This window comes from Curtobacterium oceanosedimentum (assembly GCF_020297365.1).
Lineage (GTDB): Bacteria > Actinomycetota > Actinomycetes > Actinomycetales > Microbacteriaceae > Curtobacterium.
This window is the reverse complement of the sequence record NZ_JAIXIG010000016.1, coordinates 1-56,226: the sequence shown is the minus strand read 5'-3', so window position 1 is coordinate 56,226 and position 56,226 is coordinate 1. Positions and strand designations below refer to the sequence as shown.

General features: G+C 72.7%; 53 protein-coding genes (1 of these 53 only partly in view). 27 read left to right on the top strand and 26 right to left on the bottom strand.

Annotation, left to right across the window (positions count from 1 at the left end):
* From LEL83_RS09025 to LEL83_RS09010, 4 genes are all read right to left on the bottom strand, one after another.
* Positions 1 to 2,898: the 5' portion of an AAA family ATPase gene (locus LEL83_RS09025; protein WP_225558562.1), read on the bottom strand. 81 nt of this gene lie to the left of the window's left edge; 2,898 of the gene's 2,979 nt are visible here — the first part of the coding sequence; the start codon lies at positions 2,896 to 2,898; the stop codon falls past the left edge of the window.
* Entirely contained in the window at positions 2,898 to 4,061 is a 1,164-nt protein-coding gene (locus LEL83_RS09020) for a metallophosphoesterase family protein (RefSeq protein WP_225558561.1), read from the bottom strand. Before LEL83_RS09020 ends, LEL83_RS09025 begins: the two co-directional genes overlap by 1 nt.
* 61 nt (positions 4,062 to 4,122) lie before the next feature.
* Positions 4,123 to 5,289 (bottom strand): S24/S26 family peptidase, encoded by a 1,167-nt coding sequence (locus LEL83_RS09015; RefSeq protein WP_225558560.1) that lies wholly within the window; start codon positions 5,287 to 5,289, stop codon positions 4,123 to 4,125.
* 66 nt (positions 5,290 to 5,355) lie between these two features.
* Complete coding sequence (locus LEL83_RS09010) at positions 5,356 to 5,955, bottom strand: hypothetical protein (RefSeq protein ID WP_198657705.1); 600 nt, start codon at positions 5,953 to 5,955, stop codon at positions 5,356 to 5,358.
* A 208-nt stretch (positions 5,956 to 6,163) separates the two neighbouring features.
* Between LEL83_RS09010 and LEL83_RS09005 the strand changes: the two genes are divergently transcribed.
* Together LEL83_RS09005 and LEL83_RS09000 are read left to right on the top strand one after the other, a co-directional pair.
* Entirely contained in the window at positions 6,164 to 6,715 is a 552-nt protein-coding gene (locus tag LEL83_RS09005; protein WP_225558559.1) for a MarR family winged helix-turn-helix transcriptional regulator, read from the top strand.
* Positions 6,716 to 6,751: 36 nt separating this feature from the next.
* A complete protein-coding gene (locus LEL83_RS09000; protein ID WP_225558558.1) occupies positions 6,752 to 7,261 on the top strand; it encodes a mycothiol transferase in 510 nt (169 codons plus the stop codon).
* Positions 7,262 to 7,399: 138 nt separating this feature from the next.
* Here LEL83_RS09000 and LEL83_RS08995 read toward each other — a convergent pair whose 3' ends face one another.
* Positions 7,400 to 9,439, bottom strand: coding sequence for a DEAD/DEAH box helicase (locus tag LEL83_RS08995; RefSeq protein WP_225558557.1), 2,040 nt, complete (start codon positions 9,437 to 9,439; stop codon positions 7,400 to 7,402).
* 262 nt (positions 9,440 to 9,701) lie between these two features.
* Positions 9,702 to 10,556 carry a polyphosphate kinase 2 family protein gene (locus LEL83_RS08990; protein WP_225558556.1) on the bottom strand — a complete coding sequence of 285 codons (855 nt, stop codon included), beginning with the start codon at positions 10,554 to 10,556 and terminating at the stop codon, positions 9,702 to 9,704.
* Between the two features lie 146 nt (positions 10,557 to 10,702).
* On the opposite strand from LEL83_RS08990, the gene LEL83_RS08985 reads away from it, so the two are divergent.
* Positions 10,703 to 11,734, top strand: a complete 1,032-nt coding sequence (locus LEL83_RS08985) for an alpha/beta hydrolase (protein WP_225558555.1) — start codon at positions 10,703 to 10,705, stop codon at positions 11,732 to 11,734.
* Positions 11,735 to 11,844: 110 nt separating this feature from the next.
* A complete protein-coding gene (locus LEL83_RS08980) occupies positions 11,845 to 12,123 on the top strand; it encodes a hypothetical protein (protein WP_198657699.1) in 279 nt (92 codons plus the stop codon).
* Here the strand turns inward: LEL83_RS08980 and LEL83_RS16220 are convergent.
* From LEL83_RS16220 to yczR, 3 genes are all read right to left on the bottom strand, one after another.
* Entirely contained in the window at positions 12,120 to 15,614 is a 3,495-nt protein-coding gene (locus LEL83_RS16220; RefSeq protein WP_225558554.1) for an efflux RND transporter permease subunit, read from the bottom strand. The two genes, LEL83_RS08980 and LEL83_RS16220, sit on opposite strands and share 4 nt — an antisense overlap.
* Positions 15,615 to 15,750: 136 nt before the next feature.
* Complete coding sequence (locus LEL83_RS08970; protein ID WP_225558553.1) at positions 15,751 to 16,416, bottom strand: DUF6518 family protein; 666 nt, start codon at positions 16,414 to 16,416, stop codon at positions 15,751 to 15,753.
* Positions 16,417 to 16,506: 90 nt separating this feature from the next.
* Positions 16,507 to 17,958 (bottom strand): MocR-like transcription factor YczR, encoded by a 1,452-nt coding sequence (gene yczR, locus LEL83_RS08965; protein WP_225558552.1) that lies wholly within the window; start codon positions 17,956 to 17,958, stop codon positions 16,507 to 16,509.
* 61 nt (positions 17,959 to 18,019) lie between these two features.
* Between yczR and yczE the strand changes: the two genes are divergently transcribed.
* The 3 genes from yczE to LEL83_RS08950 all read left to right on the top strand — a co-directional run bounded on the left by yczE (position 18,020) and on the right by LEL83_RS08950 (position 20,259).
* On the top strand, positions 18,020 to 18,703 hold the full coding sequence (gene yczE / locus LEL83_RS08960) for a membrane protein YczE (RefSeq protein WP_225558551.1): 684 nt from the start codon (positions 18,020 to 18,022) through the stop codon (positions 18,701 to 18,703).
* 132 nt (positions 18,704 to 18,835) lie between these two features.
* Positions 18,836 to 19,681, top strand: coding sequence for a DUF4097 family beta strand repeat-containing protein (locus LEL83_RS08955; protein WP_225558550.1), 846 nt, complete (start codon positions 18,836 to 18,838; stop codon positions 19,679 to 19,681).
* The gene (locus LEL83_RS08950; RefSeq protein WP_198657694.1) at positions 19,678 to 20,259 is read left to right on the top strand and encodes a PadR family transcriptional regulator; all 582 of its coding nucleotides are present in this window, start codon (positions 19,678 to 19,680) and stop codon (positions 20,257 to 20,259) included. Before LEL83_RS08955 ends, LEL83_RS08950 begins: the two co-directional genes overlap by 4 nt.
* Positions 20,260 to 20,325: 66 nt before the next feature.
* On the opposite strand, the gene LEL83_RS16215 is transcribed toward LEL83_RS08950, so the two are convergent.
* Entirely contained in the window at positions 20,326 to 20,787 is a 462-nt protein-coding gene (locus tag LEL83_RS16215; RefSeq protein WP_225558549.1) for a MerR family transcriptional regulator, read from the bottom strand.
* Between the two features lie 130 nt (positions 20,788 to 20,917).
* Between LEL83_RS16215 and LEL83_RS08940 the strand changes: the two genes are divergently transcribed.
* The 4 genes from LEL83_RS08940 to LEL83_RS08925 all read left to right on the top strand — a co-directional run bounded on the left by LEL83_RS08940 (position 20,918) and on the right by LEL83_RS08925 (position 24,841).
* Complete coding sequence (locus LEL83_RS08940; RefSeq protein WP_225558548.1) at positions 20,918 to 23,140, top strand: APC family permease; 2,223 nt, start codon at positions 20,918 to 20,920, stop codon at positions 23,138 to 23,140.
* An 11-nt stretch (positions 23,141 to 23,151) separates the two neighbouring features.
* Positions 23,152 to 23,907: a hypothetical protein gene (locus tag LEL83_RS08935; protein ID WP_198657692.1), complete on the top strand. Its 756-nt coding sequence runs from the start codon at positions 23,152 to 23,154 to the stop codon at positions 23,905 to 23,907.
* A gap of 97 nt (positions 23,908 to 24,004) precedes the next feature.
* The gene (locus tag LEL83_RS08930) at positions 24,005 to 24,280 is read left to right on the top strand and encodes a DUF3072 domain-containing protein (protein WP_225558547.1); all 276 of its coding nucleotides are present in this window, start codon (positions 24,005 to 24,007) and stop codon (positions 24,278 to 24,280) included.
* A 120-nt stretch (positions 24,281 to 24,400) separates the two neighbouring features.
* Positions 24,401 to 24,841: a DoxX family protein gene (locus LEL83_RS08925; protein WP_225558546.1), complete on the top strand. Its 441-nt coding sequence runs from the start codon at positions 24,401 to 24,403 to the stop codon at positions 24,839 to 24,841.
* 49 nt (positions 24,842 to 24,890) lie between these two features.
* Here LEL83_RS08925 and LEL83_RS08920 read toward each other — a convergent pair whose 3' ends face one another.
* Positions 24,891 to 26,030, bottom strand: a complete 1,140-nt coding sequence (locus LEL83_RS08920; protein WP_225558545.1) for an NAD(P)-binding domain-containing protein — start codon at positions 26,028 to 26,030, stop codon at positions 24,891 to 24,893.
* Between the two features lie 158 nt (positions 26,031 to 26,188).
* Here LEL83_RS08920 and LEL83_RS08915 point away from each other — a divergent pair, with 158 nt between their 5' ends.
* Positions 26,189 to 26,407: a DUF3073 domain-containing protein gene (locus tag LEL83_RS08915; protein WP_198657688.1), complete on the top strand. Its 219-nt coding sequence runs from the start codon at positions 26,189 to 26,191 to the stop codon at positions 26,405 to 26,407.
* 330 nt (positions 26,408 to 26,737) lie between these two features.
* Here the strand turns inward: LEL83_RS08915 and purM are convergent, their stop codons facing one another.
* A complete protein-coding gene (gene purM, locus LEL83_RS08910) occupies positions 26,738 to 27,853 on the bottom strand; it encodes a phosphoribosylformylglycinamidine cyclo-ligase (RefSeq protein ID WP_225558544.1) in 1,116 nt (371 codons plus the stop codon).
* 74 nt (positions 27,854 to 27,927) lie between these two features.
* Here purM and purF point away from each other — a divergent pair, with 74 nt between their 5' ends.
* Positions 27,928 to 29,385 carry an amidophosphoribosyltransferase gene (gene purF, locus LEL83_RS08905; protein WP_225558543.1) on the top strand — a complete coding sequence of 486 codons (1,458 nt, stop codon included), beginning with the start codon at positions 27,928 to 27,930 and terminating at the stop codon, positions 29,383 to 29,385.
* A gap of 84 nt (positions 29,386 to 29,469) precedes the next feature.
* On the opposite strand, the gene LEL83_RS08900 is transcribed toward purF, so the two are convergent.
* The gene (locus LEL83_RS08900; protein ID WP_225558542.1) at positions 29,470 to 29,883 is read right to left on the bottom strand and encodes a hypothetical protein; all 414 of its coding nucleotides are present in this window, start codon (positions 29,881 to 29,883) and stop codon (positions 29,470 to 29,472) included.
* A gap of 107 nt (positions 29,884 to 29,990) precedes the next feature.
* Here LEL83_RS08900 and LEL83_RS08895 point away from each other — a divergent pair, with 107 nt between their 5' ends.
* Positions 29,991 to 32,576, top strand: a complete 2,586-nt coding sequence (locus tag LEL83_RS08895; RefSeq protein ID WP_225558541.1) for a LuxR C-terminal-related transcriptional regulator — start codon at positions 29,991 to 29,993, stop codon at positions 32,574 to 32,576.
* A 194-nt stretch (positions 32,577 to 32,770) separates the two neighbouring features.
* Here LEL83_RS08895 and LEL83_RS08890 read toward each other — a convergent pair whose 3' ends face one another.
* The gene (locus tag LEL83_RS08890; RefSeq protein ID WP_198657683.1) at positions 32,771 to 33,145 is read right to left on the bottom strand and encodes a sterol carrier family protein; all 375 of its coding nucleotides are present in this window, start codon (positions 33,143 to 33,145) and stop codon (positions 32,771 to 32,773) included.
* Positions 33,146 to 33,203: 58 nt separating this feature from the next.
* On the opposite strand from LEL83_RS08890, the gene purD reads away from it, so the two are divergent.
* Entirely contained in the window at positions 33,204 to 34,487 is a 1,284-nt protein-coding gene (gene purD, locus LEL83_RS08885) for a phosphoribosylamine--glycine ligase (RefSeq protein WP_225558540.1), read from the top strand.
* Entirely contained in the window at positions 34,484 to 35,353 is an 870-nt protein-coding gene (locus tag LEL83_RS08880) for a phosphoribosylaminoimidazolesuccinocarboxamide synthase (RefSeq protein WP_225558538.1), read from the top strand. Before purD ends, LEL83_RS08880 begins: the two co-directional genes overlap by 4 nt.
* A gap of 42 nt (positions 35,354 to 35,395) precedes the next feature.
* On the opposite strand, the gene LEL83_RS08875 is transcribed toward LEL83_RS08880, so the two are convergent.
* Positions 35,396 to 36,598 (bottom strand): PP2C family protein-serine/threonine phosphatase, encoded by a 1,203-nt coding sequence (locus LEL83_RS08875; RefSeq protein ID WP_225558537.1) that lies wholly within the window; start codon positions 36,596 to 36,598, stop codon positions 35,396 to 35,398.
* Positions 36,599 to 36,686: 88 nt separating this feature from the next.
* Here LEL83_RS08875 and LEL83_RS08870 point away from each other — a divergent pair, with 88 nt between their 5' ends.
* Positions 36,687 to 37,004 (top strand): hypothetical protein, encoded by a 318-nt coding sequence (locus LEL83_RS08870; protein WP_198657679.1) that lies wholly within the window; start codon positions 36,687 to 36,689, stop codon positions 37,002 to 37,004.
* A gap of 29 nt (positions 37,005 to 37,033) precedes the next feature.
* Here LEL83_RS08870 and lepB read toward each other — a convergent pair whose 3' ends face one another.
* Together lepB and LEL83_RS08860 are read right to left on the bottom strand one after the other, a co-directional pair.
* The gene (gene lepB / locus LEL83_RS08865) at positions 37,034 to 37,681 is read right to left on the bottom strand and encodes a signal peptidase I (protein ID WP_263867364.1); all 648 of its coding nucleotides are present in this window, start codon (positions 37,679 to 37,681) and stop codon (positions 37,034 to 37,036) included.
* A complete protein-coding gene (locus tag LEL83_RS08860) occupies positions 37,678 to 38,160 on the bottom strand; it encodes a hypothetical protein (protein WP_225558536.1) in 483 nt (160 codons plus the stop codon). The genes lepB and LEL83_RS08860 overlap by 4 nt, the downstream gene beginning before the upstream one ends.
* A gap of 209 nt (positions 38,161 to 38,369) precedes the next feature.
* Between LEL83_RS08860 and LEL83_RS08855 the strand changes: the two genes are divergently transcribed.
* The 3 genes from LEL83_RS08855 to LEL83_RS08845 all read left to right on the top strand — a co-directional run bounded on the left by LEL83_RS08855 (position 38,370) and on the right by LEL83_RS08845 (position 40,770).
* Complete coding sequence (locus LEL83_RS08855; protein WP_225558535.1) at positions 38,370 to 39,155, top strand: SDR family oxidoreductase; 786 nt, start codon at positions 38,370 to 38,372, stop codon at positions 39,153 to 39,155.
* A gap of 68 nt (positions 39,156 to 39,223) precedes the next feature.
* Positions 39,224 to 40,093, top strand: coding sequence for a VOC family protein (locus LEL83_RS08850; RefSeq protein WP_225558534.1), 870 nt, complete (start codon positions 39,224 to 39,226; stop codon positions 40,091 to 40,093).
* Between the two features lie 110 nt (positions 40,094 to 40,203).
* Entirely contained in the window at positions 40,204 to 40,770 is a 567-nt protein-coding gene (locus LEL83_RS08845) for a GNAT family N-acetyltransferase (protein ID WP_225558533.1), read from the top strand.
* A gap of 75 nt (positions 40,771 to 40,845) precedes the next feature.
* On the opposite strand, the gene LEL83_RS08840 is transcribed toward LEL83_RS08845, so the two are convergent.
* Both LEL83_RS08840 and LEL83_RS08835 read right to left on the bottom strand, forming a co-directional pair.
* Positions 40,846 to 42,363 carry a catalase gene (locus LEL83_RS08840; protein WP_225558532.1) on the bottom strand — a complete coding sequence of 506 codons (1,518 nt, stop codon included), beginning with the start codon at positions 42,361 to 42,363 and terminating at the stop codon, positions 40,846 to 40,848.
* Between the two features lie 30 nt (positions 42,364 to 42,393).
* The gene (locus LEL83_RS08835; protein WP_225558531.1) at positions 42,394 to 42,852 is read right to left on the bottom strand and encodes a Fur family transcriptional regulator; all 459 of its coding nucleotides are present in this window, start codon (positions 42,850 to 42,852) and stop codon (positions 42,394 to 42,396) included.
* A gap of 173 nt (positions 42,853 to 43,025) precedes the next feature.
* Here LEL83_RS08835 and LEL83_RS08830 point away from each other — a divergent pair, with 173 nt between their 5' ends.
* Positions 43,026 to 44,342: an acyltransferase family protein gene (locus tag LEL83_RS08830; RefSeq protein WP_225558530.1), complete on the top strand. Its 1,317-nt coding sequence runs from the start codon at positions 43,026 to 43,028 to the stop codon at positions 44,340 to 44,342.
* A gap of 63 nt (positions 44,343 to 44,405) precedes the next feature.
* Here LEL83_RS08830 and LEL83_RS08825 read toward each other — a convergent pair whose 3' ends face one another.
* Positions 44,406 to 45,962, bottom strand: coding sequence for a DHA2 family efflux MFS transporter permease subunit (locus LEL83_RS08825; RefSeq protein WP_225558529.1), 1,557 nt, complete (start codon positions 45,960 to 45,962; stop codon positions 44,406 to 44,408).
* Complete coding sequence (locus LEL83_RS08820) at positions 45,959 to 46,567, bottom strand: PadR family transcriptional regulator (protein WP_225558528.1); 609 nt, start codon at positions 46,565 to 46,567, stop codon at positions 45,959 to 45,961. The genes LEL83_RS08825 and LEL83_RS08820 overlap by 4 nt, the downstream gene beginning before the upstream one ends.
* Before the next feature lie 189 nt (positions 46,568 to 46,756).
* Between LEL83_RS08820 and purS the strand changes: the two genes are divergently transcribed.
* The 4 genes from purS to LEL83_RS08800 are packed head-to-tail and all read left to right on the top strand — an operon-like array spanning position 46,757 to position 51,039.
* The gene (purS, locus tag LEL83_RS08815; RefSeq protein WP_198657669.1) at positions 46,757 to 47,005 is read left to right on the top strand and encodes a phosphoribosylformylglycinamidine synthase subunit PurS; all 249 of its coding nucleotides are present in this window, start codon (positions 46,757 to 46,759) and stop codon (positions 47,003 to 47,005) included.
* Positions 47,006 to 47,010: 5 nt separating this feature from the next.
* Complete coding sequence (gene purQ, locus LEL83_RS08810) at positions 47,011 to 47,706, top strand: phosphoribosylformylglycinamidine synthase subunit PurQ (RefSeq protein ID WP_198658589.1); 696 nt, start codon at positions 47,011 to 47,013, stop codon at positions 47,704 to 47,706.
* A gap of 17 nt (positions 47,707 to 47,723) precedes the next feature.
* A complete protein-coding gene (gene purL, locus LEL83_RS08805) occupies positions 47,724 to 50,105 on the top strand; it encodes a phosphoribosylformylglycinamidine synthase subunit PurL (RefSeq protein WP_225558527.1) in 2,382 nt (793 codons plus the stop codon).
* Positions 50,106 to 50,118: 13 nt separating this feature from the next.
* Positions 50,119 to 51,039, top strand: coding sequence for a 2-hydroxyacid dehydrogenase (locus LEL83_RS08800; protein WP_225558526.1), 921 nt, complete (start codon positions 50,119 to 50,121; stop codon positions 51,037 to 51,039).
* Between the two features lie 297 nt (positions 51,040 to 51,336).
* On the opposite strand, the gene LEL83_RS08795 is transcribed toward LEL83_RS08800, so the two are convergent.
* Positions 51,337 to 52,434, bottom strand: coding sequence for a lactonase family protein (locus LEL83_RS08795; RefSeq protein WP_225558525.1), 1,098 nt, complete (start codon positions 52,432 to 52,434; stop codon positions 51,337 to 51,339).
* Complete coding sequence (locus LEL83_RS08790) at positions 52,431 to 52,754, bottom strand: chorismate mutase (protein WP_198657665.1); 324 nt, start codon at positions 52,752 to 52,754, stop codon at positions 52,431 to 52,433. Before LEL83_RS08790 ends, LEL83_RS08795 begins: the two co-directional genes overlap by 4 nt.
* A 60-nt stretch (positions 52,755 to 52,814) precedes the next feature.
* Between LEL83_RS08790 and LEL83_RS08785 the strand changes: the two genes are divergently transcribed.
* The gene (locus LEL83_RS08785) at positions 52,815 to 53,219 is read left to right on the top strand and encodes a DUF1304 domain-containing protein (RefSeq protein ID WP_225558524.1); all 405 of its coding nucleotides are present in this window, start codon (positions 52,815 to 52,817) and stop codon (positions 53,217 to 53,219) included.
* Positions 53,220 to 53,353: 134 nt separating this feature from the next.
* On the opposite strand, the gene LEL83_RS08780 is transcribed toward LEL83_RS08785, so the two are convergent.
* Positions 53,354 to 54,355 (bottom strand): iron-siderophore ABC transporter substrate-binding protein, encoded by a 1,002-nt coding sequence (locus LEL83_RS08780; RefSeq protein ID WP_225558523.1) that lies wholly within the window; start codon positions 54,353 to 54,355, stop codon positions 53,354 to 53,356.
* Between the two features lie 58 nt (positions 54,356 to 54,413).
* Between LEL83_RS08780 and LEL83_RS08775 the strand changes: the two genes are divergently transcribed.
* Entirely contained in the window at positions 54,414 to 55,280 is an 867-nt protein-coding gene (locus tag LEL83_RS08775) for a shikimate dehydrogenase family protein (RefSeq protein ID WP_225558522.1), read from the top strand.
* Positions 55,281 to 55,304: 24 nt separating this feature from the next.
* Here the strand turns inward: LEL83_RS08775 and LEL83_RS08770 are convergent, their stop codons facing one another.
* Positions 55,305 to 55,691 carry a YchJ family protein gene (locus LEL83_RS08770; RefSeq protein WP_198657662.1) on the bottom strand — a complete coding sequence of 129 codons (387 nt, stop codon included), beginning with the start codon at positions 55,689 to 55,691 and terminating at the stop codon, positions 55,305 to 55,307.
* 9 nt (positions 55,692 to 55,700) lie between these two features.
* On the bottom strand, positions 55,701 to 56,126 hold the full coding sequence (locus LEL83_RS08765) for an organic hydroperoxide resistance protein (protein ID WP_225558521.1): 426 nt from the start codon (positions 56,124 to 56,126) through the stop codon (positions 55,701 to 55,703).
* Positions 56,127 to 56,226: the final 100 nt, after the last annotated feature.

The window sequence follows — 56,226 nt, the reverse complement described above, 5'->3', positions numbered from 1 at the left end:
CTCGACGTGGCTGACGATGCCGACCTGTCGGCCACCGGCGGTCAGACGGGACAACTGCCCGATCACGTCGTCCAGCGTCTCCGGGTCGAGGGTGCCGAAGCCCTCGTCGACGAAGAGCGTGCCGAGCGAGACGCCGCCCGCCTCGGCCTGCACGACGTCGGCCAGGCCGAGCGCCAGGCACAGCGACACGGTGAAGGTCTCGCCGCCGGACAGGCTGCGGGGGTCTCGGACGGTGTCGGTCGTGTGGTCGTGCACGGCGAGCGCCAGACCCGTCCGCCGCGCCCGCGAGCCGGACTCGCGCTCGTCGGAGGTCTCGAGCGTGAAGCGACCGGCGAGCATGCCGCGCAACCGGTCGTTCGCCGCGGCGACGACGTCCTCGAAGCGGCGCATGAGCACGTAGGTGCCGAGGGTGATGCCCGTGGGGTTGACCGATCCCACGCCGTTCGCGACGTCGGCGAGGCGGACGATCGCGCGGCTGCGTGCCGAGGTCTCCTGCCGGGCACGGACGGTGCGGTCGACCTCGGCCGCGCACTGCTCCACGGCCTCGGCGCGGTGCGCTGCGGTCACCGCGAGTCGGGTGGCCTCGTCGAGCGCGGCGGCCGTGCGGACCCGATCGGCCTGCGCCGCCGGCAGGTCGAGCTGCTCCGCGTCGTCGCCGGCCGCCGCGACCACCGCCGGGTCGTCGAGCCCCGCCTGCACGACGGCCCGCTCGGCCTCGGCCGTGCTGATCCGTGCACGGAGCCCGGCGACCACGTCCGCCTCGAGCACGCCGGCCCGGGCCGCTGCGACGTCGGTGAAGCCCTGCTCGTCGAGGACGCGGTCGACCTCGGCGCGCCGCTCGTCACGGGCACGCGCTGCCGCCGTCGCCCGGTCGTCCGCCTCGGCGACGGCGCGGTGGACGGTCAGCCGCTCGTCGAGGGCCTCGACAGCGGCACGGAGCGAGGTCGGGCGGTCGTCGAGCTGCGCGGCGAGCCGGTCCACGGCGTCGTGCACCGTCCGGAGGTCGGCGTCGAGCCGCTCGGCATCGGACACCGCCGACGAGGCGAGCACGGTGCGCCGAGCGTCGAGGTCGTTCCGGTCACGCTCGAGGGCCCGGGTGGCGGCGTCGTGCTCGGACCGCTGCCGTTCGAGCCGCAGGACGAGTGCGGCGGCGTCGTGCGCGGCACGGACCCGGTCGTCGGCTGCGGCGGCCATGGCCTCGAGGGCAGGGGCGTCGAGGTCGCCGATGACGCCCACCAGCCGCTCGTGCTCGGCACGCTCGACCGCCAGGTCCGTGGCGGCGTCGGCGAGGTCCTGGTCGGCCCGTCGGCTGGCGTCGGCGGCGGCCTCGACCGCGTCGATGGAGGGGTGGTCGTCCTGGGGGGTCGCCACCGACGGGTGGGACGTCGCACCGCACACCGGGCACGGGTCGCCCGGCCCGAGGGCGGCGCCGAGTTCCCCGGCCAGCCCGGCGATGCGACGCTCGCGCAGCGACCGTTCGGTCTCGAGTGCCCGGGTCGCGACGTGCCGGGCACCGGCCACGGCACGCTCCGCGACGACGACGCGCTCCGCCGATCGGTCGCGGGCGACGAGGTCGGCGCGGAGCGACTGCACGCGACGGACCTCGTGCGCCGCGGCGTCGGTATCGGCCGCCGTGACCGATGCGGCGCGGGCGTCCTCGACGATGCGGGCCCGCTCGGTCGGTCGGGCCTCCAGGGCGGCATCGAGCAGGCCGAGGTCGGCGGTCAGTCGCTCGGCGGTCGCCGTGGCCTCGGCGACGGCGGCGCGGCGGGCGGCGGCGCCGTCCTCGACCGCGACCAGGTGCCGCACGGCGGACAGGTCGTCGGCCAGGGTGTCCCGACGCCGGAGCACCTCGGCCGCGTCGACGCCGACCAGGCCGTGCCCGCGACGGAGGTCGGCGGCGGCCGACGAGGTGGTGTCGACGCGGGCGGCGGCGGCGTCGAGGCCGTCGGCCACCACGGCGACGCGGGCGGCGCGCTCGGCCGTCGCGACCGCGGTCCGCGCGGCCTCGATCGCCGGTGCGTCCGCGTCGAGGGCGGCCCGTCGCTGCAGCAGCACCGCCCGTCGTTCGCGTGCGGCGGCCCGGGTGGTCACCGACCGCTCGTGCTCGGCGGCGGCGGTGGCGACGGCCGCGGCGGTCGCGCGGTCGACCCCGGCGGCGTCGGCGTCGGCACGGACCGACGCCACCGTGGGCGGGACGACGAGCTCGTCGGCGTCCGGGAGCCCTGCGGCCTGCGCGAAGCGGGCCAGGGCGTCCCGCACGCGGTCGTCCGCACCGTCCACCTCGGCCTGCACCGCCCGGCGTCGTGCGGCGAGTTCGTCGGCGGTGCGGTCGTAGACCTGGGTGCCGAACAGCGACTGCAGGAGCTTGCGGCGGTCCTCGCCCGGCGAGCGCAGGAACCGGGCGAACTCGCCCTGGGGCAGCACCACGGTCTGCAGGAACTGCGCGCGGTCGAGGCCCACGATCCGGGCGATCTCGACACCGACCTCGGGGATACGGGACGACAGCGGCTCGCCGACGGCGTCGGTCGGCGACGCCAGGCGGAACAGCTGCGCGGACGCCTGCTGCTTCACCGTGCCGGTCCCCCGCTGCTTGGGCCGGTCGTACTGCGGGGTGCGTCGGACCCGGTACGTGCCCGCACCGGTCTCGAACACGAGGTCGACGAACGGCTCGACGGCCGGGTCGGCGTGCTGGCTGTGCAGGCGGTCGGAGCTGGCGTCGGCCCCCGCCAGGCCGCCGTACAGCGCGAACACGACGGCGTCGATGATGGTCGACTTGCCGGACCCGGTCGGCCCCTCGAGCAGGAACACCCCTGACGCGGCGAGCGCGGCGAAGTCGATGGTGACGAGCTCGGGGTAGGGCCCGATCGCGCGGAGCTCGAGTCGGTGCAGGTACATCAGCGGTCCCCGTCGCGCTGCAGGGCGAGCGCAGCGGCCTCGTACGCCTCGGTCAGGACGGACCGTTCGTCGTCGTCAGGTGCGCCACCGGTGGCGAAGGCGACGAAGTCGGCCGCGACCTCGACCGGGTCGGACGTCGCCGTCACGGCACGCGCCGCGGTCGTCGCGGGTCGGTCGGCGGGTTCGTGCGTGATCGCGAGGGCGTGCGGGAAGTGGTCCTTCACGCGGGCGTACATGCGCTCGGGGTGCACGGTGTCGGTCACCGCGACCCGCACCCACGCGTCGGCATCGGCGCGGAACGCCCCCGACTCGACGTCGTCGATGCTGCCGCGGACGTCGACGAGGCGGCGCGGCACCGGTGCGGGCACGAGTTCGACGGCGACCGTGCCGGCGGCGTCGAGGTCGACGAGGGTCACGGACTTGCGCTGGTGGCGTTCCCCGAACGAGAACGCGAGCGGCGACCCCGCGTAGCGCACGCGGTCGTCGGTGCCGACGCGCTGCGGCCCGTGCAGGTGCCCGAGCGCGACGTAGTCGAAGCCCGCGAAGACGGACTCCGCCACACGGTCGACCCCGCCGACGCGGATGTCCTGCTCGCTGTCGGTCGGGTCGGCGCCGCCGACGAAGGCGTGTGCGACGACGATGCTCCTGGTGCCGGGTCGCTCGTCGAGGTCAGCTCGGATGCGGTCGGTCGCCGCCTGGACCACCGCGTGGTGGGAACGCGCGAGGGGTTCGTCCGGCACGGCCGCGAGGGCGTGCCGGGTGAGGTCCGGGTGCAGGTACGGGATGCCGTACACCGCGACCGGACCGTCGGGGTCGTCGACGAGCACCGGTTCGCCGACGTGCAGCGGTTCCGTGAGGATGCGCACACGACGGCCCATCACCCCGGCACCGAAGCCGAGCCGTGCCGCCGAGTCGTGGTTGCCGGGCGTGAGCACGACCGTGGTGGTCTCGGCGAGCCGTTCGAGCACGAGGGACAGCATCCGGACGGCGTCGACCGGCGGGATCGCCCGGTCGTACACGTCGCCCGCGACGACGACCAGGTCGACGCCACGGTCGCGCACGAGGTCGACGAGCCAGTCCAGGAACGCCGCCTGGTGCTCGAGGAGGTCCGCACCGAGCAGCGTGCGGCCGAGGTGCCAGTCGCCGGTGTGCAGGATGCGCATGCGGCAACGGTAACGGCGGCCGCGGACATCCCCGGACACCCCGCGGCCGCCTGTGGAGGACTCAGGCGGTCACACAGCTCGCCGAGGCCAGGCCCAGCACCGAGGTGACCCGGATCTTGACCGTCGGCGTGCTCGTGGCGGTCCAGGTGTTGCCGAGGTTCGTGCGGAGGTTCAGCGTGTAGGTCGTCCCGAGGTTCAGGAGCCCGGCGCCGCCGTAGACCATGGAGCGGGCTCCGGGGGTCGTCGTCGTCGCCACCTGCGTCGTGCCGTTCATCAGGTCGAACGACGCTGGGACGGTCACGTTGTCGTAGGTCCAGGCGATCGTGACCGTGTTCGTGCCGGCCTGCGTGCACGTCAGGGTGGGGACGCCCGTCGCGGTGCCGGCGGTGAGGGTCGAGGGCCGTGCGACCGTGGTGCGTGACCACGGTGCCGCGTCGGCCTGCCCGGGCAGCAGGACGCCGGCCGCCGCGGCGAGGACGAGCACCGCGGCGCCCCCGCCGACGCGGCGCAGTCGGCGGACGCGACGCGCACGCCGACGGAGCCCGCGCCGGGTGAGGGCCGTGGGGACGGACGAGGTGCGCTCCGTGGCGGGGGTGGGCGGCGCCTCCTGGCCGTCGTCCGCACCACCGGCCGGACCGGCACCGGCGTCGTCGTCGGTGCCGTCGGTCTCGGTGTCCACGAGCCGCCGGAGCGACCCGTCGATCGTGCAGAGCGCGAGGACGGCCGTCAGGCCGAGGGCGAGCGCGACGAGCGGCGCCCACTGCCCCTGGCGGATCCAGACCACCGGCGTCCCGACGAACGGGATGCGCAGGAAGCCGATCCCGTGCACCGCCGAGCGCTCGAGCGGGGTGGAGTCCTGCTGCGGATTGGCGTCGCCCTTGGTCATCAGGGTGCCGCCGGGGCCGTCGTCCACGTACCGGTGCATGCGCAGGTGCCCCGGCTGGTCCGGGTCGTCGGCGAGCAGGATCTTGCCCGTGGTGATCTCGCCCGAGCCCACCGGACGTGAGACGACCACGTCGCCGGGGGTGATCCTCGGCTCCATCGACCCGGTCATCACGGTGGTGGGCTGCCAGCCGATCACCGCGGGTGCCGCCGCCCACAGTGCGAGGCCGAGCAGCGTCGCCACGACGCCCCGGGCGAGCGTGGCGACGACGACGCGCCCCCAGTCGACGGCGTCACGGACCGCGGCGTGCGGTGTGGGACCACCGTGCACTGCGAAGCTGCTCATGACTGCCTTCGACCAGGGGCGCGTTGCGGATCGGGACCGGACGGGACGGGTCGTCCCGTGCCCGGATCAGCTGTTCTGGGCCTCCCAGGTGAGGCCGAGGGATGCGGTGCCGCCCTGCACCGTGTTCGGGGCGGTGCTCGGGACGGTGTAGGTCACGCGGTAGACGCGCGACTCGGAGGCGGAACCGGTCGGGGCCCACGTGCCGACGCCGGAGGCGAAGTCGGTGGAGGCCGAGCCGAAGCCGGCGACGGTGCCGCTGTAGAGCGTGCCGCTGCTGGCGGCGGGGGTGAAGCCGGCGCAGGTGCCGAAGCCGCCGCCGGTGCCCTGCTCGACGGTGAGGGTGACGTTGGCGGCGAGGTCCTTGGTGGTCGACGCGTTGGTGCCGTACAGCTTGACGGTGGAGGGCAGCGAGCCGGTCGACGTCACGGTGATGCAGTTCGAGCCGGTCGAGCCGGGCTTCAGGCCGGTCGCGGTGAACAGCGCGGTGTTGTTGTCGTCGTCGGACAGGGCGACGCTGCCGGCGGTCCAGTTGCTCGTGGGGTTGACGGTGGTGGCGGAGAAGGCCGAGTACGAGGCCGTCGAGACGACGGCTCCGGAGGCGACGAGCGCGGCGGGGATGGCGATCCAGGCAGCGAGACGGGCAGCACGAGGGGTGACACGAGACATGGGTGTACTCCGTGAGGAAGAGATCTGATCGGTGGTCCGGCCGGGCCCGCGATGGTTGGTCGCGCTACGTGCCGAGGTGGTACGACGATCAAGCTACTTCGCCGTCGAGTGACCCACAAGATCGAGGACACCCCCCGTGTTGGGGGTATCTCAATCATTAAGATACTTGTTGACTGAAGTTCCCACCCCCACAGCGAGATGAGCACCCATGACGGACACCGACCAGGTCGTCCTGCCCGAGCACGGGCCCGCCGTCCCGCCCGCTCGGCTGGACACCGGCACACCCCCGGCACCGGTGTCGCCCGACGTCCCGGACCCCGAGGGCGACCTGCCCCGACTGCTCACCGCGTTCCGGGTGCTGCAGATGCAGCACGCCCGGGTCCTGCAGCACGAGAGCGCCACCCGCGGGTTGCACGCCACCGACACCCGGTTCGTGTTCCTCCTCCACTCCACCGGTGGTGCCGGGGTGACCCCGAAGCAGGCCGGCGAGTACCTCGAGCTCACCACGGGCGCGATGACGTCGCTGATCGACCGACTCGAGCGGCACGGGCACCTCGAACGCCGCCCGAACCCCGACGACCGGCGGAGCGTGCTCCTGCACCTCACGCCGTCGGGCAGCGCGGTCGCCCGGGAGATCGGCCAGGTCTACGCGGACGCCTTCCGGCAGGTCGTCGCGCCGGCGGACCGAGCCGTCGTCGCAGCCGCGTTCGAGGGGTTCGGCGACGCCCTGGACCGGCACCACAGCAGCGTCACCGGGTGACGACGGGTGTCGTGGCCCGCGCGTAGCGTGAGCGCCATGACCCCCTCAGAACTCCTCACCGAAGCGTTCTCCCGCATCCCCGAGACGGTCGAGCGGGCCGTCGACGGCCTGTCCGAGGACCAGCTCGCGGCACGACCGGCCACCGGGGCGAACACGCTGGCCTGGCTCGCGTGGCACATCGCCCGCGGGCAGGACGCCCAGATCGCGGACCTCGCCGGGTCCGAGCAGGTGTGGACCGCCGACGGCTGGTACGACCGGTTCGGCCTGCCGTTCCCGGCCGAGGCGCTCGGGTACGGCATGTCCCGTGAGGACGTCGGCCGGGTGCGCGCGTCGGCCGAGCTGCTCACCGGGTACCTGCGCGCGGTGCACGAGCGCACGGTCGCGTACCTCGGCACGCTCGGCCCGGAGGACCTCGACCCCGTCGTCGACGACGCGTGGGACCCGCCCGTGACGGCGGGCGCGCGGCTCGTCAGCATCCTCGACGACTGCACGCAGCACGCCGGCCAGGCCGGCTTCGTGCGCGGGCTGCTGTTCTTCAACCGATGACGCGCGCTCGCGCTGTCGCTTCGTGAGCAGGGATGGTCGGGTCGTCTCGATCCACCCGACCGTTCCTGCTCACCGTGTGACGGACGGGAGGCCCGGTACCAGCTGGTACCAGGCCTCCCGTCCGTCGTGCGGTCGCGACTACCGCGCGGCGAGCTCCGACACGATGCCGTCACCGGGTGCGGCCTGCACCAGGTCCGCCTCGATCTCCGCGCGCTCGAGGATGCCCTCGATCTTGCGGATGCGGCCGCGCGGGACGATCGTCACGACCGTGCCCTCCTTGCCGGCACGACCGGTGCGGCCGGAGCGGTGCATGTACGCCTTGTAGTCGTCCGGGGCGTCTGCCTGCACGACGAGCGAGACGTCGTCGACGTGGATGCCGCGGGCGGCGACGTCGGTGGCGACGAGCACGTTCACCCGGCCGCTGGTGAGCAGCTGCAGGTTGCGCGTGCGGCGCGACTGGTTCAGGTCACCGTGCAGCGAGGTCGCGCGGATGCCGGCGTCCTCGAACTGGTCTGCCAGGCGCTCGGCGTAGGCACGGGTCCGGGCGAAGACGATGGTCTTGCCGTCGCCGGCGACCAGCTCCTCGAGGACACGGTCCTTCTCGCGCTGCTCGACCACGAGCACACGGTGGTCGATGGTCGAGGACGCCTGGTCCTCCCCCGCGACCTCGTGCACGCTCGGCTCGTGCAGGAACTCCTCGACGAGCGCCGCGACCTGGGTGTCGAGCGTCGCGCTGAACAGGAGCTTCTGCGCGCGGTTGCCCTGCGGCGTGACCTCGGCCGTGGCGGAGAGGATCTCCTGCACCGGCTCGAGGAACCCGAGGTCGCACATGTGGTCGGCCTCGTCGAGCACGGAGATGATGACCTCGCTGAGGTCGAGCTTCCCCTTGTTCATCAGGTCCTGCACCCGACCGGGGGTGCCGACGATGATGTCGACGCCGCGCTCGAGCGCACCCTCCTGCCGGCCGTAGGGCACGCCGCCGTAGATCTGCGTCGTGAACAGGCCGACCGAGCGGGCGATGGGCTGCACGGTGCGGTCGATCTGCAGCGCGAGCTCACGGGTCGGCGCGAGGATGAGCGCACGCGGCGCGCGGCCCATCTTGCGCTTCGTGCCACCGCCGTGCTCCATGAGCTTCTCGACCAGGGGTGCGCCGAACGCGATGGTCTTGCCGGAGCCGGTGCGGCCGCGGCCGAGGACGTCCTTGCCCGCGAGCACGTCGGGGATCGTCGCCGCCTGGATCGGGAACGGGCTGCTGGCGCCGAGCTCCTGCAGCGCACGGGAGATGTTGCCGCCGATGCCGAGGTCGCCGAAGGTCACGCCCTCGACGTCGGCCGCGATCGTGGCCTCGGCCTGGAGCTTCTCGAGCTTGACGTCGTCGGCGGGCACGAAGGCCGTGCGCTCGGAGCGGGCCTCGCGCTCGGGGTCGCGGCGCGGGGCGCGGTCGTCGCGGTCGAACGAGCGACGCGGGGCACGGTCGTCACGGTCGAAGCGACGCGGAGCGCGGTCATCGCGGTCGAACGAGCGCCGCGGCGCACGGTCGTCACGGTCGAACCGACGCGGACGGTCGTCGTTGTCACGACGCGGAGCACGGTCATCACGGTCGAACCGACGCGGGGCACGGTCGTCTCGGTCGAACCGACGCGGACGGTCGTCGTTGTCACGACGCGGAGCACGGTCGTCACGGTCGAACCGACGCGGGGCACGGTCGTCACGGTCGAACCGACGCGGACGGTCGTCGTTGTCACGACGCGGAGCACGGTCGTCACGGTCGAACCGACGCGGGGCACGGTCGTCACGGTCGAACCGACGCGGACGGTCGTCGTTGTCACGACGGGGCGCGCGGTCGTCACGGTTGGAGCTGCGCGGCGCGCGGTCGTCACGGTCGAACCGGCGCGGGGCACGGTCGTCGCGGTTGAAGCCGCGACCACCACGGTCGTCGCGCTCGGGGCGCCGCTGGCCGCTGTCGCGGGGCTCCCAGTTCGGACGGGCCGGACGCTCGCCCTGGGCCGAGCGGCCGCGACGCTCCTCGGCGTCCCAGCGCTGCTTCTGGCGCGGCTGCGACGGCTCGGCAGCGCGGAACCCGCGGTGCTTGCTGGACCGGGCGGCAGGGGTGCCGTTCGGGTGACGGACACGGTCGGAGGCGCGGTTGTCCGCGCCGCCCTTGTTGTACGGGGCCATGGCTACTTTCTCGGGTGCGCAACGTACCGCAGCGCCCGACAGCGACATCGGCGGGGGCTGCTTGCGGAGAGGGGGTTCATCCCGTCGCGAGTCGACGTGATTCCAGCCCTCGAGCAACACACACCCAGCAGAATTCCGTGATCACAGTGTCACGGCGTCGAAGGCCGACCGATGGAGTCTACGCGAGCACCGGCCCTGATGCCAGCCCCGCGGCGGCCGCAGCCGGCGGGGCGGGCGCGGGACGGGCCTCCAGGCCGGGTGCTCAGGACGCGGCGAGCCGCTGTCGCTGCTCGGCCACGTCGAAGTCGGCCTGCGGCCACGACAGGTGCATGTCCTCGAGCGCGCGGAGCAGGAGCTGCTGCACCGCCAGGCGGGCGTACCACTTGCGGTCGGCGGGCACGACGTACCAGGGCGCCTGCGGGGTCGAGGTGCGGTCGAGGGCGATCTGGTACGCCTCCTGGTACCGGTCCCAGAGCAGGCGGTCGTCGATGTCGCCCCGGTTGAACTTCCAGTGCTTGTCGGGGCGGTCGAGCCGCTCGCCCAGGCGCTCGCGCTGCTCGTCCTTCGAGATGTGCAGCATCACCTTGACGATGGTCGTGCCCGAGGCGGCGAGCCGGTCCTCGAACGCGGTGATCGCCCCGTAGCGACGCTCGATCTCCTCCGGGTCGGCGAGGGCGCGGACGCGTCCTGCGAGCACGTCCTCGTAGTGGGACCGGTCGAACACGCCGAGCTGTCCCGCCGCGGGGAGCTGCCGTTCGATGCGCCAGAGGAAGTCGTGCTCGAGCTCCTCGGCGGTGGGCACCCCGAACCCCGCGTAGTGCACGCCGTTCGGGTCGACCGCGCCGACGACGTGCGAGACGATGCCGCCCTTGCCGGCCGTGTCCATCGCCTGCAGGACGAGCAGCACCCGGCGCTCGTCCCCCGCGGTCGACGCCGCGTACAGCCGCTCCTGCAGGGCGGCGAGGCGCGAGGCGCCCGCGGCGAGCGCCTCGAGCCCGTCGATCTTGCGACCGGGGAACCCCGGCGTGGCGCCGGGGTCGACCTGGTCCAGGCGGAACCCCGGTCCGACGCGGAGCAGCGGTTCGGGGTCGGCGTTCCATGCCTTGCGACTGCTCACGGGTCCTCCTGCGGTGCGGGTGGCGGATGCCGTGCCCATCCTCGCACTGCCGCGGGGCCCCGGAGCGGTCCGGCGGGGCGCGATCTCGACCCGGGTCCTCCGCTCGGGTGACGTGGCACCACGCCGGGGCGGCTAGCGTGGAACCGATGAAGTCCGGCCGCCGTCCTGTGCTCGCGCTCGTCGCCGCGGTCGTGGCGCTCGGCGCGGTCACGTCCTGCAGCACGGACCCGGTGGGTGACGAGAACGCGACCGTCACCGCGGACAGCGTCATCTACCCCCTGTCGTTGCGGTACCACGGCATCGACGTGGTCGCCGACGTGCCGTACGGCACCGATCCCCTGCAGCGGCTCGACGTCTGCCTGCCGGCGGACAGCGCCCCCGAGACGTCGGCCACCCCCACCGCCACGCCGTCCGCCTCGGCCACGGCCGGACCCGACGCAGACGGCGACGACACCGCGGCGGTCGAGCCGTCGTCCGGCCGGCCGGCGGTGCTGATGATCCACGGCGGCAGCTGGTCGCACGGCGACAAGGCGACGGCCGCGTACCGGTCGGTGTGCCAGTACCTGGCGTCCGAGGGCTTCGTGACCTTCAACGTCGACTACCGGCTCGCGCCGACGGACCCGTTCCCGGCCGGCCTCGACGACGTCCGCCGGGCGCTCGACTACGTGTACCGGCCGGCGACACTGGCGACGTACGACGTGGACGCCCAGCGCGTCGGGGTGTTCGGCGGGAGCGCCGGCGGCAACCTGGCGGCGATGCTCGCCGTGACCGACCACGACTCGGCCGCGTACGCCGCGGGCGACCGGATCCGGGCCGTCGTCGACCTGAGCGGACCGACCAACCTGACGACCCGCTCGACCGAGCCCGACGGGGTGTCGGCGTCGTTCCAGCGCAAGCAGCTGCTCTACCTCGGCTGCCGGTCGTACGCCAGGTGCCCGGCAGCGGTCCGGGCGTCGCCGGAGTTCCACGTCACGTCGGACACCGCGCCGTTCTTCATCGGGCACTCGACGGACGAGTTCATCCCGCTGTGGGAGTCGCAGGAGTTCGCCGCCACCCTCCGGTCCCACGACGTGCCGGTGACCTTCGTCGCGGTCGAGGGGACGGCGCACTCGATCGCGCAGCTCGACGAGGCGATGAGCCGTCGCGTGGTCACGTTCCTGCGCACCCAGCTGGGCTGACGCCGGCGCACGCCCGAGCGGACTGTCCCGCGCCAGCCGCGCGTGCCCCGGGCGGGTGGCACCCGGAGTCGGGTCTGCCGCCGCGGCACGGCCGCCGCCAGACTGCCGGGGTGATCGACGCCGCAGCCCACCCCGACCGTCCCGCCCCGACCGGGTGGGACCGTCCCGCGGTGCGGACGGCGGCGGAGCTGCTCCTCGGGACGTCGTTCGTGGTCGCGGTCGCCGCTGGTGGGTACGCCGCGGACACCGGTCACCTGGTGGTCGTGTCGCAGGGCGCCGCCGCGGTGTTCCTCGTGACGGTCACCGTCGTGCTGGCGTCGTGGTTCCGTTCCGTCGCCGCCCCCTCGGGCAGCGCCGTCGGGGACGTCGACGCCGAGTACCGCCGCTAGGCAGCGCCGCCGGACCGCGCCGCACGTCGGCGCTGTCGCTCCTGGCGTCGCTCCAGCCGTTCCTGGCGTCGTTCGGCCCGCGCCTGCTTGCGGGTCTTGCCCGCGGCGATCCGGTCCGCGTTGCGCTCCCGGGCCCGCTCGACCACCAGGTACAGCGCCGGCAGCACCACGAGCGTCAGCAGCGTCGACGACACCAGGCCGCCGATCACGACGAGCGCGAGCGGCTGCGAGATGAACCCCGACTTGCCGGTCAGGCCGATCGCCATCGGCAGCAGCGCGAAGATCGTCGCCGACGCGGTCATCAGGATCGGTCGGAGACGACGGGTGGCGCCCTCGACCAGGGCCTCGCGCACCCGCAACCCGCGTCTGCGGTACTGGTTGACGAGGTCGATGAGCACGATCGCGTTCGTCACGACGATGCCGACGAGCATGAGCAGGCCGATCAGCGAGGCGACGCCGATCGGGACGCCCGTGGCGATCTGCAGCAGCACCGCGCCCGTCGCCGCGAACGGCACCGACACGAGCAGCAGCAGCGGCTGGAGCAGGCTCCGGAACGTCGCCACCATGATCACGTAGACGATGAGCACGGCGACCAGGACCGCGAGACCGAGCTGCGAGAACGCCGACGACTGGCTGGCCGCGACCCCACCGATCGACGCGGACGCGCCACGCGGCAGGTCGAGCTCGTCGACGGCCGTGGTGACCGACTGCACGGCGGCGCCGAGGTTCGTCGGATCCGGCGACACCGTGATGGTCGCGGTGCGCGCGGCGTTCGTCGTGGTGACGGTGGTCGGGCCCTCGGACCGCTCGACGGTGGCGACGTCGGTCAGCGGGACGGTGCCGGTGCTCGTCGGCACCTCGAGGTCGCGGAGCGCGGCGATCGTGGTCGGTGGCTCGGGGTCGGCGATGTAGACGTCGAGCGTCGCATCGTCGATCTCGATGCTGCCGGTGTCCCGCGGTGACACCGCTGCGGCGACGAGGCCGCCGACCTGGGTCTCGGTGAGTCCGAGCGCAGCGGCCTCCTGCCGGTCGACCCGGACCGCCAGGAACGGCTCCGCCGCGGACAGGTTGCTCGTCGCGCCGGTTGTGCCGTCGACCGAGCGCATGGCCTGCAGGACGGTGCGGGACGCGGTCTCGAGCTGTGCCTGCGTGGGCGCGGTGACGTCGACCTCGATGTCGCTGCTCCCGCCGAACCCGCCGCCGGACGACGCGATGGTGATCTCGCCCACGCCGTCGATGTCCGTCAGCGACTCCCGCGCCGCGGACTGGATGGTCGTCTGGTCGGCCTCGGCGTCGGTCGTGACGGCGTACTGCACCGAGGCCGTCCCGCCGCCGCCGAACGCGGCCTGGAGCGACTGGCCGCTCGTGCCGATCGTGGTCTGGACGGTCTCGACGCCGTCGATGTCCTGGAGCGCCCGCTCCACCTCGCGTGCGGAGTCGGACTGCACGGCGAGGCTCGACCCCGCCCGCAGGTCCTGGGTGACGGTGAACGTGTTCTGCCCCGAGTCGCCCAGGTAGTTCGTCGTGACGAACGGCACCGCGGCTCCGGTGCCGCCGAGCACGATGAGGGCGAGCAGGATGACGACGACTGGCTTCCGCACGACCCATCCGAGCACCGGCAGGTAGACGCGGCGCAGACGGTCGGGTCGGTCGGCGTCGTGCAGGTCGGCCGCCGACGAGAGGGCTCCCGCCGGACGATCGGGGGCCGTACCGTCCGCCACTCCGTCCGCCGGCGCCGCGGTGGCCGAGCCCGGCACTGCGGGGTCTGCGCCCGGCACCGCGGTGGCCGCGCCCGGGGCGGCCTTCGGTGCGCGGAGCCACCAGTAGGCGAGCACCGGGACGATGGTCAGGGACACGAGCAGCGAGGCGACGAGCGCCAGGGTGACCGTGACCGCGAACGGCCGGAAGAGCTCGCCCACGAGTTCCGCCACGAAGGCGACCGGCAGGAACACCGCGACGGTCGTCAGCGTCGAGGCGGTGACCGCACCGGCCACCTCGCGCACGCCGTCGAGCACCGCACGACCGCGGTCCACGCCCGGGAGCATGTGGCGCTTGATGTTCTCGATGACGACGATCGAGTCGTCGACCACGCGGCCGATCGCGATGGTCAGGGCCGCCAGCGTGATGATGTTGAGCGTGTACCCGGCCGCGCGCATGCCGATCGCCGCCAGCAGCACCGACGTCGGGATCGAGATCGCGGTGACCAGGGTGGACCGCCACGAGAGCAGGAAGACCAGGATCACGATCACCGCGAAGGCCAGGCCGAGCAGCCCCTCCTCGGCCAGGGAGTCGATCGACTGCTGGATGTAGGGCGCCTGGTCGAAGACGACCGTGAACCGCGGGTCGCCCTCGATCTTGTCCTCGATGCCGGGCAGGGCGTCGCGCACGACGGTGGAGACGTCGACGGTGTTCGCCTCCTGCGTCTTCGTGATCGAGATCGTCAGGGCCTGCTCGCCGTCGACGCGGCTGATGGAGGTGCGCGGCGACTCCGTGATCGCGACCTTCGCGACGTCGCCGAGCGTCGTGTCCGTGGGCGTGGCCGCGGCCCCTTCCGTCGCACCCGTGGTGCCGGTCGCCGCACCGTCCGTCGCACCCGTGGCGCCGGTCGCGGCGCCGTCCGTCGCACCAGGGGCACCGGCGGCCCCGCCCGTGCCGCCACCCGGGACGGCCGCCGTCCCGTCGCCGCTCGCCGCGCCGCCCGAGCCGCCCGAGCCGGTCGTCCCGGTCGTGGAGCCGCCGTCGCCGGACGACTCCGACGAGCTCGTGAGCGGCAGGTCGCGGATGTCCCGCAGCGACGCGATCCGCTCACCGGTCTGCACCGAGAGCGTCGAGCCGTCCTGGGTGAGCGTGCCGCCGGGGATCAGCGTCCCGTTGGCGTCGAGGGCGTCCGAGATCGCCGTCTGGCTCAGCCCGCGGGCGGCGAGTTCGTCCGGGTCGGGCGTGATGACGACGCGGCGCCCCGGGTTGCCGAACACGTCCGCCTGCCGCACACCGTCGAGCTTCTCGAGGTCGGGGATCGCGGACGCCTGCAGCCGGTCGACGAGCTGCTCCTGGTTGCCGGAGGCCGAGACCGCGACCTGCAGCACCGGCAGGTCGTCGAAGGACCCGGTGACGATCTGCGTCTGCACGGAGTCGGGCAGCGACAGCGCGTTCACCGCGGTCTGGATCTTGTCCTCGGCGCTCGCCAGGTTCGATCCGTACTGGAACGACGCCGACACCACGCTCTGCCCGGTGGACGAGGTCGCACTGGTGGACTCGAGGTCGGGGACGACCTGGATCGCCTGCTCGATCGCGGTCGAGACGTCGTTCGACACGACCTCGGGGGTCGCACCGGGGTAGGCGCTGACGATCGCGACCTGCGGGAACTCGACGCTCGGGATCAGCTCCTGCTTGAGGCTCGTCAGCGAGATGCCACCGAAGACCGCGACGACGATCGTGACGAGCGCGATGAGGGCACGGTTGCGGAGGCTGAAGACCGAGAGGAGGTGCACGGGTCGATCCTCGCAGGCCCGACTGACGAACGACCGGCGTCAGCCACCGAACGCCGTCCGGCGTCCGGCGTCCGACAGCGGACTCCGACGGGCGCGCCCGCGGACGTGCCGACGGACACCGCCGGACGCCCGGCGCTCAGCCGAGCAGCAGGTACGCGCCGAGCACCCCGACGGCACCGACGACCGCGGTGCCGAGCGCGACCACGCGCCCGACCGAGGACCGTGCGGTGACGATCCCGACGCCGAGCAGCAGCACCCCCGCCACGACCTCGACGATCCAGGTCGTCTGCCCCGTCGTCGCGGCGACCTGCAGCAGCCCGCGCACCCCCTCGCCGACGAGCACCGCGGCGGTGACGCCGAACGCGGCAGCCGACCAGCGGACGTCGCGCGACCGCACGGCCACGGCGACCGCACCCGCGAGCAGGCCGGCCGGCACCCCGAGCAGCACCCACGGGTTCGTGAGCGACAGCGAGTCCGGGAAGCCGCGCAGCACCGTGGTGGCCCAGTAGCCCACGTGCATGAGCTCGAGGAGCACGACGCCGAGCACCATCGCGAGCGGCAGGGCGATCCGCCCGGTGCGGACACCGGCGACCGCGCAGAGCAGCACGGCGACCAGGAACCACGGGCCGGCCGAGTTCGACACGGAGGCGAGCGCGGGCACCACCTGACCGAACGACGTCAGGACGCCGGCCAGCAGTGCCCCGCTCAGCGCGATCGTGACGCGCACCACGGCGGGGACGGCCGGGCAGGGCTCGACGCTCGGGGTGCTGGACCGGACCGGAGCGGAGATGGTGGCGTTCACGCGACCAGCCTCGCGCAGCCGGTGCCCGCGCACGTCAGCCTGCGGGGCGAGAAGCGCGACGGCGGCTCCTCCCGGAGGATGACCTCGGCCCTAGACCACCGCGGCCAGCGACCCGCTGACCCCGGCCGCCTCGCCGCCGACCCGGTCCCACGAGCGGCCGAGCACGTCGACCAGGCGACCACGGTCCGCCGGGGCCATCGTGAAGGGGACCCGCAGGAACCGTTCGAACCCGCCGTCCGGGCCGAACACCCCGCCGGACGCGAGCACCACGCCCTCGGCCCGCGCGGCGAGCACGAGCGCGCTCGACACCGGTCGGCCGAGGCCCACCCACGTCGTCAACCCACCCGCCGGCGACGGGACGTCCCACTCGGGGAACCGCGCCCGGAGCGCGCCCACCACCGCGTCGCGACCCTCGCGCAGGGACGCACGCCGCGCCTCCAGGACGGCAGCCGTGCGCGGGACCAGCTCGCGCACGACGAGCTGGTCGAGCACGGGGGTGCCGAGGTCGCCCGTCGGGCGGGCGAGCAGCAGCCGCTGCAGCAGCGCCGGTGCGGCCCGGATCCAGCCGATCCGCAGGCCGCCCCAGAAGACCTTCGCGGCCGAACCGATCATCACGACCGACGCCCCCGACGGGTCCGCGGCCGCCAGGGGCGACGACGGCGAACCGTCGATCCGGAGCTCCCCCATCGTCTCGTCGGCGATGACGGTCGTGCCGACCGAGGCCGCGACCGACAGCAGGAGCCAGCGGGTCGAGGCGGACATGGTCGCACCGGTCGGGTTGTGGAGCTCGGGCATGACGTACGCGACGGAGGGCGCGGTGCGACGCAGCGTCGTCTCGAGCGCGGCGGCGTCCCACCCGGTCCGCGCGTCGACGGGGACGCCGACCAGGCGGCCGCCGACCTCGCGGAAGGCCTCGTGCGCGTGCGGGTAGGTCGGGGACTCGACGAGCACGGCGTCGCCGCGGCGGACGAGCACCCGCGCGAGCAGGGCGATGGCGTGCTGGGCACCGATCGTGACGACGACCTGGCCGGGGTCCGTCGGCAGCCCGCGTGCGGTGTAGCGGTCGGCGATCGCGGCGCGGAGCCCGGGGTCACCGACCGTGTCGTAGCCGATCCCGGCGAGCGCCGCCGGGACGTGCCGGACCGCGCGCTCGACGGCCTCGTCGATGCCGGGGGCGGCGTGCAGGGCTGCCTTGCGCAGGTCGAGCAGGTCGCCCTCGACGACCCCGCCGAGTCGCTCCGGATCGGGTCGGCCGACCAGGTCGCGCGGCAGGTGGACGACGCTGCCCGACCCGCGGACGGACACCAGGAACCCGTCGGACCGCAGCCGCGCGTAGGCGTTCGCGACGGTGGTGCGGGACACGCCGAGCGCTGCGGCGAGACCGCGCTCCGCGGGGAGCCGCGCCCCCTGGGCCACGCGGCCGTCGATGACGAGGACGCGGATCGCGTCGGACAACGCCTCGTAGGCGGGGGCGTCGGTGCCGTCGCGCCAGTCGGTGAGGAGCGAGGCGGCGGATCGGGCACTCAGCAGGACGGGGGTCACGGGTCCACGGTAGCGGGATTGGCTCTCGACCAGCAGGCCAATCTGACGGCACCATCGCAGGATGGCACGCCACACCGCCCTCACCCTCCGCTTCGTCCAGCTGTTCGTCGGGCTCTTCCTCTACGGCGCAGCGACCGCCCTGCAGGTGCGCGCGGTGGTCGGCGTCAGCTCGTGGACCGTGCTCACCCAGGGGCTGGAGAACGTCCTGCCGTGGTCGTTCGGCGTCATCACGGTGGTGTCGAGCGGCGTCATCCTGCTGCTCTGGATCCCGCTCCGCCAGAAGCCGGGGATCGGGACGCTGCTGAACGCACTCGCGATCGGGCCGAGCGCCGACCTGGTGCTCTGGCTCGTGCCGGAGCCGTCCGGGCTGCCCGCCCGGATCGCGCTGTTCGTCGCCGGCCTGGTGCTGCTCGCGGTCGCGACGGCGTTCTACATCGGGGCCGGCTTCGGCACGGGCGCGCGGGACGGTCTGATGGTCGGGCTGCACCAGCGGCTCGGGTGGCCGATCTGGCTCGCCCGCACGCTGGTCGAGGTCACGGTGGTCGCCGTCGGCTGGGCCCTCGGTGGCGACGTCGGCGCGGGCACGGTGATCGCCGCGTTCGCGATCGGCCCGATGGTGCAGCCGCTCATGCCGTGGTTCCGCCGGTTCCCGTGGAGCCCCGAGCGGACGGCAGCAGCGCCGCCACCGAGCGTCGCCGCACCGGCCCTGGAGGCCCGCCCCACCCCCGACACGCCCACTCCGTGAGCAGGAACGGTCGGGTCCACGGCTCCGACCCGACCATTCCTGCTCACGATCCCGCGCGACCCCTTGCGGCGGCGCGGAACGCGATATAGCGTGACCTCCACAGACGCGATACATCGCGAGTAAGGAGGCACCATGGCGCAGGAGAAGTGGCTCGTCGACGAGCCCAAGGTCATCGACACCGGCATCGTGCGCACCGTGCGCGTCGGCCTGGTCGGCGGGCAGGTGGACGTCGTCGCGCACGACGAGCCGACGGCCCGGATCGAGGTCCACAGCGTGTCCGGCAAGCAGCTGCTGGTCGAGGTCGACGGCGACACCCTCACCGTCGACCACCCCCAGGTCCGGTGGGACGACCCCATCGGGTTCCTGAAGTCCTTCCGCGACAAGGCCCACGCCGACGTCAGCATCCTCGTCCCCCGCGACGCCGGCATCACCCTCGGCGTCGTGTCCGCCGGGGCGCTGCTGTCCGGAACGGACCGCGGCGCCACGCTCAACACGGTGTCGGGCGACCTGGTCGTCGACGGCGTCGCGGGTGACGTCACGGTGAACGCCGTCTCGGGCGCCACGACCATCCGCGACCTCGACGGCGCCCTCACCGTGCACACGGTCTCCGGTGCCGTCGTGGCGACCGGCGAGATCCCCCGGCTGCAGGCCGACGGCGTCTCCGCCGACGTCGTGCTCGACCTGTACGGCGTGCCCGAGTCGGCCCGTGTGAACACGGTGTCCGGCTCGGTGGACGTCCGGCTCGAGGACGGTGTCGCCTACAAGTGCAGCGTCAACACCGCGACCGGCAGACTGCAGTTCGACGACGCCGAGATCCGCGGGGTGCGCGGCTCGTACGTCAAGCAGGGCGGCGAGCTCTCCGGCCAGTGGCTCGACCTGCGCGTCAACTCGGTGTCCGGCGACATCGCGGTGCTGCACGCGCCGCCCGCCGACGTCTCCCCCGCCGCCCCGACGAACGACGGCGAGGTGCCCGAATGAGCCCCGTCTTCGCACACGGCCACCTGCGCCTGTACCTGCTCGTGCTGCTCGCCGACCACCCGATGCACGGCTACGAGCTCATCCAGGCGCTCGGCGACCGGTTCGGTGGCACGTACGTGCCGAGTGCCGGCACCGTCTACCCCCGACTCGCCAAGCTCGAGGAGGACGGCCTGGTCACGAAGACCGCCGACGGCCGCAAGACCGTCTACGCGATCACCGACGCCGGCCGCGCCGAGCTCGCAGCCCGCGCCGACGAGATCACGACCGTCGAGAACGGTGTGGCGGACTCGGTGAAGTCCCTGGCCGACGGCGTCCGCGCCTCGGTCGGCGAGGCGATGCGCTCCCTGCGCGCCGACCTGGCCGCCTCCGCCGAGGGTCCCCGCACCGGTGCCCGTCCGGAACCCGAGTCGGTGCCGTCCGACAGCGCCCGCGCCCTGCGGGAGTTCGAGATGGCACTGTCGTCCTTCCGGCAGCAGGTCCGTGCGGACCTGCGTCGCCGCGCGACGCGCGGCACGCTCGCCGCCGACACCGTGACGCGGCTGCGGGACGGACTGGAGGCCCTGCGCCGGTCGCTCTGACGACCCGCGCCCGACAGGCGGTGCCGACCCGAGCCTCCCGGCCGCGTCCGCACCGCCTGTCGCGTGTCACCCCGCGTCGGCTGCCGGCGACCGCGTCGGCGCGAAGCCGTCGAACGCCTCGGCCGCCGTCAGGCGGTCGCCGCGCTCGAGCCGCGCCACGGTGGTCCGCACCGCGGCGAGCTGGCGGGCGAGCCGGTCGCGCTCCCGCTCGAGCCACACGAGGTGGTCGGCGAGCGCCGCTGCGTCGTCGTCGGTGTCGCCGTCGGCACCGAGGTCGGTGCCGAGCCGTCGCGCGATCTCGGTGAGGCCGAGCCCCGACCCCCGCAGCAACAGGATCCGCTGCAGCCGGACGAGCGCGCGGTCGTCGTAGCGGCGGAGTCCGCCGTCGCCCACCGCCGTGGCCGGCAGCAGGCCGATCGCGTCGTAGTGCCGCAGGGTCCGGCTGGACAGCCCGGCGGAACGCGCCACGTCGGCGATGCCGTGCGGCGCTTTCGCAGCTGCGTCACCCGTGTCTGTCGAAGCACTCACCCTCGCGACAGTACTGGTTGACGCCGCGTCAAGCGTCCGGGGTGCGCCACGCCGTCGGCGCGACGTCCGTGACCGTCCGGGAATACCCGGCTGCCCGACCGTGTTGACTCGCGCCCGGAACTGAGTAGGTTTGCCGCTCGTGACGAACGAGGTCCGGTCGTTGAAAGCACGACTGATCGGGGATCCACTCCCCTCCGAGAAGCTCGAAGGACAGCTCCTCCCGAAGCACCTGGCGCTGCCGATCTTCGCGAGTGACCCGCTGTCCTCCGTCGCGTACGCGCCGCAGGAACTCCTGATGATCCTGCTGCTCGGCGGCATGGCGTTCCTGACGTTCGCCCCGTGGGTCGCGGCGCTCGTCGTGCTGCTGCTCGTGGTGGTCGTCGCCTCGTACCGGCAGCTCATCAAGGCGTACCCGTCGGGCGGTGGCGACTACGAGGTGGCGCACCGGAACCTCGGCGAGAAGGCCGGGCTGGTCGTCGCGAGCGCACTGCTCGTCGACTACGTGATGACGGTCGCCGTGTCGGTCGCCTCGGGCGTGGACAACATCATCTCGGCGCTGCCGATGCTCGACCACTTCCGCGTCGAGCTCGCCCTGCTGTTCGTCGTGCTGCTCGCCGCCACCAACCTGCGCGGCGTGCGGGAGTCGAGCAAGGCCTTCGCGATCCCGACCTACCTGTTCGTGGCGTCGGTCTTCGTCATGGTCGTCGTCGGGCTCGTGCGGGTGGTCGCCGGCGACGCTCCGATCGCCGAATCCGCCGCCTACACCGTCGAGAACGTGGAGCACACCACGCAGGCGGCCTTCATCCTGCTGCTCCTGCGCGCCTTCGCCTCGGGCTGCTCGGCCCTGACCGGCGTCGAGGCCATCGCGAACGGCGTGCAGGCGTTCCGCCGTCCGAAGATCAAGAACGCACAGGCCACCCTGGTCGCGATGGGCGGCATCGCGATCGTCCTGTTCATCGGGCTCATCACGCTCGCGCTCGTGTCGCAGGTGCACTACGCCGAGCGCGCCTGCGACCTGCAGGGCTTCGCGGACTGCGCGACCACGCCGCAGCGCTCGCTCATCGCCCAGATCGCGGCGGCGACCTTCGGCAACAACTCGGTGCTGTTCTTCGTGATCCAGGCGACGACGGCCGCGGTCCTGCTCCTCGCCGCGAACACCGCCTTCAACGGCTTCCCGCTGCTCGGCTCGATCCTGGCCCGCGACTCGTACGCCCCGAAGGCGCTGTCGACCCGCGGCGACCGGCTCATCTACTCGAACGGCGTCATCGTCCTGGCGCTCGTCGCCGCGGCGCTGCTCGTGGTCTACCGGGCGAACGTCACGAGCCTCATCCAGCTCTACATCATCGGCGTCTTCGTGTCGTTCACGCTCGGGCAGACGGGCATGGTCGTGCACTGGACGAGGCTGCTGCGGGCCGACCGCGACGGCACGGCGGACGCTCCCGTGCACCGCGGGCAGGTCGTGCGCTCCCGCACCATCAACGCCATCGGTGCGACGTTCACCCTGGTGGTGCTCGTCATCGTCACGATCACGAAGTTCACGCACGGCGCCTGGCTCGTGTTCCTGATCATGCCCGTGCTGTACGTGCTCATGCTCGGCGTGAACCGCTACTACCGCGACGTCTCGCACGAGATCGAGGCCGACGTCGAGACGCGGTTCGGCGCCACCGGCGACCACGCGATCGTCCTGGTGAACAAACTGCAGAAGCCCGTGCTCAAGGCGCTCGACTACGCGGTCGCCGCCGAGCACGCGAGCATCGAGGCGGTGCACGTGGCGATCGACGACGCCGACGCCCAGCGGCTGCGCGACCAGTGGGCGGAGTACGACATCCACGTGCCGCTGACCATCGTGCCGAGCCCGTACCGCGACATCTCGATGCCGCTCATCAAGTACATCAAGGCGCACCGGCACGAGCACGGTTCCGAGGTCGTCACCGTCTACACCCCGATCTTCATCGTCGGGCACTGGTGGGAGAGCCTGCTCCACAACCACCGCGGCCGCCGCATCCGCAAGAAGCTGCTGCTCGTGCACGGGGTCACCGTCGCGCTCGTGCCGTGGCTGCTCGACTCGTCCGAGCTGCTGTACGGCCGTCGGTCCCGTCCGCTGCCCGGCCAGGAGCGCCGGGGAGAGCCCGTGCGGCCCCCGCTGCGCCGTCCGGCACAGCCCGGCCCGTCGACCGACGCCGCGGCTCCGGGCGCGGATCGCCTGCTGCGGTCGGTCGAGCGCAACAGCATCCAGCCGCGCCGCGCGACCCGTCCGGCCGGCCCGGCCGAGGGCGTCGACCCCGCGCTCTGCACGGGGGAGATCCACGCCCTGGTCCCCTCGCCACCGCGACGGGGCTCCGACGAGTCGTAGCATGTGACCCCATGACCATCAGTGACCTGCGGACGTTCGCCACGTTCGACGGGCACGGCGGCAAGGTCTCGAAGCGCGTCGAGGTGCTCGACCACGAGCCGCCGGCCGGCAGCCCGCACGAGGGACTCGTCGCCGTGCGCGGCGAGCACCCGCTCGGGGCGCTCGACGAACGCGCCGCCGACGAGTCCGCCGCGCTCTCCCGTGGCGTGCCGAGCGTCGGCTGGGTGGACCCCGCCGCGCTCCGCGACTGGTACCGCCCGGACCGCGTCGTCCTCTCGCGGCTCGAGGCACGGCAGTCCGGCATCGAGCCGGGGCTGTACGCCGACTCGCGTGGGCGCGGTCGCGTCCGGGTCGACGGCCTGGAGGCCCGGCTCGCCCCCGACGGTCGGCCCGCCCTCCGCGCGTTGGCCGGCCCCGCCGACGCCCCCGTCGTGGACGTCCCGCTGCCGACCGACCAGGCCGTGCGCCTGGTCGCGGTGACCGAGGTCGACGAGGGGCTCGAGGTCGTCACCGCGCCCGTCTCGCCGTTCCTGCAGCCCGGCGAGCACCCCGCCTTCGACGACGACCTGGTCGGCCTGCCGCCGCGTCCGGCGAGTGGTCGGGTCGTGGTCTCGGCATCGGTGCTGCTCGACGGCTCGCTGCACGCCGTGGAGCGGATCGACGAGCGTGCGGCGACGATCTGGATCCGGCGAGACGACCGGACGGTGCCGATCGCCACGAGCGCGGTCGGCCCGGACCTGGTGCGCTACACGGCCACGCCCGTCTGACCGGCGCGAGCACGGCGCATCCGTCCTGCGGTGCGGCGGTGTCCGGGGGACGCCCCCGCTGCGAGGCATGACGGAGGTGCGGCGTACGGTCGCCGACATGAGTGACGCAGAGCGCGACGAGCAGCAGCCCCAGGACGCACCGATCCAGGGCGAGACCCTCGGTGGCCCCCGACCCGACCCGTCCACCACCGCCAGCAAGGACCCCGAGCAGTGGGTCACCGGTGACGAGCCGATGACCGGCCCGCAGCGCAGCTACCTGGACACCCTGGCCCGCGAGGCCGGCGAGGAGCTCCCCGCCGACCTCAACAAGGCGCAGGCCTCGGAGCAGATCGACCGCCTGCAGCAGGAGACGGGCCGCGGCACGGATTCCTGAGAACGGGTCCGCGCTTCGGCGGACCGCTGCCTGGACGCCGTCTGGGCAAGTCCTGCCGAAGCGCGGGCAGTCCCCCGGTCGAGGGGCATCGATGACACGTCAACAGCTACCGTCGGGGCCATGCGAACGACATCGACCTCCCTCGGCCTGACCGCGCTCCGCATCGTCCTCGGAGCCGTCTTCATCGCCCACGGCGCGCAGAAGTTCGCCCAGGGCATCCCGACCGTCGCCCAGGGCTTCTCGGGCATGGGCGTCCCGCTCGCCGAGGTCGCCGCGCCGCTCGTCGCCGGGCTCGAACTCGTCGGTGGCGTGCTGCTCGTCCTCGGGATCGCGACCCGCATCGTCGGGGTGCTGCTCGCCGTCGACATGGTGGTCGCGGGGCTCCTCGCGCACGCCACCGCCGGGTTCTTCGCGCAGGAGGGCGGCTTCGAGTACGTGCTCGTGCTGGCGGTCGCGTCCCTCGCGGTGGCGCTGACGGGGCCGGGGCGGTTCTCGGTGGACGCCCTCGTCCTGCGGTCCTCGCGGCGGCGTCGCGGGGTCGAGGAGCCCCTGCCCGCCTGACGTCAGTGTCGGCGCTGGCGCCTGCGCCGTCGCCGACGTCGGCCCGCGGTCAGCCGGCGAGTGCGTCCATGACCTGGCGGGCGATGCGTCGGCCGGCCCGGTTCGCGCCGATCGTCGACGCCTGCGGCCCGTAGCCGGCCAGGAACAGACGGGGTTCGTCCGCCGACCGCCCGTCCTCGACCACGACGCCGCCCGCCGCGGTCCGCAGGTGCAGCGGCGCGAGGTGCCGCAGGTCGGCCCGGAAGCCCGTCGCCCAGATGACCGCGTCGGCGTGTACGTGGCCGCCGTCAGCGGTCACCACACCGTCCGCGTCCATCCGCGTGAACATCGGCTCGTCGTGCAGCACGCCACGGTCGATCCCGGCGCGGATCCGTCGCGACACCGGGACCCCGGTGCCGCTGACGATGCTCGGTAGGACCTCGCCGGCACGGGCGGCCCGGTCCTGTTCGTCGACGGCGGCCACCGCGGACTCGACGTCGAGCAACGCGGTCCCGGCCCAGACCATCGGGCGGCGGGTGAACCACCGTGTCGACCGGGCGACGCCGTCGAGCTCGAGCAGGAACCCGATGGCGCTCGTGCCACCGCCGACGACCACGACGTCCTGCCGCGCGAACTCGGTGGCGCTGCGGTACTCGGTGGTGTCGACCTGCCGCCCTCGGAACACGTCACGGCCGGGGTACCACGGGACGAACGGGGTCCCCCACGTGCCGGAGGCGTTCACGACGACGTCGGCTCGGATCCTGCGGACGGCCCCGTCGGCTCCGCGGGTCGTGACGCACAGGCCTGCGTCCGCTGGAGCGATGCCCGCCGGTCCCCCGTCCAGCCGGGCCACGGAGGTCACCGCGACCGGGCGCCGGATGCGCAGGTCGTGGTGCTGCTCGAACCGCCGGTAGTACTCGCCGACCACGTCCCGCGCGGGTCGCGACCGGTCGGCGTCGTCGAACGCCAGGCCCATCGCCCGCATGCCGGGCAGGTCGTGCACCCGGTGGGCCGCCCCCAGCCGCAGTGCCTCCCAGCGGAACTGCCACGCTCCCCCGGTGCTCGGCGCGCGGTCGAGGATGACGAGATCGCTGCCGGGCACCAGTCCGAGGCGCCGCAGGTGGTATCCCACCGAGAGGCCGGCCTGCCCCGCGCCGATCACGACCACGCGTGCGTGCTGGTCGACCGGGGGCTCGAGGGGTTCCGTCATCACTTCGATTCTGCTGTGCGGGCCAGCCGTCGCGCGACGTCCAGATCGAGGTACATGGTAGAGTGATCGGCAGATTTCAAACCACGAACCGTCTGGTTCCCCGAGTGATCTTCCGTCATTCGCCAGGACCGGACCAGAGCCGAACGAGGGGGTCACGCATGGGGCGCGGCCGTCAGAAGGCGAAGCACACCAAGGTCGCCCGTGAGCTGAAGTACTTCAGCCCGCAGACGAACTACGGTGCGCTCGAGCAGGAGCTCTCCGCCGGACAACATTCCGACGAGGACTACGTCGACCGCTGGGCAGACCAGTACGGTGCGGAGCCGGCAGAAGAGGACGACGACTTCGAGTCCCAGGCGGACCAGAACAAGTCCGCCTGATCTCCCTCGCAGTCACGCCGCGCAGCCCTCGGGCAGCGCGGCGTTTCAGCGTGCCCGGACGGTGCCGTCGACATGCGCTGAGATCGCACTCCGGCCGGCATCCGCGAACGGCTTCCGGGACGACGTGCGACCTCACCGCCCGGCGTCGGCCCGGCGCCCGGCGTCGACCAGGCACCCGTCGGCCCGCCCCGCACCCGCGGGAGGCGGGCCCTGCGCTGAGATCGCACTCCGGCCCCCACCCGCGAACGACTTCCGCGACGAAGTGCGACCTCACCGACCAGGCCCGGCGGGCACGCACCACGGCGGGGCGCGACGCACCCGCGCGCGGCGTCAGCCCGCGTAGCTCCCGACGAGCCGGACGGCACCGCCGTCGACGCCCTTCGCGCCCTGCTCGAACCCGGTCAGGTCACGCGCGGACGTCGAGATCGTCCCGACGGGCCAGGTCGGCATCCCCGACGCCGCGAGCGATGCGATGACGTCGGCGGCCGCAGCGGCGGAGACGACCGCGAACATGCCGATGCCCAGGTTCCAGGTGCCCTCGGTGTCCTCGATCGGGGTGCCGGCCATGTCGGCGAGCACCCGGAAGACGGGGAGCGGCTGCCAGGTGGAGCGGTCGACCTCGACCCACGAGCCGACCGGCAGCACGCGCGCCAGGTTCGCCGCGATGCCGCCGCCGGTCACGTGCGACAGGGAGTGCACGGCGCCCGGGTGCTGCTCGAGCAGCTCCAGCAGCGGCGAGGTGTACAGGCGGGTCGGTTCAAGCAGTGCCTCGCCGACGGAGACCGAGCCGCCGAACACCGGACCGGAGAGTTCGGGCAGGACGTCGGTGAACCCGACCCCCCGCGCCGCCAGGACGTGGCGCACCAGCGAGTACCCGTTCGAGTGCAGCCCCGACGACTCGATCGCCAGCACGACGTCGCCGTCCTGCACCAGGTGAGCGCCGAGCTGCGAGCCGGCCTCGACGACACCCGTCGCGGCACCGGCAACGTCGTAGTCGTCCGGGCCGAGCAGCCCGGGGTGCTCCGCGGTCTCGCCACCCACCAGGGCGGTGCCCGTCGCCGCGCAGCCGCGGGCGATGCCGGCGACGATGTCGGCGATGCGGTTCGGCACGACGCGACCGCAGGCGATGTAGTCGGTCATGAACAGCGGCTTGGCACCGACCACGACGATGTCGTCGACGACCATGCCGACCAGGTCCTGCCCGATGGTGTCGTGCTTGTCGATCGCCTGCGCGATGGCGACCTTGGTGCCGACGCCGTCGGTCGAGGTCGCGAGCAGCGGGTGGTCGAAGTCCTTGAGGAACGACACGTCGTACAGCCCCGCGAACCCGCCCACGCCGCCGAGGACCGAGGAGTTGTGGGTCGCCGCGACCGCGGACTTCATGAGCTCGACGGCCAGGTCACCGGCGGCGGTGTCCACTCCGGCTTCGGCGTACGGGTTGGGCATGCTGAGTCCTTCGCGGTGGCATGGCAGACTTGGGCGGTACCCCCCGATTCTACTGATCTGGAGCACACCCGCGAATGTGCGGCATCGTCGGCCTCGTTGCGCAGGGCCCAGCCAACCAATCCATCTACGACGCACTGCTCCTCCTGCAGCACCGCGGGCAGGACTCGACGGGCATCGCCACGGTCGAGGGCCACGTGCACCACATGCACAAGACCCGCGGGCACGTGCGCGAGGCGTTCCGCACCCGCGACATGCGTGCCCTCCTCGGCACCATGGGGCTCGGCCACGTCCGCTACGCCACCAGGGGCGCCGCGACGAACGAAGAAGAGGCCCAGCCGTTCTACGTGAACGCGCCGTACGGCATCGTCCTCGTGCACAACGGCAACCTCACCAACACGCGGGAACTCACGCGTGAACTGTTCGACATCGACCGTCGGCACCTCAACACGACGAGCGACACCGAGCTGCTGGTGAACGTGCTGGCGCACGAGCTGCAGGGCCAGGTGCGCGGCGCGAACCTCGATCCGGGCCAGGTCTTCGACGCCGTCGAGCGCGTGCACGAGCGCGTCGAGGGCTCCTACGCCACGATCGCGACGATCGCCGGGCACGGGCTGCTCGCCTTCCGTGACCCGTACGGCATCCGCCCGCTCATCCTCGGCCACAAGTTCGACGAGGCCGGCCAGCCCGAGTGGGTCGTCGCGAGCGAGTCGCTCGTGCTCGAGTCCGGCGGCTACGAGATCGTGCGCGACATCGCCCCCGGCGAGGCCGTGTTCATCGAGATGAACGGCCAGATGCACGCCCGGCAGTGCGCGAAGAACCCGCGTCTGGTGCCGTGCTCGTTCGAGTACGTCTACCTGGCCCGCCCCGACTCGGTCATGAACGGCATCTCGGTCTACGACGCCCGACTCCGCCTCGGCAACCGCCTGGCGGACACCATCGAGCAGTACGCGCCGACCGGTGACATCGACGTGGTCATGCCGATCCCGGACTCCAGCCGTCCGGCCGCCATGCAGGTCGCGCAGAAGCTCGGCATCGAGTACCGCGAGGGCTTCTACAAGAACCGCTACGTCGGCCGCACGTTCATCATGCCGGGCCAGGCGGAGCGCAAGCGGTCGGTGCGCCAGAAGCTCAACGCGATGTCGTCGGAGTTCAAGGGCAAGAACATCCTGATCGTCGACGACTCGATCGTGCGCGGCACGACGAGCAAGGAGATCGTGGAGATGGCCCGGGCGGCCGGTGCGAACGAGGTCACGTTCACCAGCGCCGCTCCCCCTGTCCGGTTCCCGCACGTGTACGGCATCAACATGCCCACGCGCGCCGAGCTCATCGCGCACGACCGGAAGATCCCGGAGATCAACCGCGTGCTCGGCAGCGACCACCTGATCTACCAGGAGATCGGCGACATGCGGGACGCCATCATCGAGGGCTCCGACGTGACCGAGCTCGAGATGAGCTGCTTCACGGGCGAGTACGTGACGGGCTCCGTCAGCCCGGAGTACCTGTCCTGGGTCGAGGCGAACCAGCTCAGCTAGGTCGCGTCCGGTACGCGACCACGTGACGGACGGGAGGCACGGTGCCAGCTGGCACCGTGCCTCCCGTCCGTTGATCGGGGGCGGCTACGGCCGCTGGTCGCCGTGGTCGTCGAGCTCGCCGTCGACCGTCTCGGGGGGCAGCTCCACCTCGACGCGCTCCGCCGTCAGGCGGGCGGCGCGGCGGGCGTAGACGCGGTCGAAGACGACCGCGACGACCGCGCCGACGAACGCACCGATCGTGACCCCCCACAGGCTGAAGTAGCCGACGAGGCCGCCGAAGCTGGTGTCGTCGTCCTGGCCGGGCAGGTTCATGGTGAGCGAGACCACGACGAGGGTCGCGAGGAAGCCGAGCACCGCGCCACCGACGATGAAGACCCCGAACTTCGGGGCACGGCGGATGGTGACCTCGTCGGGCGACGCCACCGCGTTGGGCGCCGGGGCCGGGGTGCGGGCAGGGACGGCTGCCGGCTGCTCGTCGGGTCGATCGGTGTTGCTCACCCGACCATTGTCCCCCACTGTGGGACGTGCCGCGCCTGTGCGGAGCGCACGGTTCCGGGGGAGGATGGTCGTCACTGATCGGACGGCCGAGGGAAGGAGTGTGCCGCATGCGTGATCGGACCACCTCGCGCCGTGGCCGCCTGTCGGACTCGCCCGCCCGGACCGCCTGGCCCGTCGCGCAGCGCGCCGAGGAGGACCGCGCGGTCGCGGTCCTCGCCGAGCACCGCTGGAGCGTCGCGATCGTCGGTGCCCCCGGCCTCGGCAAGAGCACCGTCGCGGCACGGGTCACCGACCGCGTCGCGGCACGCGACGGCACCGGACGCACGGTCGTCGTGCCGATCACCGCGGTCGCCGCGAGCCGGTCCATGCCGTTCGAGGTCATCGCCGAGCGCTTCGGTGAGCTGCCGGCCTCGATCTCCGAGCTGTCCGACGACTCCACCGCCGAGGAACGCCTGGCCGCGATCGCGGACCTCGCCGACCGCGACGTGCTGCTCCGCGTCGACGACGCCGACCACCTCGACGCCGTGTCGGCCCGCTACGTCGCCTGGCTCGTGCGGCGGCAGGGTGCCCGGCTGGTGCTGACCTGCCGCGACTTCACGGCCCTGAAGGAACCGCTCCGCGCGCTGTGGCAGGACGACCTGCTCGAGCGCATCGACCTGCAGCCGCTCACGCTGCACGAGACCACCTCGCTCGTGACGGAGGCGCTCGGCTCGCCGCTCGAGATCGCCTCGGCGGAGCGGGTGCACCGCGCCACCGCCGGCAACCCCCTGTACCTGCGCGAGGTCGTCCGTGCCGCGCGCACGTCCGGGGCCCTCGACCACACCGCGACCGGGTGGTACTGGCGTGGTCGGGTGACGGCGTCCGACAGCCTGTCGGACATGTACCGCACGGAGCTCGGTGCCCTGCCCGAGGACCTGCGTGACGTCGTCGACATCGTCGCCCTCGCCGACCCCATCCCGCTCGGGCGCCTGCTCGGCCTGGTGTCCGGTGGCGACGTCGACCGGGTCGTCGCGCTCGGCCTCGTCCGCATCGACGCCCTCGAGGACGGCGCCGCGGTGGTGCGGCCGTCGCACCCGCTCGTCGGCGAGGTCATCCGCACGCTCGTGCCGGTGGCCCGGCGCACCGCGCTGTTCGCCCGCGCCAACGCCTTCCGCGCCGACCGACCCGAGGGCGCTCCGCCCGCCGCGCGCCTCCGTGCCGTGCTGTGGTCGCTCGAGTGCGGCGTGCTGCCCTCCGTCGACCAGCTCGTCGACGCCGCGCAGGTCGCGGTGCGGCTGCAGGAGTACGAGAGCGGCATCGCGCTGGCCTCTGCCGCGCTCCGGACCACCCTGACGCCGACGGAGCAGGTGACGGCGCACTGCCTGCGCTCCCTCGCCCACTCGTACTCCGACGGCCGCGAGGCGGGGCGTGCGGACGCCGAAGCCGCCTGGGCCGTGGCCAAGCAGCACCGCGGCGCCGTGTCGGACGACGCCGTGATCGAGGCGTGCGAGACCCTGGCGAACATCCGACAGTTCCACGACGACGACGTCGCGGCCGCCGTCGCGCTGACCGAGGCTGCGTCCCGGCTGGTGTCCGACGAGGCGGTCGAGCGACTGCGGTTGCTCCGCATGGCGCACCTCGGCTGGGGCGGGGACTTCGCCGAGGTCCGGGCGGAGGTCGAGCGCACCGGGATCGAGCACGCCCCGACGGTGCCGGTGTCCTTCCTGGTGGTGGCTCCGTGCGCGGTGATGGCGCTCGCGACCGCGGGACGGCTCGAAGCGGCCGCGGCACTCGCCCGCCGCGCGGTCGCCACGGCCATCGCCCACGTCGAGGACGCCCCCTGGAGCGTCGGCGAGAACACCTCGGTGCTGCACCAGGTGCAGGTGTGGCGCGGCGACCTGGACGACCTGGTCATCGAGGTCCCCGCGGGCCGGTCGAGCCCGTACCTGAAGTACGACTTCACGCTCGAGCTCATCGGGCAGGGCAACCTGGCGATCGGGCAGCGACGGTGGGACGACGCGATCGCCGCGTTCTCAGCCGCGTGCGAGCGGTACGACGTGGCCGACCACGGCGGGTTCGCGGCGTACCCGTGGGCGCGTCTGGCGATGGCGCACGCGTTCGCCGGCAACGCCGAGGAGGCCGCCGCCGCGCTCGACCGGGCCCGGACGACCCCCGAGCGCGCGATGCGCATCACCGGCGAGCAGGTCGCCGTGACGATCGCGTGGACCGAGTCCCTGCTCGGCAACCCCGCCGGGCTGCAGCACGCCGACGAGATCATCGCGCGGAGCACGGCGAACGGCTCGTGGACCCACGTGATGTACGGCCAGGCGCTGCACTACTCGGTGGCCATGCAGAACGGACGGGACACCGCGGCGGCACTCGACCGTCTGCGGGACGCCGCCGCCCGCGTCGACGGGCCGCTCGCGACCGCGATCGGGGAGTACGCCGACGCACAGCTCGCCGGCGACCAGACCCGGGTGCTCGCCGCGCAGCGCGTGCTCGCGTCACACGGCATGTCGGTGGCGGCCGGCCAGGTGAAGCCCGCGCTGACGAAGCGCGAGTACGAGGTCGCCGAGCTCGCTGCGCAGGGGCTGAGCAACCGGCGGATCGCGGAGGTCCTCGGGCTGTCGACCCGCACGATCGACGCCCACCTGTCCCGCGTGTTCACGAAGTGGGACCTGCACGCCCGGTCGGAGCTCAGCGGCCTGATCTGAGCACGCGGGCGCGCACCAGCGACGCGGGAAGGTTGTGAGTTGCACCACGACTCGCCGCGATGGTTGACAGGTGGTGCGCAACATCGCGTAGTTTGGTCCCTGTCGCCGGGTTCGGACCCGTTCGGGTCGGGTCCGAATCCCGGCGACTTCCAGCGTAGGGATCCGGTCGATGCGCTCGCATCGGTAGGGACTACCTAATTCGCACCGGCGACCGGCAATCGCACCGGCAGGAACGCCGTCAGGTCGGCGCGCGATCCGGACGCGCTGACCCGCGCCTGCGCCACGGCGTCGTCCCAGGTGAGCGACGCCGTCGCGAGCGCGAGCCAGGTCGTCGCGTCCGTCTCGACCACGTTCGGCGGCGTCCCGCGCGTGTGGCGCGGTCCGGGGACGGCCTGCACGGCGGCGAACGGCGGGACCCGCACCTCGACGCTGTTGCCGGGGACGTCGTCCGCCAGGCACTGCAGCGTCCACCGCACGGCGGTCGCCACGACCGGGCGCGACGTCTCCCCCCGCTGCACGGCGGCCAGTGCTGCGCGTCCGTCGGCGTCCTCGATCCTCCTGGGTGGCATCTGCACAGGCTAGCCCCGTGGATCGCGGGCGGCGTGTCGGGCTGGGTAGGGTGATCTGGTGCGAATCCTCGTCCTCGGTTCCGGTGCCCGCGAGCACGCGATCATCACGGCCCTCCTCGCTGAAGGGACGGGCGACGGGCAGGCCGCGCACGTCATCACGGCGGCGCCCGGCAACGCCGGCATCGCCGCCGACGTCGAGACCGTCTCCCTCGACCCGACGAACGGCGCCCTGGTCGCCGAGTACGCGATCGAGAACGGCGTCGAACTCGTCGTCGTCGGGCCCGAGGCCCCGCTCATCGCCGGCGTCGCCGACCCCGTCCGCACCCGGGGCATCCCGGTCTTCGGGCCGGGCAAGGCCGCCGCACAGCTCGAGGGCTCGAAGGCGTTCGCCAAGCGGATCATGGCCGAGGCCGGCGTGCCGACCGGCCGTCCGGTCTCCGCGGGCACGGTGGACGAAGCCGTGGCCGCCATCGACGAGCTCGGCGCACCCTACGTGGTGAAGGCCGACGGACTCGCCGCGGGCAAGGGCGTGCTGGTGACCGAGGACCGCCAGGCCGCCGTCGACCACGCCACGTACTGGTTGCAGCACGGCCCCGTGGTGGTCGAGGAGTTCCTGGACGGCGAAGAGGTCTCGCTGTTCTTCCTGAGCGACGGCCACGACGTCCGGCCACTCAGCCCCGCACAGGACTACAAGCGCCTCGCCGACGGCGACGTCGGGCCGAACACCGGCGGCATGGGTGCGTACTCGCCGCTGCCGTGGCTGGCCGACCGCTGGCCGTCGGAGCAGGCGTTCGTCGACGAGGTCACCGACCTCGTCGCACTGCCGACCGTCCGTCGTCTGGAGCACGAGGGCACGCCGTTCGTCGGCCTGCTCTACTGCGGGCTCATCGTGACCGAGCAGGGCGTGCGCGTGATCGAGTTCAACGCCCGCTTCGGCGACCCGGAGACGCAGGTCGTCCTCCCCCGCCTGGCGACGCCGCTGAGCCAGCTGCTGCTGGCCGCTGCGACCGGGCAGCTCGCCGGCGCCCCGGCGCCCGTGTTCCGCGACGAGGCCGCGGTGACGGTCGTGCTCGCGAGCGAGGGCTACCCGGAGAACCCGAGGACCGGCCGGGTCATCACCGGCATCGACGCCGCCAACGCCCGCGACGGCGTCTCGGTCGCACACGCCGCCACCGGCGTGCTCGACGGTGGACTCGTCGCCACCGGTGGCCGCGTCCTCAGCGTCGTCGCGACCGGGACCTCGTTCGCCGAGGCCCGCGAGCGGGCGTACGCGGGGCTCGGCGACATCGCCCTCGAGGGCGCGCAGTACCGCACCGACATCGCCGCGAAGGTCGCCCGGTGAGCGCCGCCGGACAGATCGCCGGCTGGCGGCACGTCTCGTCGGGCAAGGTCCGCGAACTGTACGTGCCGGAGGGCACCCCCGACATCGCGAGCGCGTCCGAGCTGCTGCTCGTGGCGTCCGACCGGGTCAGTGCGTACGACTTCGCGCTGGAACCGCCCATCCCCGGCAAGGGCGAGCTGCTCACGCGGCTGTCGCGGTTCTGGTTCACGCAGCTCAGCGACGTGCCGAACCACCTGATCGGCCCGTCGTCCGGCGGCACCCCGGTCCCGCCCGAGGTCGAGGCGCGGGCCATGCACGTGATGCCGCTCGACATGTTCCCCGTGGAGTGCGTGGTGCGCGGCTACCTGGTCGGCAGCGGCTGGGCGGAGTACCAGGAGACCGGCAGCGTCTGCGGTGTCGCCCTGCCCGCCGGGCTGTCGAACGGCGACCGCCTGCCGGAACCGATCTACACGCCGGCGTACAAGGCGCCGCAGGGCCAGCACGACGAGAACATCTCGTACGAGCAGACGGTCGACCTGGTCGGCGCCGAGACCGCCGCGACGCTGCGCGAGCGCTCGCTGCACGTCTACACCGAGGCGGCGGCCATCGCCCTGGAGCGGGACGTCGTGATCGCGGACACGAAGTTCGAGTTCGGGCAGGACGCCACCGGCCGGATCCGGATCGCGGACGAGGTCCTGACGAGCGACTCGAGCCGCTACTGGGACGCCCGGTCCGCCGACCGCACCGACTCGTTCGACAAGCAGATCGTCCGCGACTGGCTCAGCGCGCACTGGGACCGCCAGGGCACGCCGCCGGTGCTGCCGGACGAGATCGTCAGCCGCACGGCGGCCCGGTACGCGGAGCTCATCGAGCGCCTCGGCGCCTGACGCGACGTCGAGCGCCCCGCTGCGGCCACCCGCGCGGCCGCGCTACGCGTCGCGCGCCACCACGACCACCGTCAGGTCGTCGCCGGGGTCGTGCTCGGCCGCGCGCTGCCGCACCCGCTGCAGGAAGGTCTCGATGTCCGGCGACTGCCGGTAGAGCGCACCGAGTTCGGACAGCGACGCGAGCGTCGAGTCCCAGAGCTCCAGCGCGCCGTCGGTGACCACGAGCAGGACGTCACCCGGCCGCAGGACGAGCGACCCCGCCGCCCGCGGCAGGCCCGCCGGGTGCAGTCCGATCGGCAGGTCCGACGACCGCATGATCCGCTCGTCGTCCTCGCGGAGCTGCAGGACCAGTCCGTGGCCGGCGTCGGTGAAGTCGAGGCGGCCGGTCGACGGCGTCAAGCGGCCGTGGAACATCGTCGCGAACGACTCGGCGCGACCGAACTCGGGGGCCACCTGCGCCTCGAGTTCGGCGACCGCGACCCCCGGGTCCAGGTCGCCGCGGGCGAGCAGGGCGCCGCGGAGGTTCGCCGCGAGCAGCCCGGCCGACATGCCCTTGCCCATCACGTCCGACACCGACAGGTGCAGCGCGTCCGGGCCGGAGCGGTGCCAGTCGTGGAAGTCACCGGCCACCACGCCGTGCGGGATCGACAGCCCGGCGATCCGGTAGCCGGGCACGTCGACCGCCGGGGGCTCCAGGCCCGTCAGCACGGTGCGCAACCGGTCCTCGTCGGCGCCGGCCGCGAGCTCCCGCTCGGCCCACACCCCGAGTTCCTGCAGCAGCGCGAGGTCGTCCGGCTCGAGCGTGCGGGGCTGCGGGTCGATCAGGCAGAGCGTGCCGATCTTCAGGTCGTCGTCGCCGGCGCGGAGCCCGACGCCGGCGTAGAAGCGGACGTTCGGGTCACCGACGACCATCGGCATGTCCGAGTACCGGTCGTCGGCGCTCGCGTCGGGGACGACCACCGGTCCGCGCTCACCGAGGGTGCGCCCGCAGAAGGTGTCCTGCAGCGGGATGACCGGCCCGAACCGCTGCTCGCTCTGCTGCGAGGCGATCGTCAGCGTGGACTCGCCCGCCAGGTTCAGGAAGGAGCCGGACACCCCGAAGGCCTCGCGGGCGATCCGGGTGATCCGCTCGAAGCGCTCCTCGACCCCGCCCTCGACGATGTCGAGCGCGGTGATCAGGGCAGCGCGGCGGACCGCATCGGCTCCTGCTGGTGCGGGCACGGACGTCGCGGTCTCCGGCTGCATGCGACCACGGTAACGCGCAGACCGGACAGGACCTGTCCCCAGTCCGGAGGGCGCGGTACTCCCCGCGTGTCGGCGTAGCCTGGGAGGCGTGTTCCGCTCCGTCCCCGCAACCGTCCTCGGCGTCGCTGTGGCCGTCGCCCTGACCGGGTGCGGTGCGCACGACTCGACGGGACAGCTCTCCGTCACGGTGTCGGCGAACGCCGCGGAGCACCCGTACGAGGTCGAGGTGTTCGCGTCGACGGGCAAGCGCTCCGAGCACCAGCGGGTGTTCCCGGGCGGCACGGCCGACTTCGCGGGGGTCCCGCTCGGCGAGGTCACCGTCCGCGCCGGCGACCTGTGCCCGCAGTCGACGACCGTCACCGCCGACGGTGTGGCGTCGGTCGCCCTGACGACGACGGGTTGCTGACCGCCGCGCAGCAGCGCGACGGGCACGGTTCACGGCGCGGGCACCCGGTCCCACTCGTCGCCGTACCGCGACAGGACCGTCCAGCGCGAGACCGGCCAGGTCGTCAGGAACGCCCGCCCGACCACGTCGTCGACGGGCACGGTGCCGTGGACGCGGGAGTCGGCCGAGTTCGGTCGGTTGTCGCCCATCACCCAGATCCGTCCCGCCGGCACGGTGACCTCGAAGTCGTCCGCGGCGACGCGGTCCGATCCGGGCTGACGCACGACGTACGGCTCGTCGACCGCGTGGCCGTTGACGGACAGCCGCCCGTCGGCGTCGCAGCACGAGACGGTGTCGCCCGGCAGTCCGATCACCCGCTTGATGAGGTCGTCGCCCTGGCCCATCCCGAGCCAGCCGCCCGGGTCCTGGAACACGACGACGTCCCCGCGCTGCAGCGGCACGAGGCCGGGCACGAGCTCGTTGACGAGCACCCGGTCGCCGACCAACAGCGTGTCCTGCATCGACGCCGACGGGATGAAGAAGGACCGCACCAGGTAGGCCTTCACCAGGAAGGACGCCAGGAGCGCCACCACCACGATGACCACGAGGTCACGGAGGAACCGTCCCGTGCCGCGCGTCGTCCTGGTGGCAGCGTCGTCGGCGGTGCCGGGGCGGTCGGCGGCTCCGGGCTCGCTCAATGCGTCAACACCACCTTCACGGCACCGATCACGAGCGCCACGACGGCGAGCACGATCCCGCCCCACAGCCCGACGAACGTGGGCCGCTGCCCGCTGAACCGCTGCACGAACACACCCACCAGGGCGATGCGCACGACCAGGATGACGAGCGCTGCGGTCTGCGCCCACCCCGCCGGCAGCAGTCCGGCCCACGACGCGGCGTAGAGCACCGCGGGGATCAGGCCCGACGTCGCGATCGGGTTGGCGTTCCGTGCGATCACGACGGCGGACTCACGGCGGTCGGTGTCGGACTCGGTGCCGTCGTCGCCCAGGCCGTGCGCCACCAGGTGCGCGAGCACGTGCGCCAGGTAGGTCAGCACCGCGGTCGCGAGCACCGCCCACACCGCCGCCCCGTGCTCGATCACCTCGGGGTCCACGGCGATGGCGGCGGCGAGCACCGTGATGTTGCCGTAGATGTACGACGACATGCGGTCGCGCACGTGCGACAGCGGGAGGTGGCGCGGATCCGGGCGACCGGCACGGGGCCCTCGCTCGGGGCGGTGCGGCCGACGTGTTGCTCGCATCCGTCCATCTTGGCCCGACCGGCGGGCCGGCGGCGGCAGGAACCGTCCGACGCGCCCGTCCGGGCGGTCGCGTCCGGCAGACTGGGGACCGATCGGCGCGACGGCGCGTCGGACTGGAGGCACGCATGACGTCCGCACGACCCCTCGCCCTGGTGACCGGGGTGGGTCGCCGAGCCGGCATCGGCGCGGCCCTCGCCACCCGCCTGGCGACCGACGGCTGGGACCTCGCCATCTCGTGGTGGGGCCCGTACGACGAGCGTGTGAGCGGCGGGGCCGACCCCGACGGTGTCGATGCCGTGGTGCAGGAGTGCGAGGCCGCGGGCGCACGGGTGACGCGCCTCCCGGTCGACCTGGAGGACCCGGGGCAGGCGGCCGCGCTCGTCGGCCGCGCCGAGACGGAGGCGGGCGCGCCGGTCACGGCCCTGGTCATGTCGCACTGCGAGTCCGTCGACTCCGACTTCCGGAGCACCACGGTGGAGTCGTGGGACCGCCACTTCGCGGTCAACGCGCGGGCGCCGTTCCTGCTCGTGCAGACCTACGCTGCGGCACTCGAGCGCGCGGGCGACGCCGCTCCGCGCGACCGGCGTCGGATCGTGGCGCTGACGAGCGACCACATCGCCTACAACCTGCCGTACGGAGCGTCGAAGGGCGCGCTCGACCGGATCGTGTTCGGGGCGGCGAAGGAGCTCGGCGCCCTCGGCGTCAGCGCGAACGTGGTGAACCCGGGGCCGAACGACACCGGGTGGATGTCCGACGAGGTCAAGGGGTGGGCGGTCGAGGGCACGCCGCTCGGTCGGCTCGGACGCCCCTCGGACACCGCCGCGCTGGTCGGGTTCCTGTGCTCGGAGCAGGGCGCCTGGGTGAACGGGCAGCTGCTGACGTCGGACGGCGGGATCTCGAACCGCGCCTGATCCAGCGGACTGGTTGACGCGTCATCGAATTGGTTGACGCGTCAACCATTCCGGCGCACACTGGGTGCATGCCACCGCACGAACTGCTCGCCTCCGACACCGCGATGGGCGCCGTCACGCTCCGCGTCGCCGACCTCGACGCGATGATCCGGTACTACCGCGACGGCTTGCGACTGTCGCTGCTCTCCCACGACGGCGGCGTCGCCGTGCTCGGCCGGGGCAGCACGCCGATCGTGGTCCTCGAGCACGCCCCCGCGATGCGGCACGCCGGGCCCCGCGAGGCCGGACTGTTCCACACGGCGATCCTGTTCGACTCCCGTGCCGACCTGGCCGCCGCGCTGTACTCGGTCGCCACGCAGTACCCGGCGGGCTTCACCGGCAGCGCCGACCACCTGGTCAGCAACGCGTTCTACTTCACGGACCCCGAGGGCAACGGCGTGGAACTGTACTGGGACCGTGACCGCACCGAGTGGTCGTGGACGCACGGCATGGTCGACATGGACACGAAGTACGTCGACCCGAATGCGTTCCTGCAGTCCCACCTGACGCAGGACGCCCTGGACACCGCCGCGGCACGCCCGGGCAAGGTCGGCCACGTGCACCTGTCCGTCGGCGACGTCGCCACCGCACGCTCGTTCTACGTGGACACGCTCGGGTTCGAGACCACCGCCGGCTTCGGCGAGGCACTGTTCGTCAGCGCCGGCGGGTACCACCACCACATGGCGATGAACACCTGGAACTCCCGCGGCGCCGGGCGGCGACAGCTCGCACTCGGCCTGGGGCTCGTGCGGATCGAGGTCCCCGGCGCCGACGACCTCGGAGCCCTGACCGAGCGCATGCGCCACGGCGGCGTGGAGCTCGCCGACGACGGCCGGACCGTGGCGTTCGACGACCCCTGGGCGAACCGCATCGAGGTGACGACGCCGGGTCGCGGCTGACGCGCAGCGACACCTCGCGCTGCGCGACAGCTCACGCGTGCCCGGACCCGCGGAGTGTCGCCCAGCGCGAAACCTCCCCACGTCGGCCGCGGGACCGGCAGGATGGACGGGTGACTGAGGACATCCGGTGGGAGGTGGTCGAGGAGAGCACCCTGTCGCTCACCGACCACGAAGCGATCGCGGCACTGCTCGGGCAGGCGTTCCCCGACTGGTCGCACTGGTACGTGGGCGGGCGGGACTACGCCGGCATGCAGCCCGAGCGCCGGGTGATCGGCTGGGGCGCCGACGGCACGGTCCTCGCCCACCTCGGCATCCGCCGCATGTTCATCACGGTCGGCGGCCAGGACGTCCTGGTCGGCGACACCGGCATCGTCGCGGTGGCGCCGAAGCTGCAGGGCACGGGCGTCGGTCGCGAGCTGCTGGTGCGGACCAGCGCGGTCCTCGAGGGCCTGCGCGTGCCGTACGGCTTCCTCGGCGCCGGCGAGGACCGCGTCCCGTTCTACGCGCACATTGGCTGGCACGAGGTCGCGGACGCCGTCGGCACCTTCTCGGCCTTCACCGCCGACGGCGTCGGCGTGACCGAGACCGAGCAGGGCGGGTGGATGGTGCTGCCGGTGGCAGCACAGCTCGAGGACTGGCCGACCGGACCGATCATGCTCAACGGCCAGCAGGTCTAGGACGCGACCGACGGACGGACGGGAGGCCCGGTACCAGCTGGTACCGGGCCTCCCGTCCGTCAGGTGCCTGGCGGATCAGGCCTCGACGGCCACCGCCTCCGGGTCCTCGTTCGACCCCGGCGCGCTCGGCACGACCGCGGCACGCACGCGCGCGCCGAGGTCCGGGTCGACGTTGGTCCAGTAGGCGAAGACGCGCTCGCGCAGGTCGTCGCGGGTCACCTTCGAGACGTGCCCGGCGATGTTGCCGACCAGGCGCTCGCGGGCGGCGTCGTCCAGGACCTCGCGGTAGAGCGTGCCGGCCTGGCCGAAGTCGTCGTCCTCGGCGTGCAGCGTGGCGGCGGCGCGCTGCAGGGCGCCGTCGGACTCCCAGCCCGGCGTCTCGTCCGTCGCGGTCGGGTCGGCGTGCGCACCACCGAGGGTGTTCGGCGCGTACACCGGCACCTCGGCCTTCTGGAAGTCGAAGCGCATGGCGCCGTCCTTCGAGTACGAGTGCACCTCGTTCTTCGGGGCGTTCACCGGCAGCTGCGCGTGGTTCGTGCCGACGCGGTAGCGGTGGGCGTCCGCGTAGCTGAAGATGCGCGCGAGCAGCATCTTGTCCGGGCTCGCGGCGATTCCGGGCACGAAGTTCGACGGGGCGAAGGTCGCCTGCTCGATCTGCGCGAAGTAGTTCTCCGGGTTGCGGTTGAGCTCCATCGTGCCGACCTCGATGAGCGGGTAGTCGGCGTGCGGCCAGACCTTCGTCAGGTCGAACGGGTTGAAGCGGTAGCTCGCAGCGTCCTCGTAGGGCATGACCTGCACCTTGAGGGTCCAGCGCGGGTGGTCCTGGCGCTCGATGGCCTCGTACAGGTCGCGGATGTGGAAGTCCGCGTCCTCGCCGGCGATGCGGTCGGCGTCCTCCTGCGTCAGGGTCGCGTGCCCCTGCTCGGTGAGGAAGTGGTACTTCACCCAGAAGCGCTCGCCCTCGGCGTTGATCCACTGGTAGGTGTGCGAGCTGAAGCCGTCCATGTGCCGCCAGCTCGACGGGAGGCCGCGGTCGCCCATGAGCCAGGTCACCTGGTGCGCCGACTCGGGCGACAGGGTCCAGAAGTCCCACTGCATGTCGTGGTTGCGCAGGTGCGAGCCCGGCAGGCGCTTCTGCGAGCGGATGAAGTCGGGGAACTTGATGCCGTCGCGGATGAAGAACACGGGGGTGTTGTTGCCGACGAGGTCGTAGTTGCCTTCGCTCGTGTAGAACTTCAGCGCGAAGCCGCGGGGGTCGCGCCAGGTGTCGGGCGAACCCTGCTCACCGGCGACGCTCGAGAAGCGGGCGAGCATCTCGGTCTGCTGGCCGGGCTGCAGGAAGGCAGCACGGGTGTACCGGCTGACGTCCTGCGTGACGGTGAAGGTACCGAAGGCGCCGCCGCCCTTGGCGTGCACGACCCGCTCCGGGACGCGCTCACGGTTGAACTGGGCGAGCTTCTCGACCAGGTAGTGGTCGTGCAGCGCGAGGGGGCCGTCGGCGCCGACACCCATGGAGTGCTGGTCGCTCGAGACGGGCGCACCGCTGTTGGTCGTGGTGGTCGGGGTGGCGGTCGGCGTGTTCTGGTCGGACACGGTTCCTCCTGTGGTGGGACGTCGGATCGGTCAGGGAAGTTCGGAGGGGCCGGCGTCGTCGCCGGGGGCGTCACGCTCCGCCGCGGCGCAGCGGTCGCAGATGCCCCAGTAGGTGACCTCGGCGGTCGTCACCGCGAAGCCGTGGGTTTGGGACGGCGTCAGGCAGGGCGCGTGGCCCACCGCGCAGTCGACGTCCTCGATCGCGCCGCACAGCGTGCAGACGATGTGGTGGTGGTTGTCGCCGGTCCGGCGCTCGTACCGCGCGGGGCTCCCCGCGGGTTCGATGCGTCGCACGAGCCCGACGCCGGTCAGGGCGTTCAGCACGCCGTAGACCGCCTGGTGGCTCGTGGTGGGGAGCTCGGCCGAGACGGCGGTCAGGATGTCGTCGGCGGTGGCGTGCGGCATCGCGTCGGCCGCTCGGAGCACCGCGAGTCGCGGGGTCGTGACCCGCAGGCCCGACGAGCGGAGCAGATCGGCATCGGCGTCCATGCTGCGCCTCTCTTTTGCAGGGATCAAGACAACACCGCAACTGTACACGAGCGCGGTGCCCGCTCCGTCGCGGCGACCCGACGACCCGACGACCGTCGCCCTCGTCGTCACGATCCGGTCGCGATCGGCTGGGACGGCGCTGATCCGACGCCGGCGCACGCTAGCGTCCGGACATGTCCACGCACCAGGGCCTGCCCGAGCAGGCGAACAGCGCACCGGACGTCCGGGGGATCATCGCGCAGCGGGACCTGGTCGTCGACCTCATCCGGACGGCCTGTGTCGTCCTCGTCGTCATCGTGCACGTCACGATGGTCGGCGTCGCCGCGGACGACCAGGGGGTGCGGGTGACGAGCCCGCTGCAGGAACTGCCCTGGTACGTCGCCGCCACGTGGGTCGGCCAGGTGATGCCGCTGTTCTTCGTGGTCGGCGGGTTCGCGAGTGCGGTCGGCTGGCGCAGCACGGTCGCCCGGGGCGCGCCCGACCCGGCCCGCGACTACGTCGCCACCCGCCTGGTCCGGCTGTTCCGTCCCGCCGTGCCGCTGTTCGTGTTCCTGGCGCTGGGGCTCGGCGTCGCGACGGCCGTCGGCACCCCGCCGGAGCTGCTCGCCGAGGTCGCGTTCGGCATCGGCTCCCCGCTGTGGTTCCTGGCGGCGTACGGCATCACCCAGTGCTGCGTCCCGGTCATGATGCGGCTGCACCAGCGGGCGCCCTGGGCCACCCTCGCCGTGCTGCTCGTGCTCGCCGCGGCGGTCGACGCCGTCCGCCTGGCCACCGGTGTCGCCGAGGTCGGGCTGCTCAACCTCGGCCCGGTGTGGCTCTTCGCGCAGCAGCTCGGGTTCCTGTGGGCCGACGGCTGGTTCGGGCGTCGCTCGAAGGCCCTGCTGCTGGGGATCGCCGTCGCCGCGTACGCCGCGCTCGTGCCGATGACCTCGGTCGGGCTGTGGGCGCCGGACATGCTGCAGGACCTCAACCCGCCGATGCTGCCGCTGGCGTTCCTCGCGATCGCGCAGGCCTGCCTGGTCCAGCTCGTGCACGCTCCGCTCACGCGGCTGATGCAGACCCGGGCGGCGCTCGGTGCGGTGTTCGTGCTCGGCCGCGACGGCATGACCATCTACCTGTGGCACCTGCCGCTCTTCATCGCGCTGAACGGCATCGCGTTGCTCGTCGGGGTGCCGTTCCCGACGCCGGGCTCCGGCCCCTGGTGGGCGTCGCGCGTCGTCGCGCTGGTCGTGGTGCTCGCCGTCGCGCTCGGGGTCGCCCGTGCGCTCCGCTGGTTCGACCGGCCCCTGCCCCGACTGTTACCCGGAGCGGACCGGCCGGCCTGGCCGCTCGTCGCCGCCGCGGCGGTCTGCACGATCGGCCCGGCGTTCCTCGTCATGCAGCTGCATCTGTCGTTCCCGGTCGCGGTCGTCGGTGCCGTCGCCGTCCCGGTGGGGGTCTGGCTCCTGTCCCGCACGGCGCCCGCGCGTGCCCCTGCTCCCACTTCGTGAGCAGGAATGGTCGGGTGCCCGAAGGCGACCCGACCATTCCTGCTCACGAAGTGCGCACGCGCCCTACTTCGACGGGGCCCCCGCGGGCTCGGCGTCGGGCGCGGCGTCCGACTCGGACGTCACCGCACCGGTCTGCTGCCAGGCGACGGTCTGCTTCGGCTTCGCCAGGAACAGCGCCGCGACGATGGCGACGACCAGCACGATCGCCGGCAGGTAGAGCGACTGCCCCATCGCCGTCGCGAACGGCTCCTGCAGGAACTGCGGCAGCGCGCCGACCTGCTGTTCGGCGCCACCGGCGGAGGGCCCGCCGGACGATGCCGGGAAGTTCGCGGTGATCCGCGCCTCCATGAGGGCGGCGATGCCCGCGGAACCCAGGACGGCACCGATCTGGCGCGTGGTGTTGTAGACACCCGAGCCGGCACCGGCCAGCTTCGGCGGCAGGTTGCGCGTCGCCGAGACCGACAGCGGTCCCCACATGCAGGCGTTGGCGAGCCCGAGGAGCGCGCTCGGCAGGAGCACCCAGCCCCACTCGGCGCCGTTCGACAGCAGGGCGCCGAACCAGAACAGGCCCGCCGAGAAGCAGGCGAGTCCGAACGCGGCGACCCAGCGCGGGTTCCAGCGGTTCAGGTTCTTGCCGACGATCGGGGCCAGGGCCGCCGACAGCACGGCCTGCGGCACGAGGAGCAGCGCGGCCTGGGTGGGCGAGAAACGCAGGACGTCCTGTGCCCACAGCATGATCGGCAGGGCGAACGACGCGATCGCGACACCGACGGCCGTGATGGCGACGTTGGCCAGGGTGAAGTTGCGGTCGCGGAACAGGCCGAGCGGCAGCAGCGGCTCGCCCTGCTGCACGCCCTGCCAGACGACGAACGCGGCGAGCACGACGAGGCCGACGATGATGAGCGCCCAGACCGAGATCGGACCCGCGATGGTGCCCCAGTCGTAGGTCTCGCCCTCCTGGATGCCGAAGACGAGCAGGAACAGGCCGACCGCGCTCAGCACGATGCCCAGGTAGTCGAAGCGGTGCCCGTGACGGTCGAACGACGGCACGAAGCGCTGCGCGAGCACGAAGGCGACGACACCGACGGGGACGTTCACGAAGAAGATCCACTCCCAGCCGAAGCCGTCGACGAGCAGGCCGCCCAGGATCGGGCCGACGAGCGACGCGATGCCGGCGACGGCACCCCAGAGGCCCATCGCCGCGCCGCGGTTCTGCGGCGGGAAGATGCGCGTGATGACGGACATCGTCTGCGGGCTCATCATCGCGGCGCCCAGGCCCTGCACGACGCGAGCGACGATGAGCACCTCGATCGACCCGGCCAGGCCGCACCACAGGCTGGCGAGCGTGAAGACGACGAGGCCGATCTGGTACATGACCTTCGGGCCGAAGCGGTCACCGAGCCGACCGGTGATGAGCAGCGGCACGGCGTAGGCGAGCAGGTAGGCGCTCGTCACCCAGATCACGGCGTTGATGTCCGCGTCGAGCTCCTGGGCGATGGTGGGGGTGGCGACCGACACGATGGTCGAGTCGACGAGGATCATGAAGAACCCGACGACGAGCGCCCAGAGGGCGGGCCACGGCTTCTTCTCGGTCGTCCGCGGTGGCGTGACGGTGGTCATCGAGTGGTGTCCTTGCTGTTGGTGGGGAGTTCGGTGGGGACGGCCGGGCCGTCCCAGGGGAGGTCGCCGCCGTCGATGCGGTCGACCGTGGTGCGGAGCCACTCGATCTGCGCGGTGAGCATGGCACGCACGTACGACACGTCGAGCCAGTACCGCTCGGTCAGCTGCTTCGCGTGCACTCGCCGGAGCGCTTCGTCGTACTCGTCGCGCTCCCGCTCGAGCGCGACGATCCGGGCCCGGACGGCATCGACCGCCTCGACCCGCGGCAGGTTCTCGAGCACCGAGAGCGCCAGGTGGAACTCGGGGTACTCGTCGGCGGGCTCGGCCACCATGCGGCGCAGCCCGTCCGCCAGGGCCGTCCGCCCCGCGTCGGTGATCGTGTAGGTGGTGCGTTCGGGCCGGTTGCCGTCGCGGTCGGTGCCGACGACCTCGGCGAGGCCGAGCTCGGCGAGACGGCCGACCTGGTGGTAGAGCGTGCCCGGTCGCACTTTGACGTTCCGCTCCTCCTGGCGGTGGAGCATCGTCTGGAACATCTCGTAGGGGTGCATCGGCGCCTCGTTCAGCAGGTCGAGCGCGGCGAACGCGAGCGGCGTGAGCGACGCCATCCGGGCCTCCTGACAGATCGGTGCGACAGTCTTCCGACTGGACTATTCGACGTCGAATATACGGAGTGGAACACAGGTGAGCAAACGCACAGGACGTTCCCCACAGGAGGCCCGGATCCGTCCCGGCGTGTCGCGCGCGCCCCGTAGACTGGTCGCGTCCCCCCACCCCTGAAGCGCTGGAGAGAACACGTGCCAACGATCGTCGTCGAGGTCATGCCCAAGGCCGAGATCCTCGACCCCCAGGGGAAGGCAGTGGGCAACGCCCTCGCCCGCCTGGGCAAGGCCGACCTGACCAACGTCCGCATCGGCAAGCGCTTCGAGGTGACCGTCGACGGCCCCGTCGACGACGCGAAGCTGGCCGAGGTGCGCGAGATCGCCGCCGACGTCTTCTCCAACGCCGTGATCGAGGACGTCGTCTCGGTGAGCGTGGCCGAGTGAGCGCCATGCGGATCGGCGTCATCACGTTCCCCGGCTCGCTCGACGACCGCGACGCCCAGCGCGCGGTCCGCCTCGCCGGTGCCGAGCCCGTCGCGCTCTGGCACGGCGACCACGACCTGCAGGGCGTCGACGCCATCGTGCTGCCCGGCGGGTTCTCGTACGGCGACTACCTGCGTGCCGGCGCCATCGCGGCGAAGGCCCCGATCATGGCCGAGGTCATCGACGCCGCCGGCAAGGGCATGCCCGTGCTCGGCATCTGCAACGGCTTCCAGATGCTGGCCGAGGCCCGCCTGGTGCCCGGCGCGCACACCCGCAACGCGCACCAGCAGTTCATCCGCCGCGACCAGAAGCTCCGCGTCGAGACCACCTCGACCGCCTGGACCAGCGGGTTCACGGCGGAGCAGGAGATCACGATCCCGCTCAAGAACGCCGACGGCCGCTTCGTCGCGGACGCCGACGAGATCAAGCGCATCGAGGACAACGGCCAGGTGGTGTTCCGCTACGTCGGCGTGAACCCGAACGGCTCCATCGACGACATCGCTGGCGTCTCGAACGAGCGCGGCAACGTCGTCGGCCTCATGCCGCACCCCGAGCACGCGACGGAGGCCGGCTTCGGCCCGGACACCCCCGCCGCCATGGCCTCCGGTACGGACGGCCTGACCTTCTTCACCTCCGTGATCGAGCACGCGCTCGTCAAGTGACAGGGAACAACGACACCGTGACGACCTCCGTTCGCCCGAAGCCCGACACCGTGCAGGACGCGGCGGCCACCCCCGACAAGGAGCAGCCGTACGACGCGCTGGGCCTGAAGCCGGACGAGTACGCCCGCATCAAGGAGATCCTCGGCCGCCGCCCCACCTCGGGCGAGCTGGCGATGTACTCGGTCATGTGGAGCGAGCACTGCTCGTACAAGTCCTCCAAGAACTACCTCCGTCAGTTCGGCAAGAAGGTCACGCCGGAGATGACGAAGAACCTGATGGTCGGCATGGGCGAGAACGCCGGTGTCGTCGACGTCGGCAACGGCTGGGCGGTGACCTTCAAGGTCGAGTCACACAACCACCCGTCCTACGTCGAGCCGTACCAGGGCGCGGCCACCGGGGTCGGCGGCATCGTCCGCGACATCATCTCGATGGGCGCCCGCCCGGTCGCCGTGATGGACCAGCTCCGCTTCGGCGCGATCGACCACGAGGACACCCAGCGCGTCGTGCACGGCGTCGTCGGTGGCATCTCGTTCTACGGCAACTGCCTCGGCCTGCCGAACATCGGCGGCGAGACCTACTTCGACCCGGTGTACCAGGGCAACCCGCTGGTCAACGCCCTCGCGGTCGGCGTCCTGCGCCACGAGGACCTGCACCTGGCGAACGCCTCGGGCGCGGGCAACAAGGTCGTGCTGTTCGGTGCCCGCACGGGTGGCGACGGCATCGGCGGCGCGTCGATCCTGGCCTCCGACACCTTCACCGAGGGCGGCCCGACCAAGCGTCCGGCCGTGCAGGTCGGCGACCCGTTCGCCGAGAAGGTCCTGATCGAGTGCTGTCTCGAGCTGTTCCAGAAGGAACTCGTCGAGGGCATCCAGGACCTCGGCGCCGCGGGCATCTCCTGCGCCACCTCGGAGCTCGCCTCCAACGGTGACGGCGGCATGCACATCTCGCTCGACGACGTCCTGCTCCGCGACCCCACGCTCACCGCCGAAGAGATCCTGATGTCGGAGAGCCAGGAGCGCATGATGGCGGTCGTCCGCCCCGACAAGCTCGACGAGTTCCTGAGCGTCGTCGGCAAGTGGGAGGTCGAGACCAGCGTGCTCGGCGAGGTCACCGGCACCGGTCGCCTCGTCATCGACTGGCAGGGCCAGGAGATCGTGAACGTCGACCCGCGCACCGTCGCCGTCGACGGCCCGGTCTACGACCGCCCGGTCGCCTACCCGACCTGGATCGACGCGCTGCAGGCCGACACCGCCGCCTCGCTCGACCGTCCCTCCGACGGCCCCGCGCTCAAGGCGCAGTTCCTCAGCCTGCTCGGCTCGCCGAACCTGGCGTCGAAGAACTGGGTCACGAACCAGTACGACACCTACGTGCTCGGCAACACCGCGCTGTCCTTCCCCGACGACGGCGGCATGATCCGCGTCGACGAGGAGACGGGCCTCGGTGTCGCGATCGCCACCGACGCGAACGGCCGCTACTGCCAGCTCGACCCGAAGCAGGGCGCCCGTCTGGCCCTCGCCGAGGCGTACCGCAACGTCGCCGTCACCGGTGCCGTGCCCGCAGCCGTCACCGACTGCCTGAACTTCGGCTCCCCCGAGAACCCCGAGGTCATGTGGCAGTTCTCCGAGGCCGTCGAGGGCCTGGCGGACGGCTGCATGGAGCTCGGCATCCCGGTCACCGGCGGCAACGTGTCGTTCTACAACCAGACCGGCACGACCCCGATCCACCCGACGCCCGTGGTCGGTGTGCTCGGCATCATCGACGACGTCGCCAAGCGCGTGCCGTCGGGGTGGCAGGACGACGGCCACAACATCTACCTGCTCGGCACGACCTCGCTCGAGCTCGACGGTTCGGCGTGGGCCGGCACCGTGCACGGGCACCTGGGCGGGCGCCCGCCGGCGGTCGACCTCGAGCGCGAGAAGGCCCTGGCCGAGCTGCTGTACGCGGCGTCGGGCGAGCAGCTCCTGACCAGCGCGCACGACCTGGCGGACGGCGGCCTCGGCCAGTCGCTCGCCGAGTCGGTCCTGCGCTTCGGCATCGGCGCCCGTGTGGTCCTCGACGAGGTCGAGACCCGTGACGGCATCGACACCGCGACGGCGCTGTTCTCCGAGTCGACCGGCCGCGTCATCGTGACCGTCCGCCGCGAGGACGACGTGCGGTTCCAGGGCATGTGCGACGGTCGGGGCTTCCCGGTCCTGCGCATCGGCGTCACCGACGCGACGTCGGGCACGCTCGAGGTCCAGGGCGCGTTCGAGGCGACGGTCGACGAGCTGCGCGGCACCCACGCCGCGACGCTGCCGGCCCGCTTCGGCGACGTGATCGTCGAGGACGTCACCGAGGGGTACGTCGGCCGTGGGCCGCTCGACTCCGACGGTGCGTTCTCGCCGCGCACCGACGCCTAGGCGCCGCTCGCGCATGCCGATCGTCACGCTGCCCTTCGCCGAGCTCGTCGACCGGTTCGGTCCCGTCCCCGACGGTGTCGAGCTGGACGTCTGGGACGTCGAAGCGCCCCACCCCCGCCCGGACGAGGTCGCGATCACGTTCCTGCCGTTCTACTTCGCCGGACGACACCGGTGGCAGTACGTGCACGACCTGCCGGAGCTCCAGCTGCTGCAGCTGCCGAGCGCCGGGTACGAGCACGCGATCCCGCACGTGCCCGGCCACGCCGCGCTGGCGAACGGCCGGGGCATCCACGACGACGAGACGGCCGAGCTCGCCGTCGGCCTCGCGCTGACGTCGCTCCGCGAGATCGCGGCGTTCCAGACCGACCGTGCGAACGGCGTCTGGGACGCCCGCGAGACCCGGTCGTTGGCGGACCGGCGTGTGACGGTCGTCGGGTACGGGGCGATCGGGTCCGCGATCGCGGCGCGCTTCGAGGCGTTCCGCACCGAGGTCACCGTGGTCGCCCGCACCGCTCGCGAGCAGGACGGCCGGCACGTGCACGCATTCGGCGAACTGCCCGAGCTGGCTCGGACGACCGACGTGCTCGTGCTCATCGCGCCGCTCACCGACGAGACCGAGGGGTTGGTCGACGCCGAGCTGCTCGCCGCGCTGCCGGACGGCGCCCTGGTGGTCAACGTGGCACGGGGCAAGGTCGTCGACACCGACGCCCTGGTCGCCGAGCTGCAGTCCGAGCGGCTCTTCGCGGCGCTCGACGTCACGGACCCCGAGCCGCTGCCCGCCGGCCACGCACTGTGGACGACGCCCAACACCGTGCTCACCCCGCACGTCGGCGGCAACACCGACCTGAGCGTGCCGAGGTCGGTCGAGCTCATGCGCAAGCAGGTGGCCGCGCTGGCCGAGGGGCGTCCGTTCGAGAACCTGATCGAGTTCTAGCGGACGCGTTCGGGCTCCCGGACACGCCGGCGTCTCAGCGCGTCCGGGGGCCCGTGCGACGCCAGCGAGTCAGCAACACGCCGGCGTCTCGGCTCCACGCCGCCGAAGGATCGAGACGCCGCCGAGTTCGGGGGCGTCTCGACGTCGTCGGGGTGTCCACCGAACACACCGGCGTCATGCGCGCGCACGAACACGCCGGCGTCATGCGCCCTCAGGAACACGCCGTCGTCATGCGCCCACGCCGAACACGCCGGCGTCATGCGCCCACGAGGACGACAGCGCGCGGAAGCCCCGGCCTCAGAGCGGGACGACGCAGGTCGGCGTACCCACCCGGATCTGTGCGACCGCTCCGCCCGGCAGCCCGTCGGCGTCCAGGGGCAGCACCGCGACGGCGTCGGACATCTGGTTCGCCACCAGGACGAACCCGGGCACCCGGGCGAAGTGCCGCGGCCAGGTTCCGCCGCACGGCACGGACGCCGACATCGTCAGCCCACCGTCGCTGGCGTCGAGCACCACGAGCAGGTCCCGCCCCCGCACCGCGACGTACACGCGGCCGGCGTCGTCGACCTCGATGTGGCTGAGCAGGGACTCCCCCACCTCGCCGTCGAAGGTCGCAGCGGTGGTGACGGTCCGGAACGAGCCGGAGTCGTCGCGCCGCAGCCGGTGCACCCGGCCGTCGAGCTCGCCGGCGACGAACAGGTCGCCGTCGTACCAGGCCATGTGCCGCGGCCCGGTCCCCGGTTCGACGTGGTGCACGCGGAGCGGTTCGAGCACGGTGTCACCCGCACGCCCCTCGGTGTCCACGACGATGCGGAACTCGTGCAGGGCGTCGCCTCCGAGGTCGGCGACCAGCACCGTGCCGTCCGGTGTCGCGACGGACTGGTGGGCGTGCGGGCCGTCCTGGCGGTCCTCGTCGGGACCGGTGGCGTCGGGGAGCACGACGACCGTGACGGCATCGGCCGGTACGGAGCGCTGGTCGGCCTCCCCGTGCAGCACCACGCCGTCGCTGGCGGTCACCGAGGCCGCGTGCGACTCGGCGACGGCGAGCGGGATCGCGGCGACCGTGCCGGAGACGTAGTTCGTGACGACGAGCGCGCCGGACGGGTCGACCCGGACGTGGCACGGGGCGTCGCCGCCGGCGGTGGCGTCCCACAGGTGCTCGAGCGCGCCACCCTGCAGCCGGAAGGCGGACACGCCGCCGTCGTTCTTCTCGGAGACGGCGTAGACCCGGTCACCCGACACGGCGAGGAACGAGGGGTCGTCGAGCACGGCGACGGTCCGGGGCGTCGGGAGCACTCCGGCCGGCCCGCCGTCGACCAGCGAGATGCCGGTGCCGTTCCCACCGCCCGTCGCCGTGTACGAGCCGATGAGCAGCGTCGGGAGTCCGGCGCTCATTCGTCGCGCCCGGCGATGCGCTCGTGGTGGTGGATGACCTCGGCGACGATGAAGTTGAGGAACTTCTCGGCGAAGGCGGGGTCGAGGTGCGAGTCGGCGGCGAGCGACCGGAGTCGTGCGACCTGGATGCGCTCACGGTCCGGGTCGGCCGCCGGCATGCCCGACGCAGCCTTCAGGTGTCCGACGCGCTGGGTGTACTTGAACCGCTCGGCGAGCATGTGGATGACGGCGGCGTCGATGTTGTCGATGCTCTGCCGGATGCTCCGGAGCTCGGCGACGGCCGTCGCGTCGGAGTCGGGCGGGGTGACGTCGTCGTTCATGCACCGAGCCTACTGGCGGACGCGGAGCCGATCCCCGAGGAGTCCTGCGACAATGGGGGCATGTCGGTCCTGCTGGTGATCTCGGGCGTCTTCGCGGTTCTCGCGGGCCTGATCCACGTGTACATCTTCTTCCTCGAGTCCATCATCTGGACCAGTCCCCGGGCTCGCAAGGTCTTCGGCATCGCCTCGGAGACCGACGCCGCCGCCACCCGGTCGCTCGCGTTCAACCAGGGGTTCTACAACCTGTTCCTGGCGATCGGCGCGATCCTGGGTGTCGTGCTCGTCCTGGCTGGCAACACCGTGAGCGGCTGGACCCTCGTGGTCTTCTCGACCGCGAGCATGCTCGGCGCCGCCGTGATCCTGCTCGGGTCGGGCCGCAAGTACGTCAACTCCGCGTTCAAGCAGGGCACGCTCCCCCTCATCGCGCTGCTCTTCGCGCTGCTCGGCTCGACCGTCGCCGTCTAGCGACCCCCACCAGACCGCGAGCGCACGCCAGCGCGCACGGCCCAGCCCGGAAAGCGACAGGGTGCCACCGAACATCGGCGGCACCCTGTCGGTCCAGTGGCACTGACCAGCAGTACCGACCAGCGAGACCAGCCCTAGCCGAGCTTCTCCTCGAACTGCGAAGGCAGCTTGTCCAGTGCCCACTCGATCGCCGCCGTCGTCCCCATCGAGAACGCCGACGAGACGTCCTGGTCGTCGAACACGATCGCGTGCCCGGCCTCGACCGACGGCACCTTCTGGAACAGCTTGTTCGACGACGCCTCGGACGCGTCGACGTAGATCGGCAGGATCAGCGTCAGGTCGGCGTCGAGCAGGTCGAGGTTCTCGTCGGACAGGCGCACCGAGAACTCCTTGCCGGCCTGCTCGTCGATGGCCTCCGGGATCTCGAAGCCCAGGTTGCGCATGAACGTCGAGCGGCTGTCGGTGGAGGCGTAGGCCCCGAAGCCCTCGGAGCTGTACGCACCGACGACGGCGGTCTTGCCCGCGAAGTCCGGGTGCGCCTCGCGCGCCTTTGCGTAGGCGTCGTCGAGGCCGGAGAGCAGCTCCTTGCCCTCGGACTCCTTGCCGAGCGCCTTCGCGATCATCGTGGTCTGCTGCTCGGTCGAGGCGAGGTAGTTCTCGCCGCCCTTCGGGATCGCCACGGTCGGCGCGATGGCCGAGAGCTTGTCGTACCGCTCCTTGTCACCCGACGACTTCACGTCGAGGATCACGTCGGGGTCGAGCTTGAGGATGTCCTCGTAGCTCGGCTCGAGCGTCTGGATGATCTTCGGCGACTCGTCGTACGCCCCCTTCAGCCACGGGCCGACGCCGTCGCCACCGAAGGCGAGCCAGTCGCTCGCGCCGACGGGCTGCACGCCGAGCTCGAGCGCGGTCTCCGCGTCGCCCCAGCCGAGTGCGACGACGCGCTTCGGCTCGGACTCGATCGTCGTGGTGCCGAGGCCGGTCGTGATGGAGACGGGGAACGCCGCGTCGGACGAACCCGAGGACGATCCGGTGGAGGAGTCGGAGCCAGAGGCGCACCCGGCGAGGACGAGGGACGCAGCGGCGACGGCGCCGGCTGCGGCGAGCACGCGGCGGAGACGGAGGGGAGAGTTCACGAAGGGTAGCCTAACCTAACGGGATGCTCAGGAGCACGCCTGGATAGGCTGGGGCACCGTGGCGCCATCTGATCCCGGCCGCACGCACCTCGCGGTGCTCGGCTCCCCCATCGCGCACTCGCTCTCGCCCACGCTCCACGCTGCGGCCTACGACGCGCTCGACCTGCCCTTCACGTACGGGAGGCACGAGGTCGCGTCCGGCGGGCTCGCCGCGTTCGTCGCGGGGCGGGGTCCGGAGTGGCGTGGGCTGAGCCTGACGATGCCGCTCAAGCGCGAGGTGCTGCCGCTGCTCGACCGCACCACCCCGCTCGTCGACGAGCTCGGGGTCGCGAACACGGTCGCGTTCCGCCACGAGGGGTCCACGATCGTCCGAGCCGGCGCCAACACCGACGTGCAGGGGCTGGTGCGCCCGGTCGAGGCGCTCGGGCACCTGCCGGGCGAGGCGACGATCCTGGGCGGCGGGGCCACCGCGGCGAGCGCCCTGACCGCGGCCGTCCGGCTCGGGGCGTCGCTCGTCCGGGTGTTCGTGCGGGACGCCGCGAAGACGCGCGCGCTCGTCGACCTGGCCGTCCGGCTCGGTGTGACGCTCGAGGTCCACCCCCTGACCGAACTCCCCGGCACGCACCACGGGTTCGTCGTCTCGACGCTGCCCGGTGGCGCCGCCGACCCGCTCGACCTGCGTCCGTCGGGGCCCGACGCGGTGCTCTTCGACGTCGCCTACGAACCGTGGCCGACCGCCGCGGCCGGGCGCTGGTCGGACGCCGGAGGCCGCGTGCTGAACGGCCTCGACATGCTCACCGAGCAGGCGATCGGCCAGATCCGGTTCTTCCTGACGGGCGACGAGGACGAGTTGCTGCCCGACGAGGCCGGGGTCCGCCGGGCGATGCGCACCGCGGTCGGCCTGCCCGGAGTGATCGGGCGGTAGCCGCGGAGTCACCGACGACGACGATCAGCCGACCACGCCGTCCACGTAGAACCAGCGGCCCTGCTCGCGGACGAAGTCGCTCGTCTCCTCGAGCGTGCCGCGGTCGTCGTCGGAACGCCACCACGCACGGAACGTGACGGTGCCCCGGGAGTCGAACGGGCCTCCCGAGCTGGTCGCCAGCACGTCCAACCGGGTCCAGCGCTGGGACGGGTCCAGCTCGAGCTCCGCCGGGCGGGTGCGCGGGTGCCAGGTGAGCAGCAGGTACTCCGGCAGGCCGAGCGCGAAGGCGGTGAAGCGGGAGCGCATGAGCCGCTCGGCCGTCGGCGCGACGGCCCCCGCGTGCAGCGGGCCGCAGCACTCGCCGTAGGGGTTCCCGCTCAGGCAGGGGCAGCGCGTCTCGTCGGTGACCACGCCGGAACGCTAGTCGACGATCGAGATCGAGACGGTGATGTTGCCGCGGGTGGCGTTCGAGTACGGGCAGATCTCGTGGGCGCGCTCGGTCAGGCGCTGGCGCTGCTCCCGCTCGGCGGCGGGGGCGTAGACGTCGAGTTCGACGGCCAGGCCGAAGGTGCCGTCGCCGGCGCTGCCGATGCTGACCTCCGCCGAGACCTCGGCGCCGGTGGTGTCGACCTCGAGCTCCCGGCCGGCGGCGTGCAGGGCGCCGAGGAAGCACGCGGCGTACCCGGCGGCGAAGAGCTGCTCGGGGTTGGTGCCCTCGCCGCTGCCGCCCATCTCCCGGGGCGGGCGGGTGTCCAGGTCGAGCCGGTCGTCCTCGCTGCGGACGTGCCCGTCGCGGCCGCCCCCGGTGGCGTGGGCGGCGGCGGTGTAGACGATGTCGAGACTCATGGTCCGAGGTGACCGCCCTCGCCTGGACGATCCCTGAGCAGCAGCACCACGGCGGGCGGAGCGTGGCCCGGGTCACCGCGAGCTCGGGCGTGGCGCGTGC

What these genes read in the sequence shown, in the direction of transcription:
- LEL83_RS09000 (WP_225558558.1), top strand. Translation starts at nt 6,752, where the DNA reads ATGACCCCCTCAGAACTCCTCACCGAAGCGTTCTCCCGCATCCCCGAG.
- LEL83_RS08825 (WP_225558529.1), bottom strand. Translation starts at nt 45,962, where the DNA reads ATGACCACCGTCACGCCACCGCGGACGACCGAGAAGAAGCCGTGGCCC.
- LEL83_RS09020 (WP_225558561.1), bottom strand. Translation starts at nt 4,061, where the DNA reads ATGCGCATCCTGCACACCGGCGACTGGCACCTCGGCCGCACGCTGCTC.
- LEL83_RS08890 (WP_198657683.1), bottom strand. Translation starts at nt 33,145, where the DNA reads ATGCCACCCAGGAGGATCGAGGACGCCGACGGACGCGCAGCACTGGCC.
- LEL83_RS08955 (WP_225558550.1), top strand. Translation starts at nt 18,836, where the DNA reads ATGGCGCAGGAGAAGTGGCTCGTCGACGAGCCCAAGGTCATCGACACC.
- LEL83_RS08895 (WP_225558541.1), top strand. Translation starts at nt 29,991, where the DNA reads ATGCGTGATCGGACCACCTCGCGCCGTGGCCGCCTGTCGGACTCGCCC.
- LEL83_RS08925 (WP_225558546.1), top strand. Translation starts at nt 24,401, where the DNA reads ATGCGAACGACATCGACCTCCCTCGGCCTGACCGCGCTCCGCATCGTC.
- LEL83_RS08795 (WP_225558525.1), bottom strand. Translation starts at nt 52,434, where the DNA reads ATGAGCGCCGGACTCCCGACGCTGCTCATCGGCTCGTACACGGCGACG.
- LEL83_RS08935 (WP_198657692.1), top strand. Translation starts at nt 23,152, where the DNA reads ATGACCATCAGTGACCTGCGGACGTTCGCCACGTTCGACGGGCACGGC.
- LEL83_RS08790 (WP_198657665.1), bottom strand. Translation starts at nt 52,754, where the DNA reads ATGAACGACGACGTCACCCCGCCCGACTCCGACGCGACGGCCGTCGCC.
- LEL83_RS08995 (WP_225558557.1), bottom strand. Translation starts at nt 9,439, where the DNA reads ATGGCCCCGTACAACAAGGGCGGCGCGGACAACCGCGCCTCCGACCGT.
- LEL83_RS08930 (WP_225558547.1), top strand. Translation starts at nt 24,005, where the DNA reads ATGAGTGACGCAGAGCGCGACGAGCAGCAGCCCCAGGACGCACCGATC.
- LEL83_RS08950 (WP_198657694.1), top strand. Translation starts at nt 19,678, where the DNA reads ATGAGCCCCGTCTTCGCACACGGCCACCTGCGCCTGTACCTGCTCGTG.
- LEL83_RS08985 (WP_225558555.1), top strand. Translation starts at nt 10,703, where the DNA reads ATGAAGTCCGGCCGCCGTCCTGTGCTCGCGCTCGTCGCCGCGGTCGTG.
- LEL83_RS09015 (WP_225558560.1), bottom strand. Translation starts at nt 5,289, where the DNA reads ATGAGCAGCTTCGCAGTGCACGGTGGTCCCACACCGCACGCCGCGGTC.
- LEL83_RS08850 (WP_225558534.1), top strand. Translation starts at nt 39,224, where the DNA reads ATGCCACCGCACGAACTGCTCGCCTCCGACACCGCGATGGGCGCCGTC.
- purF (WP_225558543.1), top strand. Translation starts at nt 27,928, where the DNA reads ATGTGCGGCATCGTCGGCCTCGTTGCGCAGGGCCCAGCCAACCAATCC.
- LEL83_RS08765 (WP_225558521.1), bottom strand. Translation starts at nt 56,126, where the DNA reads ATGAGTCTCGACATCGTCTACACCGCCGCCGCCCACGCCACCGGGGGC.
- LEL83_RS08920 (WP_225558545.1), bottom strand. Translation starts at nt 26,030, where the DNA reads ATGACGGAACCCCTCGAGCCCCCGGTCGACCAGCACGCACGCGTGGTC.
- LEL83_RS08800 (WP_225558526.1), top strand. Translation starts at nt 50,119, where the DNA reads ATGCCGATCGTCACGCTGCCCTTCGCCGAGCTCGTCGACCGGTTCGGT.
- LEL83_RS08785 (WP_225558524.1), top strand. Translation starts at nt 52,815, where the DNA reads ATGTCGGTCCTGCTGGTGATCTCGGGCGTCTTCGCGGTTCTCGCGGGC.
- LEL83_RS08855 (WP_225558535.1), top strand. Translation starts at nt 38,370, where the DNA reads ATGACGTCCGCACGACCCCTCGCCCTGGTGACCGGGGTGGGTCGCCGA.
- purQ (WP_198658589.1), top strand. Translation starts at nt 47,011, where the DNA reads ATGCGGATCGGCGTCATCACGTTCCCCGGCTCGCTCGACGACCGCGAC.
- LEL83_RS08835 (WP_225558531.1), bottom strand. Translation starts at nt 42,852, where the DNA reads ATGGACGCCGATGCCGATCTGCTCCGCTCGTCGGGCCTGCGGGTCACG.
- LEL83_RS08820 (WP_225558528.1), bottom strand. Translation starts at nt 46,567, where the DNA reads ATGGCGTCGCTCACGCCGCTCGCGTTCGCCGCGCTCGACCTGCTGAAC.
- LEL83_RS09005 (WP_225558559.1), top strand. Translation starts at nt 6,164, where the DNA reads ATGACGGACACCGACCAGGTCGTCCTGCCCGAGCACGGGCCCGCCGTC.
- LEL83_RS08830 (WP_225558530.1), top strand. Translation starts at nt 43,026, where the DNA reads ATGTCCACGCACCAGGGCCTGCCCGAGCAGGCGAACAGCGCACCGGAC.
- LEL83_RS08915 (WP_198657688.1), top strand. Translation starts at nt 26,189, where the DNA reads ATGGGGCGCGGCCGTCAGAAGGCGAAGCACACCAAGGTCGCCCGTGAG.
- LEL83_RS09010 (WP_198657705.1), bottom strand. Translation starts at nt 5,955, where the DNA reads ATGTCTCGTGTCACCCCTCGTGCTGCCCGTCTCGCTGCCTGGATCGCC.
- LEL83_RS08875 (WP_225558537.1), bottom strand. Translation starts at nt 36,598, where the DNA reads ATGCAGCCGGAGACCGCGACGTCCGTGCCCGCACCAGCAGGAGCCGAT.
- purM (WP_225558544.1), bottom strand. Translation starts at nt 27,853, where the DNA reads ATGCCCAACCCGTACGCCGAAGCCGGAGTGGACACCGCCGCCGGTGAC.
- yczE (WP_225558551.1), top strand. Translation starts at nt 18,020, where the DNA reads ATGGCACGCCACACCGCCCTCACCCTCCGCTTCGTCCAGCTGTTCGTC.